Here is a 54,040-nt window from a genome sequence, read left to right as displayed (position 1 = left end):
ATAGTTCATCTCCTTTGTTGCAGTAAATGCTATCAAAGGAGCGGCATCAAACCGTGACAGGTCCACATTTTTGAAAATGCTCACGGCACAAATGCGAAATCAAGACCCTCTGAATCCTGTGGACTCTTCGGATTATGCGGTGCAATTGGCGACGTTTTCATCTGTAGAACAACAAGTATTGACCAATGAACTTTTGACATCTGTTCAGGGCCAGTTGAACACTATGGGTATCTCCCAGCTCGCTGGGTGGGTTGGGATGCAGGCCAAGTCGGAATCGCCCGCCCATTTTTCTGGTGACCCAATCCAGATTTCAACGGCACCTGCTGGGCTGGCGGATTCGGTGCAAATTGTTGTGCGTGATCAAGCCGGAGCCGAAGTCTATCGGCAAGCGATTGGAACAGGAGCGTCGAGTTTGGAGTGGGGGGGGATCAACACGACAGGGGCGCGCGTTCAAGATGGCTTATATACATTTCGTACCGAAAGTTTTGCGAATGGTGCCTCGCTAGGGGAACAACCTGCTAGCACATACGGGCAGGTGATTGAGGCGCGAACGGGTTCAGATGGACTGGTGCTGGTATTGAATGGGGGGGCAACTGTTCCGGCGTCGGATGTCACCGCATTACGCGCGCCTTCCTGAGGGCTTGTCGACAGGGTGAAACTCAATTAGCGTCGCACCGGTTTTCTTGACTGGATTTCGCCCTGATACATCTTGCTGATCAATGCCCTACGACCCTGATTTCCGCGATTGAAGCGCAGATGCCGCATATGCAGGGAGCGATATGGACGCGGTTGTCAGGTGGCCGCACAAACGCGTCTTGGTGCGTCCAGCCGCAACACAATGAGCCACCCGTCGTGGTAAAGTTGTACCTTGGACCTGCTCCGAATCCGATGTTTCCCAATGATCCTGTCGCAGAAGCACAGCTTCTCACACAATTGGAAGACTTGGAGTTTGCGCCAAAACTTCTGGTACACATGCAGACCAAGCATGGGGCATGTAATGTGTATTCGCATATCCCGGGCGAGATATGGCAGTCGGGTATTTCCGAGGTCGCAGAACTGATGGAGAAAATCCATCAGCAGAAAGCTCCAAGCGGGCTCCGGATGGTCGCAAATGGCAGTGTTCAGGTCGAAGCTCATACACGTGCCATTTTGTCGAATTGCGATCTGGATTCCACGCTGCCTTTCGATGAGTTTTCACCTGAAATCCATGTTGCACCAACCGAGAATACCGTTTTGTTACATGGAGATATTGTGCCCGGAAACATCATCCGCAATACGATGGGCTTGTACTTGATCGACTGGCAATGCCCCGCGGTTGGGGATGTTTGCGAAGATATTTCTAACTTTTTATCCCCAGCGATGCAGCTCTTATATCGCGGTGCACCGTTGCAAACATGTGAAGTCACGGAGTTTTGGTTTGCAGTTGGAAATTGCATGCTGGCCGAACGGTACAAAAAACTTGCACCATGGTATCATCGGCGAATGGCAGCATATTGCTTGTGGCAATCACAAAACGGCAAAGCGGAATACGATGCGGCCCTGCGACTCGAGCTTGAATACCTTCAGCGGTCCTTAAAATTATAGGCAACGTAAGCCGGATACATTAACGCGCGGCGCTTTTGACCGAATGGGAACTTTCGGGGCGGAATTTGCATGACTTTGGGTAATCTTAGACCCGTGTCCCCCATGATTTGATCCGCGACAAGAGCACCGGAATAGCTGCCCATGGCCACCCCGTTTCCATGATATCCAAATCCGGCATACATACCGGCATGTTCCGGTATCGGTCCGGCAAACGGTGTCAGGTTGCGTGACAGGCAAACAAAACCAGTCCAGTACCAAGGTGTTTCGACATGTGCCCATTTAGGGAACATTGTCTCAAAGTCTTGGCGGATCAGGCTCTGCACGGCATCATGGGTTTTCGAGGTCGTAGAAAGGCCGCCACGCATGCCAAACAAGAACCGGCCGTTTGGCAGTAATCGGAAGTAATGCAAGAGATTGCGCGTGTCATACGCCAATTGGTGAGTGCTCCAACCTTGCTCAGCCAGCTCTTCGGGGCTGAGGGGGCGCGTGACGATAACACTTGATTGGGTTGGGAGGTATCTGCCAGCCATCCATTTCGGTACTGTTTCACTTGAATACCCATTTGTTGCCACGACGACCTTTGGTGACTCAATTTGGGCATTTGGGGTGCAAAGCTTCCAGTTGTGCCCAACTTTTTCTATGGAGCGCACACCAGAGGATTCAAATATGCGAGCCCCAGCGCTTTCAGCGGCAGTAGCCAACTGTAAAACGTATTTTCGTGGATTCAAACCAAACCCGATTGGGATATTCATCGCGCCATAAAATGGCCCGCTCATACCATGTTTGCCTAGATCATCTGGCGGGATCACAGAAACATCAACATCGTATAATTCAGAGAGGCTTTGTGCTTCATCATGGAAGGCCTCATAGTCTTTTTGCCGATGAGCCAAGACCGTTTCGCCGCCGAACTGAGCGTCTACATCAAATCCGTGTTGTGCAATTAGGTCTTGGGTAAAATATACCGCGTCTCGTTCTGCCAGACGGTAATCACGCGCGGCTTGTGGTCCGACCATACGACGCAACTGAGTGTCACTGGCTTTTGCGCCGCCGATGCAACAAAAGCCCCCGTTTCGACCTGACGCTCCCCACCCAACAGAGCGAGAGTCGAGCACAACAACTTTGTATCCAGCCTTTGACAAGCGAAGTGCAGCAGACAGCCCAGTAAACCCCGCACCTATGATGGCCACATCTGCATGAATTTGCCCATTTGCGGGCATGCGCGCTGGGCTGTTGGCGGTCCCATTCCAGAAACAGGCCGCGCGCGGCCCGTTTCCATAAGCAAAATCATCGCAGATATGTGTCATGCGGACCTAGCGGCAGCCTGTTCTTCACGTTTCTGGCGAACAGCGTTGCGCTTGGAAATTAAGGACGCAGTTATGACACCAATCGTGACAACAGCGATCATCAACGTAGACAGCGCGTTGATCTTGGGACTTACGCCCAATCGCACCGAACTCCATATTTTCATGGGCAATGTGGTTGCGGATGGGCCTGCAGTGAATGACGCAATGACAAGGTCATCCAGCGAAAGCGTAAACGCCAACAACCACCCAGAGATCACCGCAGGTGCGATAATTGGCAAAGTCACCAATCGAAACGCCTGCCAAGGTGAACATCCTAAATCCAACGCGGCTTCTTCAAGAGACTGGTCAAAACTTACCAATCGCGAGGATACAACAACAGAGACATAGCACATTGCAAATGTCGTATGCGCTAAGACAATGGTGAATACCCCGCGATCCATGCCGATACCGATAAACAGCAACAGCAAAGAAAGGCCGGTGATCACTTCGGGCATCACCAGTGGGGCGTAAATCATTCCAGAGAATAATGTTCGCCCTGCAAAGCGGCCCGAGCGAACCATCACATATGCGGCCATTGTGCCAAGAATTGTTGCCAAAGAAGACGACATGACGGCCACCTTAACCGTCACCCAAACGGCGTCCAGAAATGCGCTATCTTGCAAGAGTTCGCCATACCATTTGGTCGAAAACCCAGCCCAAACCGTAACAAGTTTCGAGGCGTTGAAGCTATAGATCACCAGAATGATCATTGGCATGTAAAGGAATGCGAAACCAAGTGTGATCGAGGTTGCGTTGAACCATGTAAAGCGTCTCATCCTTCTGCCTCCCGTTGTTTTTGCTCGTTGCGTTGAAACAGAATGATTGGGATGACCAAAATTAGGAGCAAGATGATGGCGACTGCCGAGGCAACAGGCCAATCTCGGTTGCTAAAGAACTCTTCCCAAAGAACTTTGCCGATCATCAGAGTTTTTGATCCGCCCAGCAATGAGGGGATTACGAATTCGCCAAGCGTTGGAATAAACACAAGGAAAGATCCGGCGATAATGCCTTGTTTGGATAGTGGGACCGTTACAAGCCAGAATGCAGATGTTCTTGAACAGCCCAAATCTTCGGCCGCCTCCAGCAAACTTCCGTCGAGCTTCTCCAGAGCCGCATAGATCGGCAGGATCATGAACGGAAGATACGTATATACAATGCCGATATAGACGGCTGTGTTGGTATTCAAAATCACCAATGGTTCTGAAATAATCCCAAGTGAGAGCAATAGTTGGTTAAGATACCCTTCTTGGCTCAAGATGCCCATCCACGAGTACACGCGGATCAAAAAGCTTGTCCAAAAGGGCAGGATTATGAGCATAAGTAGCGTTGGTCGCCATTCCTCTGGTGCACGTGCCATTGCATAAGCGATTGGAAAACCAACAAGAAGCGTCAAGATCGTGGACACGATCGCGATATTCAGGCTTGATAGGTAGGCCTTCCAGTACAGATCGTCTTCGGTCAGGAAAACAAAGTTCTCCATGTCGAGTTCTGACCAAAATGCCTTGATTCCCGCCCAGCCTTCGGAAAAGTCCAGCGTCGGAGTGTAAGGCGGAATTGCGAGTGCTGAATCTGAAAGAGAGATTTTCAGAACAATGATGAAGGGCACCAAAAACAGCGCCAGCAACCACAAATACGGAATGGAAATCAGAGAAAATCTGCGCATGGCTTATGACTCCAATAGGATGCCGGCGGTGTCCGTCCAGCTAAGCCAAACTTGGTCTTCCCAAGTAAAGCTGCGTCGAGAAATCCGGCGGTTATTGGCTGCCTGAGCTTTGATGATGTGACCATTGGCCAGCTCGACGTGATAAGTGGAAATATTCCCCAAATACGCGATATCAAGCACCTTGCCTTGGATGGTATTTGCCGCTCCATCAGGTTTTTCGGCTGCAATCGCAATTTTCTCAGGCCGGATCGCAAAGTGAACTGTTTTGCCATTGGAGAATGGCTTGTCTGAGGTTCCGATGATGTCTGGCTGGCCCTCGGCCCACGCGATGGTGACCTTCTCGCCATCCTGCGCCACTGCTTTGCCCTCGATCAGGTTCACGTCGCCAATAAAGTCGGCGACATATGTTGAATTGGGTGTTTCGTAAATTGCGTCGGGCGTTGCGACCTGGACAATTTTTCCGTGATCCATAACGGCAACGCGGCTTGCGACGGTCATGGCTTCTTCTTGGTCATGGGTCACAATGACAAACGTTGTGCCGGTCTTTTCCTGAATGTCCATCAGTTCAAATTGCGTATCCTGACGCAGTTTTTTATCAAGTGCGCCCAAGGGTTCATCCAGCAAAAGCAGTTTGGGCGCTTTGGCCAAGCTGCGCGCCAATGCGACCCTCTGGCGTTGACCGCCAGATACTTGATGTGGTTTGCGTCGGGCGAACTTTTCCATACGCGTCAGGCGCAGCATCTCTTCGACCCGGTCGCCGACTTCATTCTTTGGCATGTTGTCACGCCGCAGGCCAAACGCGATATTGTCCCAAATGGACAGATGTGGAAACAGAGCATAGGACTGGAACATCATGTTCACGGCGCGCTTGTTTGGTGGAATCGGCCCAATGTCTTCGCCTGATAACAAGATGGTACCTTCTGTTGGGGTTTCAAACCCGGCGAGCATACGCATCAATGTCGTTTTGCCACATCCAGATGGCCCAAGCAGAGCAAAGAATTCTTGTTCGTAAATATCGATAGTAAGATCATCGATGGCCACAAAGTCGCCAAAGCGTTTGGTTACATTCTGAAAATGGATAATCGGTTTGGCATTGGGGTCTCGCCAAGGTGCAAATTCATCAAGCGCCATTTGTGTCTCTCTGTCTCTGAAATTACGAAGGCCCGCGCAAGGAATGCGCGGGCCAATGGTGAGCCGATCTTAGGTGCCGGATTTGATTTTTGTCCACATGCGCGTGGCTTTGCGTTGAACCTTTTGTGGGTACGCTTCTTTGATATAGAGGTTTTTGATTGTGTCCGGCCCAGGATAGATTGCCGGGTCGTCGATCACGTCAGCCTCAAGGAACTGTTGGCTCTCTTTGTTGCCGTTAGCGTAATACACATAGTTCGACGCCGCCGCCATGTTCTGAGCGTCCATGATAAAGTTCAAGAACTTATGAGCGGCTTCTGGGTGAGGCGCATCCACCGGAATGGCCATTTGGTCAAACCACATCAAAGCGCCCTCTGAGGGTGCGTTATATGCAATTTCAACACCATTTTCGGCTTCTGCAGCACGGTCGCGGGCCTGAAGAATGTCACCTGACCATCCAAACGCGACGCAGATGTCGCCATTGGCGAGTGCGTTGATGTATTCGGAGCTGTGGAATTTTTTGATATACGGACGCACAGCGCTCAACACTGGCTCTGCCTTTGCGACCACATCGGGGTCCATGCTGTTTGGATCTTCACCAAGGAATTTAAGTGCCGCGGGGATCATTTCGTCTGGTGCATCAAGGAAATATACGCCGCATGCTTGCAGTTTTTCCATGTTTGCCGGATCAAAAACCAACGCCAGAGAGTCAATCGGTGCATCGTCACCCAGTGCTTCGGCAACTTTAGCAGTGTTCACACCAAGGCCGGTTGTGCCCCACATGTAGTTGATCGAGTATGCATTGCCCGGATCGTAGAGAGCGGTCCGTTCTTCGATCTGGTCCCACATGTTGCCAGCATTTGGCAGTTGCGCCATGTCCAGTTTCTGGAATGCGCCAGCTTGGATTTGGCGCGCCATGAACGATCCGGTTGGAACTACGACGTCATAACCCGATCCGCCCGCAAGCAATTTGGTTTCAAGAACTTCGTTGCTGTCGAATACGTCATAGATCAGCTCGATGCCGGTTTCTGCTTCGAATTTGGCCAATAGCTCTTCGTCGATATAGTCGGACCAGTTATAGACCCGCACTTCTTCGGCGCTTGCGGCCATGGCGCTTAGTGCGACAGTTGTCGTCAAAGTCAGCAGAGTGTGTTTCATTGTAGTCTCCCGTTGGATCGTCGAGCATCACTCGACCTTCGAAATTCGTGGGATTAATTTGATCAAGTTTTTGCAATATGGCAACATTGCATTGCAGTTGACATGAATATTTAGTTGCGAAAGCGGAATGATGAACACAAGGATTGCACAAATGACAGGCACACTCAGGTCCGCACGTCCAAAACCCCAAGGCAATGAAAACGTTCATCGTATTCCGGTTCATCAACAAGTTTACGAACAGCTCCGCACGCAGATACTGTTCGGAGAGCTTGCACCGGGCCAAGCGGTCACAATTCAGGGTCTTGTGAGCGAATTGGGGGCAGGAATGACCCCTGTTCGTGAAGCGATTCGCCGTTTAACGGCTGAAGGAGCGCTTGAATTTCAAGGGAATCGTCGGGTGTGTGTGCCCATGCCGGATGCAAATAGCATTGATGAATTGATCTATGCCCGACAGGCACTTGAGCCGCAGCTCGCCGCACGCGCAACTGAGCGGGCCACAGTAGAAGACATCGAAGCTCTGGAACAAATAGATGCCAGATTGGATCGTGCAATCGAGCAAGGCGATGTTGGTGCATATCTCGAGCAAAATTATGCTTTCCATGCCAAGCTTTACGCTATTGCCGAAGCGCCAATTCTTACGGAGATCGCAGAGGGTTTGTGGCTGAGATTTGGGCCATCTTTGCGGGTTGTGTGTGGGCGTATGGGCACCCAGAACCTGCCTGACGAACATAAAGTTACGCTACAAGCGTTAAGAGACAAGAATGCATCCGCGGCCGCCGATGCGATCCGAGATGATGTCGTACAGGGCATGGAGCAGGTGCGCCATGCGTTGGAAAATCCACCGAGCGACATGGCTACGATTGACACCTGAAAATTTGATCATATTCTGATGGTAAGTCTCCGACGTCTATCGTCGGGCTATTCTCTATTTTGCGAGGTCCGTCATGGAAACGATCACGAATCACCTGCCCACTGCTGAATTGCAGGCATTGGATGCAGCACACCATTTACACCCATTTTCCCATCAGGGCGAACTGGCCGAAAAGGGCGCGCGGATCATCACGCGCGCGACAGGCGTCACGTTGACGGACTCCGAGGGATGCGAAATTCTTGATGCTATGGCGGGTCTATGGTGTGTGAATGTCGGCTATGGGCGCGATGAAATTGCAGATGTCGCGGCGCGTCAAATTCGCGAACTGCCATACTACAACACGTTCTTTCAAACGTCGCATGTGCCGGTAATCGCTCTTTCTGCCAAACTTGCAGAACTGGCACCGGGGGATCTGAACCACGTATTCTATGCAGGGTCAGGTTCTGAGGCAAACGATACAAATATGCGCATGGTGCGTGTGTACTGGGCCCAAAAAGGCAAGCCAGACAAAAAGATCATTATTAGCCGGAACAATGCTTACCACGGGTCGACCATGGCGGGCGCAAGTCTTGGCGGAATGACACCCATGCACGAGCAGGGCGGTCTGCCGATTCCGGATGTTCATCATATTCCTCAACCGAATTGGTATGCTGAAGGCGGCGACACAACGCCTGAAGAGTTCGGTCTGCAACGCGCACAGGAATTGGAAAAGGCCATTTTGGCGCTGGGCGAGGACAAGGTCGCTGCCTTTATCGCCGAGCCCGTGCAAGGCGCCGGGGGCGTAATTATTCCTCCGTCGACCTATTGGCCGGAAATTCAGCGCATTTGCGATAAATACGAAATTCTCCTGATAGCAGACGAAGTCATCTGCGGCTTTGGGCGCACGGGAAATTGGTTCGGGTCCGAAACGATGGGGATCAAGCCCCACATCATGAGCATCGCAAAGGGCTTGAGCTCGGGATATGCTCCGATTGGTGGATCGATTGTCTGTGACGAAGTTGCCGAGGTGATTGCCGGGTGCGAGTTTAACCACGGATATACTTATTCTGGTCACCCGGTCGCTGCCGCGATTGCTCTTGAAAACCTAAGAATTCTTGAGGAAGAAAACATTGTTGATCGGGTTCGCAACGACACCGGACCGTATCTCCAGAAAAAATGGAAAGCGCTGGCCGATCACCCGCTTGTCGCTGATGCGTGCATTGTTGGGATGATGGGCGCCATTGCCCTGAGCCCAAACAAGGCCGAGCGTGCGCCCTTTGATGGGGACTCTGGTGCGGTTGGCTTGATTTGTCGCGAGCATTGTTTTGCAAACAATCTGATTATGCGTCACGTGGGGGATCGTATGATCATCTCGCCGCCTTTGGTGATCACCAAAGACGAAATCGACACGCTCATTGAACGTGCGACTCGTGCACTTGATCTGACGCTAGAGCAGATCAAAAAGCAGGGCCTGTTCAAGTAAGTACGCTTGCAATTATGAGTATGTAACACGTCTGTCGGATCTTCCGGCAGACGTGTTTTCACGTTGTGTGTCTTGGATCGGGTCGCTTGGCGATATTGCTTGAATTTGCATTTTGTCGAACAAATTATGGACTTTTTCCGGATCACGCTACGATTTTGCCATGCGAAGTGTCGTTTTTTGCTTTGACTGGTCGCAAGTGCGCTGCAACAGTTAAGCCATGGCGTAGTGTTGCATAACTGATCCAATGTGTGCTTACATCGCGTCACAAGTGCAGAAACAATCTGCCGTTAACTTATCCAGGGGGCCTCTTTATTTTGGCTGATTCCGCAATAAACGACGCGTTCGTCGAATTCGATCGCGTGCAGAAGAGCTATGACGGCGAAAATCTAGTCGTCAAAGATCTCAACCTGAGCCTGCCCAAAGGCGAATTTCTGACAATGCTTGGCCCATCCGGCTCTGGTAAGACAACCTGTCTTATGATGCTGGCAGGATTTGAAACCGCCACGCACGGTGAAATCCGACTCGATGGGCGTGAAATCAACAATATCCCACCGCATAAGCGCGGCATCGGCATGGTTTTCCAAAACTACGCACTTTTCCCGCACATGACGATTGCCGAAAACCTTAGCTTTCCGCTTGAGGTTCGCAAGTTTGGCAAGTCAGAGCGTGAAGCGAAGATCAAACGTGCTCTGGACATGGTCGAAATGGGAAGCTTTGGAAGCCGTCGTCCGGCACAGCTTTCTGGTGGCCAGCAACAGCGTGTTGCTTTGGCCCGGGCGCTGGTTTTTGAACCTGAACTGGTGCTGATGGACGAACCTCTGGGGGCTTTGGACAAACAGCTGCGGGAAAAAATGCAGTTTGAAATCACGCACCTTGCGCACACGTTGGGGATTACGACGGTTTACGTGACCCACGATCAGACCGAAGCTTTGACAATGTCTGACCGTGTTGCCGTGTTTGATGATGGCCGCATTCAACAGCTTGCGCCGCCGGATAAGCTCTATGAAGAGCCAGAGAACAGCTTTGTCGCTCAGTTCATTGGCGAAAATAATACGCTCGAAGGTGTCGTAAAAGAAATCAACAATGGCGTCGCTCTTGTTCAGTTGGACGGTGGCGAATTGATTGATGCGAAACCGATCAATGTATCAAAACCCGGCGAACGCACGCGCGTTTCTATTCGTCCTGAGCGCGTTGAGTATAACAAAGAGCGGATGCAAGAAGGGGCTCATACCCTGAAAGCAGAGGTTCTGGAATTCATCTATATGGGTGATATTTTCCGTACGCGTCTTCGTGTTGCTGGCAATGATGAATTCGTGGTGAAAACACGAAATGCACCTGACCAAGTGCGTCTTAAGCCGGGCGAGCAAATCGAGATCGGCTGGCTTCCTGAAGACTGTCGCGCATTGGATGCATAAGTTAAGAGATCTGTAACCCCGGCACAGTGATCGGGGAACAGAAATAATATGAATAAAAAGTTCAACAAGGAGAGAACGAATATGAAACTCACCAAAATGTCTGCTTTGGTTGCTACCACGGCGCTTTGTGCGCCAATGGCGATGGCAGAAGATATGGCCAACGAATTGACCATCGTGTCATGGGGTGGCGCGTATTCTGCATCACAAAAAGCTGCTTATCACGACCCCTATACTGCCAAAACGGGCGTCAAAATCATCAACGACGAAAGCTCTGCAGAAGCAGTTGCGAAAATTCGTGCGATGAATGAAGCGGGCAACGTGACATGGGATGTTGTGGACGTTGTAGCGTCTGACGCGATGCGTTTGTGCGACGAAGGTCTTGCAGAAGAGCTTGACCACGATGCGGTTCTTGCTGCTGCACCAGATGGCACACCTGCTTCAGAAGACTTTGGTAATCTGATCGTGTCCGACTGCTTTGTGCCACAAATCGTGTATTCGACCACATTTGGCTATCGCACAGACTTGGTTGGCGATACGGCACCAACATCCGTTTGTGCCATCTTTGATCTGGATGCGTACCCTGGCAAGCGTTCGCTGCAAAAGCGCCCAATCGATAACATGGAGTGGGCCCTGTACTGTGATGGCGTTGCCAAAGACGAAATCTATGACGTCCTAAGCACACCTGAAGGTATCGATCGCGGCTTGGCAAAACTCGACACAATCAAAGACAGCGTTGTGTGGTGGACTGCTGGCGCGCAAACACCTCAGCTGTTGGCTGACGGCGAAGTTGTGATGGGCTCGACCTTTAACGGTCGTTTGTTCTCGGCAATTGCAGAGCAAAACCAACCTATTGGTATGCTTTGGGATATGCAGTCCTTTGACCTTGATGGTTGGATCGTTCCAGCAGGCCTGAGCGCCGAGCGTAAAGCCCGCGCAATGGACTATTTGTTCTTCGCAACAGATACACAGCGTCTGGCAGACCAAGCAGCCTATATTTCATATGGTCCTGCACGTAAGTCTTCGGCACCTCTGGTTGGCAAGCACGCCACATTGGGCATCGATATGGCACCACACATGCCAACAGACCCTGCGAATGCTGGCAATGTACACACCTATGACTACGAATGGTGGGCAGACAACCGCGACGATATCGACGCGAAATTCCAAGCTTGGTTGGCGAAGTAATCGTTTTTTAAGCTGATGATTGGGAAGGGGCCTGCCAAGGTGGGCCCCCTCTCCACAAACAATACCCGACGGGGACCCCAATGAGTGATACCACGCAAACCGGCCCAGTTTTGGCCGCCGATGGCACACCGCTAAAGCGCAGCCTTGCCCGCGCATTGCGCATGCAAAAAATCCGCGCATTGATGCTGATTGCACCGCTTCTTCTATTTGTGTTGTTGACGTTTATCCTGCCGATTGCAGACATGCTGTTTCGGTCAGTAGAGAACCAAATCGTTTCTGAGACGCTCCCACGAACTGTTGTGGCCCTGAAAGATTGGGATGCGAGCAGTGGAGAAACACCTGACGAAGCTGTCTATGCCGCGCTCGCAGAAGATATGAAGATTGCAGCGCAAGCCAAGCTGCACACCCGTGTCGGGTCTCGCTTGAATTATGAAAAGCCTGGAATTTCATCGCTGTTCCGTAAAGCAGGCCGCAAGGTCAAAAAATGGGATATCGAAAATGACGGCCCCTTCAAGGAAAAGTTCTTAGACCTTCACAAGGGTTGGGGCGATCCTGATGTGTGGCGCACTATTCAAACATATTCACCCAAATTCACGAATGGGTACTTTTTGAATGCTGCCGACATGCAAAAAGGCGCTGATGGCGCTGAAATGCGGCCCGAGAACGAACGTATCTATTGGACGCTTTTCAAGCGCACATTGTTCATGTCGTTGGTAATCACCACGAGCTGTATTGTGTTGGGATATCCGGTGGCTTGGATTTTGGCAAACTTGCCTTCAAAATCCGCCAACCTTCTGATGATTTTGGTTCTTCTGCCGTTTTGGACCTCGCTATTGGTGCGGACATCCGCATGGAAGGTCATGTTGCAACAGCAAGGTGTCATTAATGATACGCTGGTGTGGCTTGGTCTGGTGGCCGACGATGCGCGGCTTGTGATGATCAATAACCAGTTTGGTACGATCGTCGCGATGACGCATATTCTGTTGCCGTTTATGATTTTGCCAATGTACTCGGTCATGCAGACTATCAATCCGACGTATTTGCGGGCCGCCAAATCATTGGGCGCGACCAACTGGACATCGTTCTGGCGGGTGTATTTCCCTCAGTCCGTGCCGGGCATCGGTGCCGGATCCATTCTCGTGTTTATCCTTTCAATCGGGTACTACATCACACCTGAATTGGTTGGTGGCACCAAAGGTGTGTTCATCTCGAACCGGATTGCCTTTCACATTTCCACGTCTCTCAATTGGGGCCTTGCGGCAGCGCTTGGTGCGATCCTGTTGGCGGTCGTGCTGCTTCTTTATTATGCCTATGACAAGATCGTCGGCATCGACAACGTGAAGTTGGGATAATTGACATGGCATTGACACCAGTAACACCACAAACACCCGCCTTCACCGCAGGAACTGCAGCAGCATTTGGCGCCTTCGCTGGCCTGTTTGTTGGTACGGCGCAAGGGTCGGGCCTTATGGGTATCGTACTTGGCGCGGTGATCTTGGCGATCCTCGGCGCAATCGCGCCAATGATGGCTGGCAAAGACAAACCCGTCCGTTGGGCCGTATTCTTCGGCTTTATAGCGGCCGGGTATGCCTTCGGAGGTATCCCTGCGGCCGTGGTTGGCGGAATTTTCGGGGCCTTCTTCGGGTGGCTGATCTTTTTTGTCGCCTCTGGGCGGTATCGTGAAAGTCTCGCGCCTTATCTGACGCCCGGGCAGGTTCTTTGGCACTATGCGTTTCGTGTGATCTGCGGGGTGATCTTTATCTTCTTGATCACTCCGATCCTTGTCGTGATGCCGCTGAGCTTTAACAGTCAGGATTTCTTTACGTTCACGCCGGAAATGCTCCAGTTCAAAGCAGAAGGGTACTCTCTGAAGCATTACAGAGACTTCTTTACTAACGATGATTGGCAAAATGCGCTTCGCAATTCTGTGACGATCGCACCCGTTGCGACGGTCTTGTCGGTGGGCTTTGGCACATTGGCGGCAATCGGGCTTTCACAGCCGCACGTTCCGTTTCGCCGTGCGATTATGGCGATCCTGATTTCGCCAATGATTGTGCCACTGATCATTTCAGCCGCTGGTATGTACTTCTTCTATAGCCGTATCGGTTTGCAGGGGACGTATCTTGGCGTCGTTCTGGCGCATGCGGCGTTGGGTATTCCGTTTGTCATTATCACCGTGACCGCGACGCTTGTGGGCTTTGATCGCTCTTTGACACGGGCTGCGGCCAACATGGGTGCAAATCCAGTCACCACGTTCTTTAAGGTGCAAATGCCGCTGATCCTTCCGGGTGTTATTTCTGGTGGCTTGTTTGCGTTTATCACTTCGTTTGATGAGGTTGTTGTGGTGCTCTTTGTGGGGTCTGCGGGACAAAAGACGTTGCCATGGCAGATGTTCATCGGTCTGCGCGAGCAAATCAGCCCTACCATTCTGGCAGTTGCAACTATTCTCGTTGTTGTCTCAATCGGATTGCTGGCCACAGTGGAAATGTTGCGACGCCGTTCTGAACGGCTTCGGGGTATTTCGCCAACCTAGATTCTATCGCAACATCAAAGACAAAAAGAGGGGCGTTTTACGCCCCTCTTTCTATTTGGTACTTGCTGTGTGTTGGCAGGGATCTACTTGCGCAAACGCTTGAGGACATCGAGCGAGGCATAGCCATCGGGTACGACGCCAACTGACAGTTGGTAACTGCGCACAGCATTAATCGTGAGCGGGCCAATTTTCCCATCAATCTTTTGCGTGTCAAAACCCGCCCGCGTAAGTCGCTTTTGCAGGTCGATACGTTCTTTGTACGATAGGGCGCGATCCTGGCGCGGCCAGTTTGACTGGATAGATGGGCCGCCTTTTATTCGATCACTAAGATGCCCGACACCGATCACATAGGCATCCGCTGTGTTGTATTCTTCGATGGCTGAAAAATTGTTGAAAATCATGAATGCAGCGCCTTTGTGCCCTGCTGGTAGCAGGACCGATGCCTTGCCATAGCGGCGTGGAATCTTTTGACCACTCACGCTGGCGACACCAAGGCGCGCCCAATCTGTGGGCGATTTCAGCGTGTCCCGATCAGCAAGTGTATAGTCAAACCCTGAGGGCAGAGTGACTTCAACACCCCAAGGAACACCCTTTTTCCAGCCTGATTTTGCAAGGTAAGCGGCGGTGGATGCCAAAGCATCCGAGGGATCATCTGACCAGATATCACGCCGCCCGTCCCCCGTGAAATCAACTGCATAGCTTAGGTATGACGTCGGGATGAACTGGGTATGACCCATGGCGCCGGCCCAACTTCCGGTCATGTTGTTTGGTGTGGTATCTCCGTTTTGCAAGATGCGCAGCGCTGCAACAAGTTGCTCTTCGAAAAACTCTCCGCGGCGACCATCATAGGCCAAGGTAGCCAAAGCGGGGATGACTTGTGTGGACCCACGGAATGTACCGTATGCGCTTTCCAGCCCCCAAACCGCCACTACGACTTCTTTGTCGACCCCAAACCGGGCTTCAATGGCCTCCAATTTCTTGCGGTGCTTCTTGAGTGCTGATTTTCCGTTTCTGATGCGGGCGTCTGACGCCGCACTATCAAGATACTCCCAGATGGTTTTGGTAAACTCTGACTGGTTTCGATCCCGCTGGATGACGTTCGTGTCATAGGTGACATTTCGGAACGCTTGATCAAAGACCGTGCTTTGAATACCCGCGCTGAGCGCGCGCCCGCGAAAACCGTCGATCCACTTTTGAAATCCCATATTGCTTGCTGCTACTGGCACTGCTTGATCGATTGCAGGTCGCAGTACGGGCCGCACGGTCCCTAGGTTCTTAGCTAGGGCGAGTTGTGTTTGTGGTTCAGCAAAGTTTGGTCGCGCAGTGGGGCGTACCGAAAATTGTGGGGCGTCCGCAAACGCGGGAGGGGCTGCCCAGGCTGAGCACAGAATTATCGCCATTATTGGTACACGCATTGCTCGCCTCTTTGTCGGGGTTTTGGGGATGGTACCGCGATTGTTTCCTATTCGGAAGCAATACGCGATACCTCCTGCGGGAACTTGCTCATGATCCAGATTCTGCGCGTAACTTACGAATGGCATCGCGGAGCAATGCAATGCGGTTGGGCCGAAACGAAGCGTCGGTTACTTCCAGATTGCGCATGCGGTCCAAGCGAAATGCTCTGAAGTCGGCACGCAAATGGCACCATGCCAACAAACAGTGGCTTGATTGCAAGTATACAATCGAAAGGGGGTCGACGCTCCGCTGTGTTCGGGTCTCGTGAAAATCACAATAGTCGAACCGAATGGTCCGTTCTTCCCACGTTGCACGCCGCAGTGTTTGTGCATCAATTCCCGGTGGCGGGGGACGTTCAAACCTTTTTGCAGACAATACCGCATGCTCCAGTCGGTGCGATTGGCTGGGTGGAAGTCGTGCGCGCAGCTTGGACAAAGCAGATTGTGCAGCGTCTGCGAGGGCGGGGTCGCCCACGGCCATGACCTCTCGAAGCCCCAGTACGAGCGCTTCGATTTCGTCTGCGGCAAAGCCCAGTGGCGGCAGTGTTGCGTCTTCGATCACCGTAAAGCCAAAGCCAGCGGCACCATCAATAACCGCACCAAGGCTTCGAAGCGTATCAATGTCTCGATAGATTGTACGTTCAGACACATCCATTTCCCGCGCCAGTGTTTCGGCGGTCGCAGGTGGAGGCATGCTGCGCAAAGTTTGCATAAGTTGGAAAAGGCGAGCTGTGCGTGACATGATACGGGTATACTGCCACCTACTGACAGAAACTGGCAATAGGGTTTGCTAGAGTTTGGGGAATTCAAATCTAGGAGACTCCAGTGTTAACCTTGCTCACCTTTCCCGGCGGTTTTGAACAGCCAAGCCACAGCCCGTTTTGCATCAAGGCCATGGGCCTCTTGGAGATGTCAGGTCAAAAATGGCAACCAAAATACCTGTCCAACCCTTCAAAAATGCCTCTGTCACGTCTTCCGGTTTTGAAAACCTCGAACGGCTTGGTGCCGGACAGTGCGATGATTCAAGGTTGGCTAGAAGCCCGAGGCGCGGAATTCTATGACGGCTTGACCGATATCGAACGTGCACAGGCGCATGCGATCACCCGTATGGTCGAAGAAAACTTGCGCCTGGGTTTGGTGCATGATCGTTGGTTGAATGAAACATGTTGGCGCATCACACGCGACGCATTCTTCAAAGAAATCCCTGTGGTGTTGCGCCCAGCGATTGCGGGGCATGTGCGAAAAAAGGCGCGCGCGGGTCTTGTCGCGCATGGGATTGCCCAATTTACTGAATCCGATCGTCTTGGGCGTCTGGAAAAGGACTTGGATGCACTCGACCAATTGCTTGGCAGCCAGAAGTTTCTGTTCGGGGAAAAGCCATCAGGTGCTGATGTCGCGGTGGTTCCGGTTCTGGACGGCATACGGACATTGCCGGTCGCGACAGGCTTGCGTGTGTTGGTGCACGAAAGAGAGAGCCTTGTGGCGTATGTCCATCGCGGCAGAGATGCGTTCTATCCATCTCTGCCTGCCTAGAAACGATTGACAGTCACGGCCTTATCGGCGGCGACGCGATACTTTGCGTTTGGTTTTGTCCGCCTTGCGCTTGGCCTTTGTGGCCTTGCCCTTGGCGGGCTTGCCGCGACCGCGCTGTCCGCCTGTCGGAAGCGGTTTACCGTCAAGAGTCAAAAGCTCGAGCGCTATGCCTCCGGTCACGGGGGCAGCTTCGGTCAGGCGAACTGTAACGCGTTGGCCAAGGCCGATTGTAAGTCCGGTGTCTGACCCCCTTAATATCTTGGTGTCGGGGTCATAGTGAAAGTACTCGCGGCCAAGATTGCGCATAGGAATCAATCCGTCCGCGCCGGTTTCATCCATCTTTACAAATACGCCGAACTTGGCGATGCCGTTGATCTTGCCGGTGAACTCATTGCCGATACGTTCAGATAGATAGGCCGCAAGATATCTGTCTGTGGTATCGCGCTCGGCCATCATAGACCGGCGTTCGGTGTCGGAAATATGCGCGGCGGTTTGTTCAAGGCGCTCGATGCCTTCGGGCGACAATCCGTCGTTTCCCCAGCCATGTGCCGTGACCAACGCTCGGTGAACAACAAGATCTGCGTATCTGCGGATCGGAGAGGTGAAGTGTGCATATGACTGAAGCGCCAAGCCAAAGTGCCCAAAATTTGAAGGGCTATAATAGGCCTGCGTCATGCTACGCAGTGTTGAAATATTGATAAGCTCAGCGTCTTCGGTGCCAGCTGCGGCATTCAGCAAAGCATTGAGATGCTGTGTCTTGAGAACCTGACCTTTGGCCAGATTAAATCCAGCAGACTGTGCGGTTTCGCGTAGCGCATCCAGTTTCTCACGGTTCGGCTCTTCGTGAATACGAAACAATTGCGGGGCTCGCGCTGCAATAAGCGTCTCTGCTGCGGCCACATTTGCCAGAATCATGAATTCTTCGATCAGGCGGTGTGCATCCAGACGTTCACGAAACAGGATCGAGGCAACCTTGCCTTCTGGGGTGAGTTCGACCTTGCGTTCGGGCAGGTCCAAATCGAGAGGTTGGCGGTCTGCGCGTGCTTTTTTGGTGGCCTCGTACGCGTCGTACAGCGGGTTGATAATGTCGGCCATCAACGGCGCGCAGGTCTCGTTCGGGTTCCCATCACGGGCTTCTTGCACTTCTGCATAATTCAGCGATGCCACAGACCGCATCATGCCGCGCACAAACCGATGTCCGATTTTCCGGCCATGGCTGTCCAGCTGCATTCTGACGGCAATACAGGCGCGCGGGACCCCTTCGTGTAAAGAGCACAAATCACCCGAAAGCCGATCCGGCAACATGGGGACCACACGGTCAGGAAAATAGCTTGAGTTGCCGCGCTTATGGGCCTCGCGGTCCAGTTCTGATCCGGGGGTCACATAGTGGGCCACATCGGCGATAGCCACCCACACAACGTGCCCGCCCTCGTTTTTGGGGTCGTCATCTGCATGGGCCCAGCAAGCGTCATCATGATCGCGTGCATCGGCAGGATCAATCGTGACCAAGGGCATGTCCCGCATATCTTCTCTGGGACCAAGGGGGGCTGGTTTGGCCTTATCGGCCTCTGCGATCACTTGGTCTGGGAAGCTGTCCGGGATGCCGTGTTGGTGGATGGCAATCAAAGACACGGCTTTGGGGGCGCTGGGATCACCCAGACGTTCAACGATTTTCGCGCGGGGCAACCCCATGCGACCGCGTGGGCCGGTTTGCTGCGCCTCGACAAGTTCGCCATCTTTGGCGCCATTCGCGTGGTCAGCGGGCACATACCATTCTTTGCCATCGCCTTTGTCGATGGGCAGAATCCGCCCACCTTCGGTTGATTTGCGGAAAATGCCCAACACGCGCTTTGGGTTGGTTCCGATCCGGCGGATCAGGCGGGCCTCGTATTGGTGGTCGTCATCTGACACTTCGGTCAGGCGGCCAAGAATGCGGTCCCCTTTGCCCAGCGCGGGGTCGCTGGCGCGGGTAATCACCAAAATGACGGGTGCTTCGGCTTCGCTTTGCCACTCAAGAGGGCGTGCGTAAAGATCACCATCGGGGCCAGTCTCGGCCACCTCAAGCACGCTGACGGGCGGCAGCTTGTCCGGATCTCGGTAGCTGTGTTTGCGTTTGGTCAGATGGCCCTCTGCCTCGAGTTCCTTTAGAACGCGTTTGAGATCGATACGTGCAGCACCTTTGATGCCAAAGGCTTTGGCGATGTCACGTTTGGCTGTCTGGGTCGGGTTCGCGGAAATCCAGTTCAGGATTTCCTCTTTTGTTGGGATACGCATAACTTGCCCTATCATGGGATGTGGGTGGCGTCATTGGGAAATCGCTAGAGCGGCTGTGTGTCTTTGCGACGTTGTAGATCTTGAACGGTGTCGACATCCCCGAGGGTGTACGTGTGGGACATGCGATATCCGGGCAAGGTTGCTTCGCTGTCTGCGAGAGCGTGTTCTGTCGACCAGCGGACATTTGCGAGAAATGCCGGTGGAGGTGGCGCCGTGCGTTTCAAACCAACAAGCCAATACCCGCCGTCTGTTGCTGGGCCAAAGACAGCGTCATGATTGCCCAAGGCCCGAAACGCGGCGGCGATATGACCACGAGAGACGTCCGGGATATCGGCTCCGATGACACAGACAGGGCCAGGGGGCACTGATCGGAATATGCGCGCCATCCGATCCCCAAGGTCGCCTAGGCCCTGAGGAAGTCGAGGCAAGTGAGCGGGCCATATCCGGCTTGTCATGCCTTGGTGGTCGGGGCTGACGGCGAGCACGGTATCCCATCGTGGGTCCGTGATGTTACGCAGTAAGCGGGCGCTTTGATGTCGAAACCACCACGCAGCAGAGGTCATGCCGATGTCTCGACCCAATCTTGTCTTAACACGTCCGGCAAACGGTTCTTTCACCATAACCACCAGACGGGCACGACGGCGAAAATCAGGTGAAATAGTCACGCAAAACCCGTGAATAAACTGCCTTGAGCTGGATGATTTGTTCGACAGGTACGCATTCGTCCACTTGGTGCATGGTCTTGCCGACCAGACCAAATTCGACGACTGGGCAGTGGTGCTGAACAAAGCGCGCATCCGAGGTGCCGCCGCTTGTCGAGAGGGTCGGAGATACACCAGTCTCTGCCAGTACCGACTTGGACACGAGCTCTGACAACTCTCCCGGAGGGGTCACAAAGCTTTCACCTGAAACTTTCACCGACATGTCGATGGTGATGCCTGTGGCACTGGCCACCTCGTCAACCAAACCCTGCATCCAGTTGGTCAAGCTTTGGCCGCTGTGAGTGTCATTGAACCTGATGTTAACGGTTGCACGGCAGGTTGCTGGAATCACATTTGTCGCGGGATTTCCGGTGTCCATGGTGACCACGGCCAATGTCGAGGCATCGAAATGATCTGTGCCTGTATCAAGCGCATGTGAAGACAGCAGGTCCATCAGGTGCGCCATGGCTGGCAAAGGGTTTTTCGCCCGATGTGGATAGGCTGCATGCCCTTGAACGCCGGTGAATGTAAAAAAGGCATTTAGGGACCCGCGGCGTCCAATTTTCATCATTTCGCCCATCGTGTTGGGACAGGTTGGCTCACCCACCAAACAGACAGACATTTGCTCTTGGGTTTCGCTCATATGATCCAGCAGAGCCACCGTTCCGTCCAGCGCATCCCCTTCTTCATCACCAGTGATGGTAATAATCAGAGCGCCATCCGGGGGTGTTTGCGTTACCAGATCCACAGCCGCCGCAACAAATGCAGCCACGCCCGATTTCATGTCAGTTGCGCCGCGTCCGTACATGATCCCGTCTTTGATTTCTGCGCCGAACGGGGGCATGGTCCACGCGGTTTCGTCCCCCAAGGGAACAACATCGGTATGGCCGTTAAAGCCAAAACTGCGCGGATGGTTCTTGTCGCCCCATCGCGCGAACAGGTTGCAAATCTCGCCGCGATCCACGCGGGTACAGTCAAACCCTGCCTGAGCCAACACAGTCTCGAGAAGAACCAGCGCGCCACCCTCGTCGGGCGTAACCGAAGGGCAGCGAATAAGATCAGCAGTGAGCTTTACGGGATCAATTTCAGACATATCTTGCTCTTTCAAACCAGTGTTCCGAGTGTTTTCGCATACCCCAATCGGGCACGAAAGCCACAATTATTTGTAAGAACCGGAACAACACACGCTAAGCCCCTTAACACATGCGGTTTTTTGTTGTTTAGTGAGAGCAATAATAAGACCGAGGCAGGTCAATCAGCAGCAAGGCCAAAAAGGCCACCAAATCGTGAAACTCCCTGTATCGAGCAGTTGGCTTCACTTTACTCATTGGAAACGACCGAGGAATCTCGGCGTGTTGTTGTGCGATGTGCCTCTTTGCATGGGGCGATACAGGTATGGCACGTTTGCCAACGGATCGGGGCGCGAACGCGACCGAAATGGCCGAAACAATTTTCGGCGATGGTGTCACAATTGTGGACGCAACGTATACCGGCGATCGGGATTCGTCGGCAATTTACTCCAATGCGGATGTGCGTACGCCGGGTGTGGCCCCGTCTGATACAGGGGTTATTCTGTCTACGGGGGACGTGCGCGGGTTTACGAACCGCAACGGTCAATACAATCAGGACACCAACCAAACCACTGACTCTGATGGGCCCAACAATGTTGCCGCCTTTAACGCGGTGGCGGGGACAAGCACATATGACGCGGCCTATATGGACGTCACGTTTATTCCCACCGGCGATACAATGACGATGCAATTCGTATTCGCATCGGAAGAATATCCGGAATACATCGATTCCATCTATCAAGATTTCGTAGCGGTTTGGGTGAACGACGAACTTGTCCCGATGGCGATTGGGGACGGTGATGTTGACCCCGGCAATATCAACAACGGTGAAAACGAAAGCTTGTTTATCGACAACACAGGCGATGCGTACAACACCGAGATGGATGGTTTTACCATCACCATGACGTTGACGATGGATGTGGTTGCCAATGAAGAAAACACCATTCGTATCGCCATCGCAGACGTGTCAGATGAAAGCTATGACTCGAACCTTCTGATCGCCGCGAACTCTTTGCAAACGGCTGTCGTTGCTGAGACTGACACGATCAACATTGGATTGAATACGTCAAAGACCGTCGATCTGATGGACAATGATACCAACACTGGCAGCACTTTGACGATTACGCACATCAATGGTCAAGTGGCGACAGTTGGGTCTCCCATCCTTCTTGCGTCGGGTCAGTCAATTACCCTGAACATTGATGGTACTGTGACTGTGACCTCTGATGGTGACACCGAAGTCGCCAATTTCACCTATACCATCGAGAATGATGCGGGTGTGACAGATGTCGGGTTCGCGACAATCAATGCGGCCCCTTGTTTTGTTGTGGGCACATTAATCCGCACCCCATTTGGGGATGTCCCTGTCGAAGATTTGGAAGTCGGGGATTTGGTGGAAACCTATGATGATGGGTCTCAGCCAATCCGTTGGGTCGGAAGCCGTACAGTCCTCGCAGAGGACAAGCTGGCGCCTATTCGTATCGCGGCAAACACGTTTGGTGAGCATGAAACCCTGCTTGTATCACCGCAGCACCGTATTTTAATCAGGGATAGCCTTGCAGAAGTTCTGTTTGGTGACTCAGAGGTGTTGATTGCAGCAAAAGATCTTGTGAACGACCAAAGTGTCGTGCGCAAAGTCGGTGGGACGGTCGAGTATTTCCATATTTTGTTCGACACTCACCAAATCGTCTTTTCGCAAGGGCTTGAGACCGAGAGCTTTTTGCCCGGGCCACAGATCAACAACATCTTTGAAGCAGAAATTGTGGACGAGATATCGGCAATTTTTCCAGAGCTCGATACCGCAACTGGGCAAGGGTATGGCGCCGCGGTGCGGCCCGCGTTGAAACCATTTGAGGTGGGCGTTTTGTTGTGCCGGCCCGATGCAGCATAGGAGCGCAGTACGATGACTTGGATTGCGATTTCGGATAAGAAACACAAGTTGTTTAATCCAAAGGGTCTGTCGCAAGCGACTACACCAGCTGCAGGTGACCTTGATGCTCATGATGCGACTATGCCGTCGGGCAGCATTCTCATGGAAACTCGATTGTCGCCCGAAGATCGTCCACAGCTCTTGTTGGGTTTGGATGGTGGGTTGTCTCGAGACGTTAATTTTTCGATCCGCGCCGTACCAGGAGGTGGAATCGCTTTGGTGCACTCTATGGGGGCGTACCTGTGCCATGGTGCGATCAACCTTTCCGCAGAAGCTCGCACAGATATCCTGCGCATTACCTATAGCTGGGACATGGCCCATCGTTGGGCGCGCTTGTCTGTCGAGCGCCCAGAAACAGGGCACAGCGATCAGATCATTCTGAAAGATCCGCTTCCTGTGTCGTTGCTAGATATTCGTGAAATGGTGTTGAACCCTGCGCAAGGCGCGATGGCGGCGGATGTGTGTTTTCTAGCAGTGTCCGATTGTATTGAGCCCATTGGCCCCATGCCCGGACTTACGGCACAGACGCCAATTGCGACGGCGTATGGTACGAAATGGGCAAAAGACATTAAACGAGGCGATTTGCTTGAAACGCTAGACGGCGCGTCAGTGCCGGTGCTGCAAGTTGTGCGCCGCACGGTGCCTGCACGAGGGCTGTTTGAACCGGTTCGGTTGCGGACACCATATTTTGGCCTCAAGTGCGATGTCACCATGTCTTCGACGCAGAGGTTGGTGATTGGAGGCTCTCGCGTTGAATACCTCTTTAATGCTGAACAGGTTCTCGTGCCGGCACGCCATCTGATAAATCACACGGCCGCCTTGCCTGTCCGAGATACGGCGCTTGTGACATACCTTCAGTTTTTGCTCCCGGATCACGAGGCAATCAATGCCGCAGGGACCTATGTCGAGACGTTGGATATTGGTCGCATTCGGCGCAGACCAAACCTGTTGCGCTCAAGCTTGTTGGGCCAGTTCGAGCGCAATATGCTGCCTGAACACAATAAAACGGCGTATCCGGTGCTTGGATCGTTCGAGGCGCTGATCCTTGCGGAACAGCGCGCGGCTTAGCGGCTCGACTAGTGTAATGTGTCTTCTGAGCTATCGACGGCTTCTTCGCCGTTATAAAACGGGGTCAGCTGAGCGACGATGACCGAGTTTTCATCCAGCGCCCTTTGCATCAGGCCGCGCTCGTCGTCGTCGATCTCGTGGCCCTGTGCTTCGCGTTCTTCAAGGGTGCCGTATCCAGTGACGTCAAGCGGCGCAAGATCGGCCTGCTTTAGAATAGCCACCGTTTCGCGCACGGCTTCTGCTTCATCCACGCCACTGGCATAGATCATCAACGCACCACCGGTCGCGCCTTTCGGTAGGCCATCGTCCTCTTTGCGTCCAACCTGAACAAGGAGAGTGTACGCTTGCTGGCGAGATTTTTTCTTTGGTTTATCCATAGGCACCGCCTTATCGCGGGCATGGGGCGCAGGTCAACCACCGGTATGAACTTGCCCAATTCCGTTCAGAAACACAGAGCAAATCGACTCACCTTCGAGAGTGGGCGCGCTGTTGGAAGGTCATTCACCAAGCTGAGCTTCTAGGTGGTTTTTGGAGTGAATGCGGAAATTTCGGGCTAAAATGTTGAAAATGGACACATTGTTTCCCCTTTTGGGGAAGATTGTTGACGTTTTCCCCCAATAAAAGGGTTGTCATTATAAAGAAAATTACACATTTGCAGTGATATCTCGTGTGCGTGAGGTGAAGGATAAAATGATATGGTAACGGCGACAGAACTCTCTATCGATACTTCTGCAGACGCGATGGCGATGGCGAACGCGATGTTCGGGTCCGGCATTTCAATTGAATCAGCATCTTATACCGGGGCAAACAGCGCATCCGGCATCTATTCAGGTGGTGATCAGGACGCCCCGGGCTTAACGCCGTCGGATACCGGCGTTATTCTATCTACTGGGAATGCTGAAGATGTCACGCACAGTGATGGTGATGCAAACAGATCGGCGTCGACGACGACTCGCCATGGCCTTGCGGGCGATGAGGACCTAGAGGCGATTGCGGGCGCAACAACCTATGACGCTGCGATTTTTGAGGCAGAGTTTGAACCGGATGGGTCGACACTGACGATGCAGGTGACCTTCTCTTCCGAAGAATAACTAGAATATGTCAATTCTGGCTTTAATGATGCCGTAGGGGTTTGGGTGAATGGCGTAAAAGCCGAACTCACCGTTGGTGATGGCGATATTACGATCAACAACATCAACGACGAGAGCAACCAAAACCTGTATGTCGACAACCCCGCAGATGCCGAGGTCGCCAATACTGAAATGGATGGCTTTACTGTCACCATGACGCTGAAGGCGACCGTGAATCCAGGTGAGACAAACACAATCAAGATTGCCATCGCGGATGGCGGGGATGACAAATACGATTCAAATTTGTTGATCGCAGGAAACTCCGTTCAAACGGCACTGGTTGCCGGGGATGATGCTGTTGAAATTTCTCTTACGGGTGAACACACTTTTGATCTGACGACGAATGACGTGAGCAACAATGGCGCCACCCTGAATATTACGCATATCAACGGCCAAGAAGTCGTCATCGGTGAACCGATTGTTGTGGGTTCCGGCGAGAGCATTACCTTCAACGGTGATGGCACCGTTACGATTGTGTCTGATGGCGAGGTTGGGTCAAATGTTGTGTCCTATCAGATCGAAGATTCTGATGGGAACACCGATATTGGGTTTGTGACAATCACAACTGTGCCTTGTTTCGTTTCCGGAACCCGTATTGTCACCGTGCGTGGCGAAGTTCCAGTCGAGGACCTTGTTGTTGGTGACATGGTATTAACCCGCGACAATGGGTTCCAAGCGTTGCGCTGGGTTGGTCAAACTGTGCGCTCGGCGATCGGAATTGATGCACCCATCCACTTTGATGCTGGTGCGCTGGGCAACCACGATGCAGTAGAGTTTTCCCCAAATCACCGCGTTTTGATCACGTCGTCTATTGCCAGCATGATGTTCGGAAATTCCGAGGTCTTGGTCAAAGCCAAGGACCTTGTGAATGACAAAACTATCCGTCCTGTCGCCAATGGGAAGCCGGTGACATATCTGCATCTATTATTTGATCAGCATGAAATCGTGCGTGGAAATGGCCTCGATAGCGAGAGCTATCACCCGGGCCACGAAACACTAGACGCATTTGATATCGAAACCCGCGAAGAAATTCTGCGGCTGATGCCGAACACTGACAAGCTTACTGGCTATGGCTATGGGCCATCTGCACGTATTTCTCTTAGAAGATACGAAGCAATGACGCTTTTGCGTGCGTGAAGCGCATTCCGCTGGGGGCTGTCTTCTCTCGTTTGAGGGGGTGGATTACGGCTTTGAACATAAGAAATCGCGATCCCAGGCAATCATTCGGTGTGTGTTTCCAAGCTGCATTGCTTGGGAAAGCGGAGATGAAATTTCCCCAAAGACTGTTGAAACCAAGATCTTAGGGTCTGTCATCAACACCGGATCGTTCATCTCTTGATCGGTTGATCCGCGGTGAAGTGCCCGTATATCCATCATGACGACATCGCCTGCTTTGATCTCAAGTTGTTTGATCGTGTCTGAGCTCGCAAGCTGTTCCAACGCGTCATCATCCAACGGCGACGGATCAAGATGTGAGCCGGGAACAATGCGCAAACTCTTGCCATCCTGTAGATAAAGCAGGGCTTTTAAACATGGCGCGGTAGAGGTCGACCATGGATCAACGGAACCTAAAAACGATGCGTACTGCCCGCGCAACAGATCGGTGTGCCAGTGCTGAGACCGGTTCACGGTAATATCGCTTAGCCCGATCGCATAATGCGGCGCATTCTCATAGTGACTGTTCAGGAATTCCACAATTTCTTGATTTTGCGCAATCTCGCTGTGCATACCGCAAAAGGCGTTGAAGCGGTGAAAGCCGGCCAAATGAAACGAATGCGCCTGAGATCGGGTTTTGCCCATCTCTTCCAAGTGGTTTTGGGTGAGGGCGCGGAATCGCGTGACTGTTTCCGGATCAAAAACCTGACGAAGTACACAATACCCGTTTGTATTCAGTCCATCAGAGAGTTCGCTATCAAACATATTTCGTCCTTCATTTCAGCCACCAAACAGCGCAAATGCGCTGGGCTATTCTAATGCTACAATCGGATTTCTGTCTTTGATCCAGCGCTAGGACCGACCCAATTTGGTTTTTATTGAGTGCATAAGGCCGGTCTCACCCCAAATTCGCTTGGCCGCCCAGAGGTCGGAATAGCTGTTAGAGTGCCCCGCAATCAATTCATCAATGGAACAATTGTTCACCTTATTTCGTATCGCAATGACCTCGCCAGCCGGACCAACTTTGAGGATATTGGCGCGACCGGATTTCTCAACGGAAACAAGCTGTGAATCCCCGAAAACCGTTGTTGTCCAATCATCAGCCGCTGCAAGAGCGCGCCCGAACAGATAGGGGCCGGTGGGGTCCAGAGGGTGCTGTCCGTAATATCCCGCTTTGTGATGCGCAACGATCATATCAATGGCGCGTTCGAGTGCTGCCGCCTGCGGTTTTGCATAGATGATCGCGTTGCTTGTGGCCCAAGATGGATGGCCCGGGATGTCGCGAAATACGACCATGTTTGTGCCATTTTCAGCGGTAATTGCGCGAAGATGAAGATACGATAAGTCTGAGTAGAGCCCGCCAAATTTGTGCAACAGACAATACCGCGCCAAATCCGCCTTGAAAGCATATGGCGTCAGCGCGTGAAATGTATCTAGGACATCTCGGGGAAAATGATGCTGCAAAAAATCAGCGATCATATCGTGATCGAACATCTCGTATGTTGCGTCCGGATACACCGCTTGCAAAGATTCAATGTTGCGTTTGAGGTCGCTGGAAAATCGCGATTGGTCTACAGCACCATCTGTAATCAATATTTGAAAAATTCTGTCAATCATTGGTCGGCTCTTTTGGGAAATGTGCTGCGAGGCGCAAAGGCCAAACTATGAATATCTGTATCTTACCTAACAAAAGACACCAACCTTACAAATGCAATCTATCCCGCCATATACGCAACAAAAAAGGCGCACCCCAAAGAGTGCGCCCGAACGTTTGTGTTGCGACAAAGATCAGTCGCGCAACAGGTCATTGATCGATGTTTTAGAGCGGGTTTTTGCATCCACGCGCTTTACGATCACTGCACAATACAGGTTCACGCCGTTCTTGGATGGCATGCTGCCTGCGACAACAACGGACCCAGAGGGCACTTCGCCGTACATGACTTCGCCAGTTTCACGATCCACAATTTTCGTGGACTGGCCGATAAATACACCCATGCCCAAAACAGACCCTTCGCGGACGATACAGCCTTCGACGACTTCAGATCGCGCACCGATAAAGCAGTTGTCTTCGATGATGGTCGGGCCAGCTTGCATTGGCTCGAGAACGCCGCCGATTCCGACGCCACCGGACAGGTGAACATTTTTGCCAATTTGCGCGCAGGAGCCAACTGTGACCCATGTGTCAACCATGGTGCCTTCGTCGACATAAGCACCCAAGTTCACGAATGAGGGCATCAATACCGCACCCGGAGCGACATAGGCTGATTTACGAACGACACAGTTTGGCACAGCCCGAAAACCGGCTTCTTTCCATTCGCGATCGCCCCAGCCTTTGAATTTGCTGTCGACTTTGTCCCACCAACCGCTGCCTTGGGGGCCACCATCATGGAGTTCCATGTCTTTGATGCGAAAGCCCAGCAGGACCGCCTTTTTCGCCCATTGATTGACGTGCCAGTCACCATTTTCCATCTTTTCAGCCACACGCAATGTGCCAGAATCCAGCGCATTTAGGGTGGTTTCGATGGCTTCTCGGGTTTCCCCACCTGTTGTTGGGGTGATGGTGTCGCGGGCTTCCCACGCGGCTTCGATGGCAATTTCCAATTGGGCATTCGACATGAGTTTGGGCTCCATGAGTCAGGATTTTGTGCTTCATAACCGTATTGTGGCCGCGCGTCACCCAATCAATGCGACGTTTATGGGAACGGGTCCGGCGAAACATTTGCGCCGCAAATCAAAACGGCAATCTTTTCGTTGGCGGCGGGCACATAAGCGCCGGATATCAGCGCAGCCAATGCAGTGGCGCCTGCAGGTTCCACCAATTGCCGGAGTTCCTTCCAGAGCAGACGCTGTGCGATCAAAATTGCTTCATCTGTGACCAAAAGGGAGTCGGTTCCAGTGGACATCGCGAGATCAAAGCAAATATCACCGATCCGTCGTGCCCCCAAGGCATTGGCGGCGACACCGGACACATCGACATCAACGGGCTTCCCCGCATTAAGTGCTGCATTTAATGCACAGGATGTTTCAGGCTCGACCGCGATGACACGCCGTTGCCCGTCAAGCCAGGCCATTGTGCCGCCGATCAATCCGCCACCCCCCACAGCGACCAAGACGGTATCGGCGTCAAGCCCCTGTTGATCCCATTCCATGGCACATGTGCCTTGGCCAATGACAGTTTCAGGCGCATCATAGGCATGTATTTGCATGGCACCAGTTTCGGCTTCCCATGCGAGCGCTTGCTCTAGTGCGTTGGCATACGCCCCTGGTACAACTTGAAGGTCTGCACCTGCATCTCGGATGAGGCCAATCTTGGACGGGCCGGCCATTTCGGGCACGTATATGCGGGCGTTGTGCCCCAGTTTTTTGGCGGCAAAGGCTACGGCGGCCCCGTGGTTGCCTCCGGATGCGGCCACCAACCCTGCCGGAGGTACCGATTTTGACAACAGCGTATTGAATGCTCCGCGCGCTTTAAACGTGCCGGTATGCTGCATGTGCTCAAGCTTGATCTGTATCGGATACCCCAACCCAAAGCTGTTGACCGTCGCGACTGGGGTACGCAATACATGCCCTTTGATACGGGCAGCGGCGGCAGTAATCTCATCCGTCCAATTCATTTCACATCCCTGTCACTGGCTTTGTTTCGGTGAACCCTATAGGCCTAATGGAAACGCGCAAGCAAGGAAGTACGAGTATATGAAAGACGATCGCCGCAGCCCATTCCCTGATGCCTCAACCGACGCTCGCACAGCAGAGCACGTCCCTGATACGCCCCAAACGCGCGCACCAGCGTATCGGCTGGCCTATCATGACGAAGACTTTATGTGTCGCGATGAACTGCGTCCCGTCCGGCTTCAGCTAGAGTTGCTCAAGCCGCAACTGAATTTGGATGAGCACGGCATCAAAGAGACGATTGTCATGTTCGGTGGGGCCCGTATTCCCGAACCCGCCAAGAAAGATACCGCACGCACAAAAACATTGGCCGACTTGTCCGAGTTTTATGACGAAGCCCGTGAATTTGCACGTTTGATGACCCTGCGCAGCGATGGCCAAAGCAATGTCATCGTGACTGGTGGCGGCCCGGGCGTTATGGAAGCCGGAAATCGCGGGGCGGTGGATGCAGGTGGCGTATCGATCGGTTTGAACATTGTCTTGCCACATGAGCAAGCGCCGAACGAATATGTGACCCCCGATCTGTGTTTCAACTTCCATTATTTCGCCATTCGCAAGATGCACTTTTTGATGCGTGCCAAAGCGATTTGTGTTTTCCCCGGCGGCTTTGGGACGCTGGACGAGATGTTCGAGTCGCTGACGTTGATTCAAACCGGCCGTATGGAACGTGTTCCGTTCTTGCTGTTTGGGCGGGCGTTTTGGGAAAAGATTATCAATTGGGATGCCTTGGCTGATGCAGGCACGATTTCGGCGGATGACTTGGATTTGTTCCGGTTCGTGGAAACGGCGCAAGAAGCAATCGATGTCATCGATACATGGGGTGATAGTCGCGCGCGGGATGTTATTCCCGGCCGGTGATCATGCCATGCCCGGATAGGGCGCGCCAAAGCGGGTGGCAAGTATGGGATATGGTGCATCAAATTCGATGATCCACCCCATTTGGTCACCGCTTTCATCGTCAAACACCGCAAGTCCGGTTTTCCTGCGACGAAGGTGACATCCGTGCACTGCCAGACGGTATCTTAGGTCGGGCCAGCTTTCGGCTTGGGAAAATTGGGCGCGCAACGCATCGTGTTGGGTGCCTTTGGCATGTCGGCCAGAGGCCGTTGCGGTATGGTTTGTCGGGACAGACCCAAGTTCGCGCACCAGTATTGCGCGCAAGTAAGCACTGGTGTCTTGTTCACTGGCCGCAGCAGCAGCTTTTAGGGCATCCAAGATGTCCTGTTCAATCCGAAAGACGGCGGGAATCATGGTCATAAGCGCATCATGCTCTTTGCGAGTAAAGCGCGCGTTAAAACCCAAGGCCGGTCTTAGTGAAGAGTGTGCGGAAGTTTGCCCAACTCGGTGCCCTTGAGCAAAGAGGTCACAACCTGCTCGCCCGCGACGTCTTTGATTGCATAGCCGTATCCTGCCAGACGGAATTTCCACTCGCGTGTGCTCAACGCCATTGTCCGCTCGCGGGTGACAAGTTCCAGAACTGGTGCATCCAGATGGGTTTGTTCAATCATTGCCTGTGCCATAGTCGCATTCTCCTGCCTATTGTTGACAGAATAGAAACTGTATGGCGCAAGTGGCGGAATTGTACCGGAATTAAGGAAAGTTTAAGGCACCAACACTGCTAGTTTTTTGGGCTGTTTTTGAGCTCTTTGAAAACAAACATTGGTAGAAAAATGCCTGCGGCAAGTGCGCCGAGCCAGACCAAAAGCGTCGCCGCCAACAAGTTAGCAATGCCTCCGATGGTCAAGCCAGCCACCAACATATCCGTGACAAGCAAGCCCACGAAGGTGGTCACGAGCGCGACGCCGCCTTGCATGGCTGGAATCTTGTGGGCCGACAGTTTGGTTAACAACGGCGACGCAATGACCTCGATCACAGTGAAGACTGCGACAACAACAATGAAGGACAGCAGGTCGATGGAGAACCCTTCCAGCAACAGCATGGCCAACAACAGGCCGATGGCATTTCCAATGAGGTGGGCAGCGAGAGACAAAAGATGGCGGGTCACGGATCTGATCCTAGCTAGACAGGTGGCATTCTCCAAAGAATAGCCTGATCTATCAGAAATTTCACGCGGAAATTGTGTTGCGCCCGATCAGGTGTCTCCTAGGCCAGCCTCGGCTTGAATTTGCTTTCTCGACTTTCGGGCGCGTTCGGTTGCAGACTTGAGCTGACCACAGGCCGCCATGATATCTTCGCCGCGAGGTTTGCGCACTGGGCTTGCATATCCTGCTTGATACACGATCTCTGAAAATGCCCGAATGCGGTTATTTGATGAGCGTTCGTAAGGTGATCCGGGCCATTCGTTAAACGGGATCAGATTGATCTTGGCTGGAATGCCTCTGATCAATTCTACAAGCCGATGTGCGTCTGCATCGCTGTCGTTCACCCCTTTGAGCATCACGTATTCAAAGGTGATACGCTCTGAGTTCGAGACCTTGGGGTAAGCGCGCAGTGACGCCAAAAGCTCTTGGATATTCCAGCGTTTGTTGATCGGCACCAGCTGATCGCGCACGTCATCAGTTGTTGCGTGGAATGACACGGCCAATTGGCATCCGATTTCCTCGGCTGTACGCGCAATTTCAGGGACCACACCGGATGTCGAAAGTGTAATGCGACGCCGCGACAACTGAATACCCTCGGGGTCCATGGCGATTTTCATGGCGTCACGTACGTTCTCAAAGTTGTAGAGCGGCTCGCCCATGCCCATGAGCACGATATTTGACAACAATCTTGGGGCATCGGTATTGCGTGTGCCCGGGGTGGGCCATTCATCAAGATCATCGCGGGCAACCATGACTTGTCCGATGATTTCCCCTGCGGTTAGGTTGCGTACCAGCTTTTGGGTGCCAGTATGGCAGAACGAGCAGGTCAGCGTGCATCCGACCTGAGAGCTGATGCAGAGTGTGCCGCGATCTTCTTCGGGGATGTATACGACTTCGACTTCGTGCCCGCCTGCGATCCGCACCAGATATTTGCGTGTGCCGTCTTCGCTGACTTGCCGCGTGATGACTTCGGGGATGTCGACCGTGAATTTTTCCGCAAGATCAGCGCGATAGGCCTTGGCCAAATTGGTCATCTCGGAAAAGTCACGCACCCCCCATTGATACACCCATTGCCAAATCTGGTTGACGCGCATCTTGGCTTGTTTTTCTGTTGTACCGTGCTCGATCAGCACCTCGCGCAGCTTGTCGCGGCTCAAACCCACAAGGTTGATCTTGTCGCTGGCAGGAAGTTTGCGAGGGATGGTGTGTACATCCTGCGTGATTGGGGCGCTGGCGGTCATGGTGCAGATCTTTCGAGAGGAAATCAGGCGGGTGAGATACACCATTTGTGCCCAAAAGCAAACAACACAAGGGGAAGGGTGAGAAAACAGGGGCTCCCGCCCACCCTCAAGGCCTGGCGGCCTAGGTGTTGGTTGGACATGGCACCGCGCACGGGCGCGGTGCGTTTTTGTTAGGCGACGCGGTTGCCTTTGAGTGCCAGAGGCACCTCATAACCTTTAAGGCACCGTCGCGCGGTCTCGCCATAGCTGGCTAAATTTATGAGTTCCGGAAAGAGCCGCAAGAGTTCATCACGTGCTTCGTGGTCGAATTGGTCAATGGTAAGCTCTCCGGGGTGAAAGCTCTCGGTAAGCATGCCGTCGGACAGGATAATTTGGTGGGTGTCGAACAGAAGATGGAAGTACTCTGGGTTCGGGACATAGCTAACTTGGGTAATGCCCTTCCAGCCGACCAGATGCTTGGCGGGGATCAAAACTTCGCGCGCGGTGAAATACACCTCGTATGCGGCATCTTGCATCCAGATGCGGTGATTGGGTGATACGTACAGATCACGCGCAGGCATGTTTCGCCCCATAGCCCCACGAGGAATTTTGATAGGTGCGTTGAGGTCTTTCCAAGCGCCGCTGGCATCGACGCTGACGGAGCCAATCCAACGAATGGGCGCAAATCCACCATCGCGGACCATGACCATGTCGCCAGGACGCAAGTTTTCGACAGGCACCTCACCGCGTTTTGTGGAAATTTTCGTACCAGCCAAGAAGCATGGGATTGTGCCTTCGTTCAACCCACCCGTCGTCCAGTCGCCATTGTTATCAAGCTGAACGGACGCGTTTGTGTCGTTTCCGGTTGATCCGATTTGATCCGAGTCCAGTCCAGCGGCGGGACCCGTGGTCGGCGACACAACGTTGTCAAAGGATACAAAACTGATGACGATGCCATCTTGAACAAGGGCAATTGCGCCATCCTTGTGAACACCAGTGCCCAAGGAATATACGTCTTTTCCGGCAATGGTGTTTTCATAGCTTCCGATAGAGTTCGTCGACCGGACGCCACCATTGGGGTGGTACACCACGATACTGATGGTCGACACATCACTTCCGGCATCTATCGCGACTTCGATAAAGTCGTCCGACGCGCCACCGCGATACTTGATCTCTGTGAAATAGGGTATTGCCATGGCGTCGCCTCCACCAAGAAATTGCCAAAACGGTACTACCGTCCGGTTAACCCGGACGTTTCCCCCATGGCGGCGATGTGACGGTAAGAAACTCTGGCAGGAGTTGTTGTGCCCGCCAAAACGGACACCTTTTGACTATTTACAGCGCTTTTCGGCGTCTTCGACCGCGGCTGTGAAGCCGAGCAGTGAAAACGAGTCAGCTGTTTTTGTCCCGCGTGCGGAGTGCGCTGTCGCAGTCGCTTTTGTTCCGCGTTTCATTGCGGTCACGATCTTTGCGTCATCGGCTGGCGAAGCAGGCCACGCCCATTCACCCTCGGTAAATAATTCGAATGTTTGGCCATCCACGTTCAGGCTGACTGTTGATCCGCTGGCGAAAGGATATCCACCTGTAAAGCCAACTTGCCCCTTCACGCCCACTTCTGGGCGATAGAACACCATAAACAGAATATCGCTGCGACGGACGGCAACAACGCGACCCTCTTTTGTGTTAACGCTTTCTTTTGCGGTGCTGACAGCCCAGCATTCCTTGGGGGTGCTGGCTTGAAAAACACTCCAGTCGGTCATTGCCGCAACCTGATTGGTGCTCTTTTCTTGCGCCATTGCGCTACAAGCAATCAGTGACATCGTCACCGCAGCAATTGCGCTCACAAAACGTGATCCCATAATACAGCCTCCAAGCTGTGCTTTGCCTCAACGATCCACACCCACGGCTTTGTGCCTTTTTTCGGGATGGACATTTTCTTCTCGATACAAGCACACTAGCCTGAAAATGCCAGCAGGATAAAGACCTGTTGGCACAATTTTGCCCATTAATGATGAGACATCCATGACAAACCCCGTTGCATTGGTCGAAATTTGGCGCGGCCCATTTCTAGAGAGCCAGCATTACGGCCACGCGGTCGTGTGTGACGAAGCAGGTGAGATACTGCATGCGTGGGGTGATCCAGAGACTGTGGTGCTACCCCGAAGCTCCTCCAAGATGCTTCAGGCGTTGCCGTTGATTGAAAGTGGCGCGGCGGATCGTGCTGGCTTGACGGACGAGCAGCTTGCGCTGGCGTGCGCGTCGCACAATGGCGCCGACATTCATTCGATGCGGGTGAATGCATGGCTCAAGGAGTTGGGTAAAACGGATGAGGATTTCTGTTGCGGGCCTCAAGAACCCCGAGACATTCCGGCACGCGATGCATTGATCCGAGATGGTAAACCTGTGTGCAGGTATCACAACAATTGTTCTGGCAAGCATGCGGGTTTCTTGACCCTGACGGATCATTTGGGCGCTGGCCCGGATTATGTTGCGCTGGATCACCCTGTTCAAGCGGCGGTAAAGTCCGTTTTTGAGGAGATCACACAGCTGGACACACCCGGCTATGGTATCGACGGCTGCTCTGCACCGAACTTTGCCACCACAATGCACGGAATGGCACGGGCTATGGCCTTTTTTGCGGCCGCTAATTTGGATGGCGACCGACGCCAAAATGCGGCGGCGCGCTTGCGCAACGCGATGGCGACATATCCCGAATTGGTCGCAGGCGAGGGCCGTGCCTGTACTGATTTGATGCGCGCAATGGGACACAAGGTTGCTGTAAAGACAGGTGCCGAGGCATATTTTATTGCGATTGTGCCCGAGAAAAAGCTGGGTGTAGCGGTGAAAATTACAGATGGCGGCACGCGGGGCGCAGAATGCGCAATTGCTGCGATCCTTGCCAAGTTGGGTGTGCTTGATGCGGCCCATCCGCTGGCGGCCAAATACATTGATGCGCCTATTTGCAATTGGGATGGTTTGGTCACAGGGCGCATGCAGCCGACGGCCGCCCTGAGGTCCTAAGCATATCCAATATTGTGCTGAGCGGTCTCAGGCCGCGAAATCAGTGCGCGCATAGCCTTGCAAGAAGAGCAACGCGGTCAGGTCGCCAAAATTGATGCGGATATCGCATTCCGCCGCCACGGATGGTTTTGCGTGCAACGCTACGCCTGCACCGGCAAGCCCAAGCATACCTAGATCATTTGCACCGTCACCAACGGCCATCACATCTTCATGTCGCAGGCCCAGCCGCGCGGTGATGTCCTTGAGAGCGTCAACCTTGGCTTCTCGTCCCAAAATGGGGCGTCCAACCTCACCGCTGAGTTTGCCGTCGTCGACCAGCAACGTGTTGGCGCGATTTTCATCAAACCCAAGCTCTGCTGCGACCTTGGCTGTGAATGCCGTAAACCCGCCCGACACAAGCGCAGCATAGGCCCCGTCGGCTTTCATCGTGGTCAAAAGCGCTTTGCCGCCGGGCATCAATGTGATCCGCTCAGCGAGGACTTTGGTGATGACGTTTTCTTTAAGCCCTTTCAGCAAGCCCACGCGTTCAATCAACGCCCCCTCAAAGTCCAGCTCACCGTTCATTGCGCGCGCGGTGATGTCTTTGACGTGGGGGCCTACACCTGCTTCGTCGGCAAGCTCATCAATGCATTCCTGTTGAATCATCGTGCTGTCCATGTCGGCCAGCAGCATCTTTTTGCGTCGTCCTTCTGAAGGCTGAACGATCAAATCTACGCGCATGTTTTGCAGATCCGCCCAAACATCCCAGAGATTGTCGGGCATCGTGGCAAGGTCAAATTCCGCCGCCTCGTCTGGTGCCAACCACACGGCATCTCCGCCGCCCCATGCATTTCGGAGCGATTCTACGAGCGCTGGATCAAGCGTTGGGTCAGATGGTGCAGTGAGCAGGGTGGCTGTGAACATGTATGGTCTCCTTGATGCGCCTTGGCATAGCGCAACCGCAGAAACATGGCCAGATCACTCATCGTCGCCAAATTGTACGGCGCTTGGAGATCGTTGTTAGAGCAAGATCATGCACTACAAGTGATACAACTATCTGAAAACAATATTTAAAGTGTGATCTCCGTTCTCCTTGATCACTGTGTAGTTTAGCGAAACGCTCCGTCCAGGTTAGCAACTTTCTTGTTTCCGATCGGAGACATTTGCGTCGCTATTGGTCTGAGAATGGCCGCAAACCGTTCATTTTGTATCTTGCGTGCCGCGATGCAGCGCTCTAGATCGGTCAGTGGGACACCCTTCCCCAACGAAGGGCATTTATCTGTAAGGATAGCATTTATGGCTACTCAGCAACCGGCGACGCGTCCGGCCAACCCGCGTTTTTCTTCTGGCCCCTGTGCCAAACCCCCCTCATTTGATGTCACAAAACTCGCCGACGCCGCTCTTGGCCGCTCGCACCGTGCCGCCGTTGGCAAGGACAAGCTAAAGGCCGCGATTGAAGGCACACGCGAAGTTCTGGGCATCCCCGCAGACTATAAAATCGGCATCGTGCCTGCGTCCGATACTGGCGCGGTAGAGATGGCCTTGTGGTCAATGCTTGGCGCGCGCAAGGTAGAGATGCTGGCTTGGGAATCTTTCGGGTCGGGCTGGATCACAGATGTTGTGAAACAGCTTAAGATCGACGCCGAAGTGAAAACGGCCGATTATGGCGAAATCGTTGATCTGGCATCTGTTGATAAAGCCAACGATGTTGTGTTCACGTGGAACGGCACCACGGCGGGTGTGCGCGTTCCAAACGCCGACTGGATCGCTGATGACCGCGAAGGCCTGACCATTTGTGATGCAACGTCCGCTGCCTTTGCGATGGATCTGCCTTGGGACAAGCTGGATGTGACCACATTCTCTTGGCAAAAAGTTCTGGGTGGTGAAGCAGCTCATGGGATGATCATCCTGAGCCCGCGCGCTGTTGAGCGTCTGGAAAGCTACACACCTGCATGGCCACTGCCAAAAATTTTCCGCCTGACCAAAGGTGGCAAACTGATCGACGGCATCTTTACCGGTGCGACCATCAACACGCCGTCGATGCTGGCTGTTGAAGACTATTTGTTTGCGCTGGATTGGGCCCGTTCCGTGGGTGGCTTGCAAGGCTTGATCGCGCGCGCTGATGCGAACGCCCAAGCAGTGTTTGATTTCTGTGACGCGAACGATTGGATTGCCAATCTGGCCCAAGACGACGCGACACGCTCGAACACATCGGTGTGTCTCAAGTTTACCGATGACCGCATTCAAGACGGTGCGGCCTTTGCAAAAGCAGTGGCCAAGCGTCTGGAGAATGAAAATATCGCATTGGACATTGGTGCCTATCGCGATGCTCCGGCTGGTCTGCGTATCTGGTGTGGCGGGACCGTTGAAACCGCTGACATCAACGCGATGTTGCCTTGGCTGGCTTGGGCGTTCAACGCCGAGATTGCAGCGCAGTAATTTGTAGGCGGCGGGATTTATGCCCGCCCCACACCTTCCCTGATTATTCTTATTGCAAGGACCAAACTCATGGCTCCCAAAGTACTCGTATCCGACAAGCTGTCTGAAACCGCTGTTCAAATCTTTCGCGATCGTGGAATCGACGTCGATTTTCAGCCCGATCTGGGCAAAGACAAAGACAAACTGGCAGAAGTGATTGGCCAGTATGATGGTCTGGCGATCCGTTCGGCGACCAAAGTGACCGAGAAAATCCTTGAGAACGCGACCAATCTTAAGGTGATTGCACGCGCAGGTATCGGCACTGACAACATCGACAAAGAAGCCGCGTCGAAAAAAGGTGTGATCGTAATGAACACGCCGTTTGGCAACATGATCACCACTGCTGAGCACGCGATTGCGATGATGTTTGCTGTGGCGCGTCAAATCCCAGAAGCCAGCGCCTCAACACATGCCGGCAAATGGGAAAAGTCCAAATTTATGGGCGTTGAGCTGACCAACAAGACGCTTGGTGTGATTGGCGCAGGCAACATCGGTGGAATCGTATGTGACCGTGCGCGTGGCCTGAAAATGAAAGTTGCCGCCTATGACCCCTTCCTGTCGGAAGAGAAAGCCGACAAAATGGGTGTCGAAAAGGTCGAGCTAGACGAGCTGTTGGCGCGTGCAGATTTCATTACGTTGCACGTACCGTTTACCGATGCGACAGCCAATATTCTGAGCCGTGAAAACCTTGCCAAAACCAAAAAAGGTGTGCGGATTATCAACTGTGCGCGTGGTGGTCTGGTTGATGAGGAAGCTTTGGCAGATATGCTCAAATCCGGGCATGTGGCTGGCGCTGCGTTTGACGTGTTCAAAGAAGAGCCTGCAAAAGAAAACGCCTTGTTCAACCTGCCTAACGTTGTGTGCACGCCTCACCTTGGCGCGGCGACAACCGAAGCACAGGAAAACGTGGCGCTGCAAGTCGCAGAGCAGATGTCGAACTATCTGCTGACTGGTGCTGTCGAAAACGCTTTGAACATGCCGTCGGTCACTGCGGAAGAAGCCAAGGTTATGGGTCCGTGGATCAAATTGGCAGATTATCTGGGTGCATTTTCCGGTCAGATGACAGATGAGCCGATCAAGGCCATCAATATCCTTTATGATGGTGTCGTGTCTGACATGAACCTTGCTGCGCTGAACTGTGCTGTTGTGGCCGGCATCATGAAGAAATCAAACCCCGACGTGAATATGGTGTCCGCACCAGTTGTCGCGAAAGAGCGGGGCATGAAGATTTCGACCACCAATCAGGATAAATCGGGCGCTTTTGATGGCTACATCAAGGTGACCATCGTGACAGACAAACGCGAACGTTCGGTTGCGGGCACAGTGTTTAGCGATGGCAAACCGCGCTTTATCCAGATTAAGGGTATCAATGTTGACGCTGAAATCGGCGCCAATATGCTGTATACAACCAACGAAGACGTTCCGGGTATCATTGGTTTGCTTGGTCAAACAATGGGCGAAAACGGCGTCAACATCGCGAACTTTACACTTGGACGTGCTGACGTGGGCGGAGAAGCGATCGCGCTTTTGTATGTGGATGCACCGGTACCTGCGCCTATTCTCGACAAATTGTCGGCAACAGACATGTTTACACAGGTTAAGCCGCTGCAATTCGACGTTGCCTGATTCTGAACGCATCATGTTGCGACAAAGATTTCGCCGCCCTGTCCGGGGCGGCGTTTCTCGTTTATGACACAGAGACCATGCGCCAAACAGGAGAGCACGATGCAAGATCCGATTTATGCTATTGGGGATATCCATGGACAGCTTGGCATGCTGCAAGGCGCTCTTGCGCGAATAGAGCGCGACGGAGGCCCAGATGCCAAAATCGTCTTTTTGGGTGATCTGGTTGATCGTGGTCCCAACAGCGCGGGTGTGATTGATCTGTTGCAAAAGGGGCAAGCGTCCGGACGCAACTGGGTGGTGCTGCGCGGAAACCATGATCGCATGTATTCGTATTTTCTCGAGGATCTACCGCGTCCGGACCCTCAAATACTGATGGGTATGGATTGGTTCAGCGAGCGAATTGGCGGACGTGGTACATTGGCGTCGTATGGTATCCAGATGGATGAGACTTCTCGGTACTACCAAATCCATCCGGTGGCACGTGCGAAAATCCCCCAAGACCACATAGATTTCATGGCCAATTTACCAGCGTATCATCAGAGCGGGGATTTGCTGTTTGTACATGCTGGAATTCGCCCGAATGTCCCATTGGCAGAGCAAAGCGAAGAAGACATGTGTTGGATAAGAAATGCGTTTCTTGACCACAAAGGCCCCCATCCATGGTTGGTCGTTCATGGACACACACCCCAAAAGGCGCCTGTTCATATGGGCAATCGGGTGAACTTGGATTCCGGTGCCGGGTATGATCGGCCGATCACGGCAGCAGTGTTTGAAGGCGGTGATTGCTTTGTGCTCGAGGAATCAGGGCGTAGAGCGTTGGTGCCGTCCGAGTGAACTGGGCGGGCGCGTGTGGTTGAGGGGACTTCGTTCAAATCCTAATGACCAAGTAGGGACGCATTAAGGTTTTGATCACACCTTCAGCAAATGATGATGCCGTGGGGGCCCTAATCAATAAAGGGCCATGAAATGTATAATATTCACGTTCAGGACGCAGCGAGTAACCAGCAAACGTTCATTCTGCCAGAGATCGCAGGAACAAAACCTCTGGTTGGTGTGGCGCGGCTATTATCAGAGCTTAATCAATCGACCTTGTTTGGGTCGAACACATCTAAGTAAACCTGTATCTCATATGATCAGGCCAGAGTGGCATGGGGTTCTGGCCTGATGAATTACCTTCGCCAGTTCAACACCACTTTGCCAGAGCTTCCAGACTTCATGGCAGCAAAGCCTTGGGCAAAGTCATCAACGTCAAATTGATGGGTAATGACGCGGCTGACATCCAAACCATTCTGAAGCATTGCGATCATCTTATACCATGTTTCAAACATCTCGCGGCCGTATACCCCCTTAAGCGTGATGGCCTTGAACACAATGCGAGACCAATCCACCGGGGATTTTCCAGGAGGAATCCCCAAGAGGGCAATCTTTCCCCCCATCACGAGGGCCTCTACCATTTGATCCAATGCGGATTGATTGCCCGACATCTCAAGACCGACGTCAAAGCCCTGCTGAAGGCCGAGTTCAGAAATAACATCGTTCAAGTCCTCGTGTGTCACATCAACTGGGCGTACAGAAGGCACTACGTGTTCGGCAAGTGACAAACGGTCTGCATTTATATCTGTGATCACGACGTTTCTGGCACCGGCATGGCGTGCCACAGCTGCGGCCATGATGCCAATTGGGCCTGCCCCGGTGATCAGCACATCCTCACCTAACAAATCGAAACTCAAGGCGGTGTGGACAGCGTTTCCCAAGGGGTCAAGGATTGCTCCAATTTCGTCTGGGATATCGTCAGGTAACGGCACAACGTTAAAGGCCGGCAAGCGCAAGTATTCAGCAAACGCGCCCTGTTCATTGACGCCAATACCACGTGTGCCCGGATCAAGATGAAATTTTCCAGCTCTGCTTTGACGGCTATCCGTTTCAATCAAATGCCCTTCGCCAGAGCACCGTTGCCCAATCTGCAGCCCGCTGACTTGGCGGCCGACTTCAACAATTTCGCCCGCGAATTCATGCCCTGTGATCATGGGAACAGGGACTGTGGCGGCGGCCCAATCATCCCAATTCCAAATGTGGATGTCGGTCCCGCATATTCCGGTTTTACGAATGCGAATGAGAACATCTTCTGGACCGATCTCAGGGACAGGTGCGCGGGTCATCCATAGCCCTTCGGCGGGGTGTGATTTCTCGAGCGCCTTCATGGTATTTGGCTTGCTCATGTCAGGACCCCTAGGTCCTTGCCGACCTTGCCGAATGCCGTAAGGGCGCGGTCCAGCTCGTCCTGTGTCAGCCCGGCGCTCATTTGAGTGCGAATGCGCGCTTGACCACGGGGGACCACCGGAAAGAAGAACCCGCTCACATAGACGCCTTCATCAAACAGGCGGGTGGCCATATCTTGTGCCAGTTGCGCATCGCCCAGCATAACGGGAATGATGGGGTGTTCCCCAGGCAATAGATCAAACCCCAACGCCTCCAAGCCGCGACGCCAATACCGCGCATTCTCAAAGAGTCGCTGACGCAGCATGTTGCCGTGCTTGACGAGCTTGAGGGCCTCAAGGCCGGCAGCGACGATGGCTGGTGGCAAGGAGTTGGAAAACAAGTAAGGCCGGGCACGTTGGCGCAACAGGTCGATCACGGGCTGAGGGCCTGCAATATATCCACCGATAGCACCGCCCAGCGCCTTGCCAAGCGTACCAGTCAAGATATCTACGTCGACACCAAAATGATCTGGCGTGCCCGCGCCATTCGCGCCCATGAATCCTGTGGCATGACAATCGTCAACCATCACAAGGGCGTCATATTCTTTTGCCAGGCGCGTGATCTCGGGCAGGTTGGCAAGGTAACCATCCATACTAAAGACGCCGTCGGTGGCGATCATAATATGACGGGCACCTTCTTCGCGGGCGCGTTTCAGCCACGCTTCGAGATCGGCCATGTCGTTGTTCATATAGCGATATCTCTTGGCTTTCGACAATCGCACGCCATCAATGATGGAAGCATGGTTCAAACTGTCTGAGATAATCGCGTCTTCTGGCCCCAAAAGAGGCTCGAACAAGCCACCATTTGCGTCAAAGCAAGCCGCAAACAAGATGGCATCGTCTTTGTTCAGAAATGCGGCAAGTTCGGTTTCCAGTTCGCGGTGGATATCCTGAGTACCGCAAATGAAGCGCACACTGGCCATGCCGAATCCTTTTGGACCCATCGCGGACTGTGCCGCGCCGATCAGGTCGGGATGGTCCGCCAATCCGAGATAATTGTTCGCACAGAGATTGATAACCTCGCGCCCACCGACGGTGATTTCGCCGCGTTGAGGTGACGTGATCATGCGTTCACGTTTCATGAGGCCCTCGGATTCGATCTGATCCAGAGTTTCGGTGATGTGGGTCAAAAAGTCTTTGGACATACGTGCCTCCATGATTCTGGAAATACGTCTACCATAACGGATTGAAATCCAAAATAGGAGAATTCGATATTACGGAAAAATTCTCATATAACGGATTATTTCGGCGACGCTCTGACTTTGTGATGTGGGCCGAGGCAAGGTGATGCTGCCGGCGCTAGGCGTCTTGCACGACAAGAAAGACGCGCGCTGGGCCATCAACGGCACGGATAGAGTGTGATACATCCGCCGAATATCGCGCGGTATCACCGGCGCGTAACTGATCTGTGGCCTTGCCGGATTGTACCTGAACAGTGCCTTCGATCACGGTCAACTGCTCTTTGGCGCCCCGGGTATGCGGCGCGCTATCCAAAGTTCCGCTGTCTGAAAAAATGATATCGTAGACTTCGTGCTTTCCTGCCTCTTCTGGTGGGGACAGAATGCGAATACGGCAGCCTTGGCCGCGATTATCGATTGCGGGAACCTGATCGTCTCTGAGAGTCTCGATTTGATCGGATGCTATCCCGTCCTCTAGAAGGCCGGCAAAATCGACCTGTAGGGCGCGTGTCAAATTCCACAGAGTGGCAATTGTCGGGCTGCTCTCACCACGTTCAATTTGGCTTACCATCGACCTCGACACACCCGACAGCTTGGCCACAGCATCAAGTGACAAGGCCTGAGCACGGCGTGCTTCTTTCAGGCGTGCGGGAAGGCGTTCGAGTATTTGCGTATCTGTATTCATGGCCCCTTACCTGCTGTTCCGTCACGTCTATGTCAATGCACGTGACGTTATGCGCATATTTGCCGTCTTGTGACATTACGAAGGGACAGTAGGGTAATGCGACTTATTTTTCTTCGGAGGACTCATGACTGATATTGTAATTCTAGATGGTGCGCGCACGGCTATCGGCACATTTGGCGGCTCTTTGGCGGGAACTGCGCCAATTGACTTGGGGGCGGCTGCGGCCAAAGAAGCTCTGAAGCGGTCTGGCGTAGAAGGCGCTCAGATTGGCCAGGTTGTGTTTGGGCACGTGATCAACACCGAGCCACGCGACATGTATCTCTCACGCGTTGCGGCGATGAATGCGGGCATCCCAGATTCGGCACCGGCTATGAATGTGAACCGGCTTTGTGGGTCCGGCGCGCAGGCGATCGTTTCTGCGACGCAGGCTTTGATGCTTGGAGATGCCGACTTTGCGTTGGCAGGTGGTGCGGAAAACATGAGCCGATCCCCCTATATCATTCAGGGTCAGCGTTGGGGCACAAAAATGGGCGACGTCACAACACGTGACATGATGCTCGGTGCTCTGAATTGTCCGTTTGGTACAGGACATATGGGCGTCACAGCCGAAAACGTCGCAGACGAGCACGAAGTGACTCGCGCGCAAATGGATGCGTTTGCGTTGGTCAGCCAACAACGCGCGGCGGCTGCAATTGAGGCCGGGTACTTTAAGGATCAGATTGTTCCGGTCGAAGTGCGCAAGGGGCGTGATACCGTTGCCTTTGACACTGACGAGCACCCAACGCCGTCCACCGAAGAATCGTTGGCAAAACTGCGCGCTGTGTTCAAGAAAGACGGTCGCGTCACGGCTGGGAACGCATCGGGTATCAACGATGGCGCTGCCGCGATGGTTTTGGCGCGCGCAGATGCTGCTGAAAAAGCTGGCCTCAAGCCCAAAGCGCGTATCCTTGGGTACGCTTTGGCAGGTGTGCGCCCCGAAGTTATGGGGATTGGTCCGGTGCCAGCGGTTGAGAACTTGATGGCGAAAACAGGTCTGGCGATCACTGACTTTGACGTGATTGAATCCAACGAGGCATTCGCCGCACAGGCGCTTGCAGTGAACAAAGGTCTTGGGCTTGACCCAGCCAAAGTGAACCCGAATGGTGGCGCGATTGCATTGGGGCATCCCGTGGGTGCCACAGGTGCGCTGATCACCATCAAGGCGCTGTATGAACTGGAACGCACTGGCGGCTCAAAAGCATTGATCACGATGTGTATCGGTGGCGGACAGGGAATCGCGATTGCGATTGAACGCCTCTAAACAGATTAGGCCGGCGCGCTTAGCGGCGCGCCGGCATCAATATCGGGCGGGATGAAACACGAGTTGTCTGCCTAGTCGATCCAAATTTCGACACGGTCGGACCGACCAGCCGCATCAATAACCGTCAGAACTGATGCGCCTTTGTCGGTAAATGGCAGATTGATCGTTCTTTGACGAACATCGGTGGCTAACGGGTGTCCGTTGGCCAAAATTGTCAGGGGGAACTTGCCGTGTCTGACTTTGACCGCAAGGCCCGTCTCTACGCCCTCTAGTCGCGCACCATTTGGTGGAAACGACAATTCTAGGGAATTGGGCGGTGCTTGAAACACAGCATTGCGGCCTCGAAACCTTTGAAGCGGCAACGGCAATTGTGCCGTGCTCAGGATGAGGGTTTCTGGTGGTGGTGGCCCAAATGGCGCCAGTTTGGGCTTTAGCCGCTGAAACACATCGAACAACACCGGTGCCGCCAGATCGCCGCCAAACGCACCGGGCACCGGGGTGCCGTCAGGGCGCCCGATCCAAACCGCAGCAACATGAGACCCGTCGTATCCCACGGCCCAAGCATCGCGATGCCCATAGCTGGTGCCTGTTTTGAACGCCAAGCGCATGTTTGATGCCCCCGCTGGTGGTGCCATTTCGGACATAATATGGCCCACTTGCCACGCAGCTGCGCGACTTAAGATGCGTTCGCCCTCGGTCAAGGGATCTTCCTTGCGCCACCGAAGCTTGACGGCCTTACCACCCCGTGCTTGCATCGCATACAGCGTTGTGAGGTCTTGAAGGCTCAGGCCTATGCCTCCCAAGGCAATGGCTAGGCCTGCTTTTCCAGATGGCAGCACAGGATCGGCACCGGCCTTTTTCATGGCCGACATTAAGCGCGCAGGCCCGATTTGGTCTGTCAAAAGCACCACGGGTATATTCAAAGAGAGCCGCAAAGCGTCGGCGACTCGTAACTGCCCACGAAACTGCCCGTCAAAATTTTGCGGTGCATAGGTCCCAAATTTGACGGGCTTGTCATCAATCAACGTTTGCGGATGCACTAATCCTTGGTCAAACCCCATCGCATATATCAAGGGCTTTAGCGTGGATCCGGGGGATCGAATGGCTTGGGTCATGTCGACAAACCCGTTGCGATGCCCATCTGCGGAAAACCCTGCGGACCCGACAGACGCAAGAATTTCACCAGAGTTATGGTCGGCAACCAGTATTGCGATCGAAAGCCGTTCTTCCTTGCCGCGTAGGGCCTTGGCCGCCAGCCGTTCCAGAGATTTTTGCAGAGGCATGTCGATTGTCAAATCATGCCGTCGCGCGTCTCTGTTTCGGGTCGTTGCGCGGTCAGACAGGTGCGGCGCAAACGCGGGAAAAGGATGCCTTTGGTGCGGAACAGGCTCTGATTTTGCGGCATTCGCGGTGTCATCGAGCAGCGTGCCGGCCTGTGTCAGGCGGTCCAAAACCTGATTTCGCGCATCTCGTGCAGACAGAAAGTTCCGATCAGGGCGACGTGTTTCGGGGCTTTGGGGCAAGGCAATCAGAAAAGCAGATTGCGCGGGTGTGAGGCGTGTGGGTTCTTTCCCATACCAAGACAGTGTAGCTGCTCGGATGCCTTCAAGGTTCCCACCATAAGGCGCATGAGTCAGGTAAAGCGTGAGAATTTGATCTTTGTCGAGACGTTTTTCCAGAGCCAGAGCCACACGAATTTGACGGAGCTTACCACGCCACCGCCCGGTGCCGCTGTCTTCGAGAAGACGCGCGACTTGCATGGTCAACGTCGAGCCACCAGAGACCACCTTGCCATAGGCGAGGGCCTGCCCGGTCGCCCTGAGCATTGCCAGAGGGTCCACACCTGAATGCGCAAAGAAGCGTTTGTCTTCAAAGGCGACTAACATTTCCAGATATTTTGGGTCTACGTTCTGAGGTGCTGCCCCCAAGCGCCACAAGCCATTGTCGACGGTGTACACGCGCAATAGCGCCCCATTTCGATCGCGAACCTCTGTCGAGGTTGCGTTCAGAAGTGGTGGGAGATCGGTGGTGTTCACCCATGTCTCAAAAGAATCACGTGCGAATGCCGCCGCCCAAAAAACAGCAACCAGTCCGAAAAGAATGTGCCTGCGCATCAGTCCTGCACGAGAATGCGCGCACCAGCCGTATTGGCGCGGTATTGTGGTCGATACATATCTTCAACGGATGCGGCAGGGTGATGAAAGCTGCCTGGGGATACGGCCCGCACGACATATGCCAATTGGAATGGTTTGTCCGAATGCCAGTCGACTGCGGAAAGGAACCGATCCGACCGGAATTCAGAGTGCGTTGCTTCTGTCAGTTCCAGCCAGTCGAATTCGCGGATATCGCCAGAGCTAAGCAGGTTCGGATTGTCGATCTCGAGACCCGCAGGAAGGGGGTCGTTCACCATCAATCTGGCGCCACCTTTTTGAAACGGGTCAATTTGGAGCACCGCAACCATGCGATCACCGACGTGTAACGCATCGGGCGAAATTGGGGTTCCTTGCATCGTGTAGTATGTGCGCGTGATCTCGTACCCGTATCCGCCGCGTTCCAGTGGATAGTCAGGAACACCAACCGACATAAGCGTCAGCTCGGTTGAAGTCGCGCTCGTGTTTTGGATCAACACAGGGTTTACGTTAACGTCATCTGCCAAGGCGCGCACAAGAGGGCCGTCGACGGCGATACCATCGATGGTGATTGTTGCGTCTTGTGTATCATCGATTAAGGCATGTGCCGCCATCAGAGACCAAGCGGATTCCTGTGTGGATAAGGCGTGCTGTCCGCGGCCCAACCGTGCTGCCAGCGTGGTGCGATCAATGCTTTGGGTGCCTGCCTCGACGGCGAGCGTCAATACTGCTGCGGTATCGCGCAGGTCTGTCCCATAATCCACGCGCCAAAGCGTGTCTGTGGTGCCCTGATGGCGTTGTTCGAGCAAGGACGCAGCCCTTCTGAACAGCCTATCGGAGCGGGTTTGGTCGCCATAAAATGCCAGTGCTGCCCCCAACTGAGCCGCAGCCAAAGGCGTAGCGAAATGATCCGCTTTGACATCGGCATAATACCGCAAATCGCCCATGGCTGCTGCGCCTTCGCGGGCCAAGATCATGAGGGCATAGGCGATGTCTTCGCCGCCATTGTCAAAATCAGGTGCATAGTTCACGCGGTTGCGCAGGTTATCCATAGATATGCGGAATGCGAGATCAGGCACAAAATATCCTTTGGCGCGGGCCCTCGATAAGAAATCACTGACATAGGCATCCAACCAAAAGTCACCGGACTCTGCGCGCCACAAACCAAATGCACCATTGCTGGCTTGGCGTGCTAACACACCTGAAATGGCCTGATCTATGCGCGTCTTCACTTGATCTCGATCGCCCAAACCAAGCGAGGACGTGATGGTATCGAAGTAGAGCAGGGGCATCGCACCAGAGGTGATCTGTTCTGTGCAGCCATACGGGTAGCGATCCAATGCCTGAAGCAATCCGGGTGCGTCGAACTGGGCCAGTGCACCAGATGAAATGACAGCAGATCCAGTGCCTGACCTGAGGTCTGCAAATAGGTTTTGATCAAGCGTGAATGTGTCACCCGCCGCCAAGGTGATGCGTTGGGTTGTGCTTGTTTCGGGATCGTTGCTGCGGACGGGCAAATTTAACGTTTTCACCAACAATTTTCCGTCAGGCGTGGTCAGCGCGATGCGCAAACTGTGGTCACCCACGTCTGCGGCAGAAATCGGCAGGCTCAAGCGCGCCGTATCTTTGTCGCCCAAAGTGATGCCTGACGGCACTGATGCCAAATCCAATGTCAGACCGGTGGCGGTGACATCCAGCCCCATGCGCCCAGACGGTCCTTCAGCGTGAACGATCTCGAGCAAGAGCCGACTTGTATCACCTGGCGCCAGAAATCTGGGGACGCTTGCTGTGACAACCACCGGATTGCGCACCACGACCTCTTGTTCCGCTTGTCCAACGGCTGTTGGGCTCCATGCGACGGCCATAAGACGCACGGTGCCATTGAAATCCGGCAAATCAAACTGAACCTGCGCCGTCCCATTGGGGCCGACTGTAATTGGACCCTCGAAATAGGCCACAAGGTCTTCGGTCGGGGGAGGAGATTGAAAACGTGCCGAGTTGCCCGCGTCGCCGCCGGATCGCAATCGTCCCATGTTTCCGTTCGTGCCATCAATCAAACGCCCATAAATATCGCGGATTTCCATCCCAAGGCGGCGCTGACCGAAATAGTGATTGGACGGGTCCGGGCTTGAAAAGCCTGTGAGGTTGAGAATACCCACATCAACCGCTGCCAATGTGACATGGGCCGTTTCCCCAGCGCTGATGCCATCCACTGCAATGTTTACATCCAACACCCCGTTTGGCGCGATCTTGTCTGGCGCATCGATGCGCACGGCAAGCTGCTTTGATCCCGGATCAACTGTGGCATAGCTCAACCCCAAAGCCCTTGCGGGGTTGTGCCCCGATGGTGTGTCGGCGGGTCTGATTATGGATGCGGTGACATAGGCTCCGGCGCCCCATTCATCTGTCACATCCAAGTCAATCAGGTTCTCGCCTTCCTGAACGGATACGGCCTGCATTGAAATCAACCGATTGGACATCACAGACACCAAAGCGGTGCCAGAAAAACGAGGCACAAGCCGCAGCTGTGCGGTGTCACCACTGCGATAATCCGGCTTGTCCAAAGACAGCTCAAGCGTGTCAGGGGTGTCGGTGGCGTCCGCCGGAGCGTACCAACCCGCATAAAACTCGGTAGAGGACGCGACATAGTCTCCGTCTATGCGTTCGACCACCAGTTCATAGCGCCCCCAATCGACGGGGCCGCCGACTGTGATTGGATCACGCCCAAGTTTGGCAAGGCCAGTGGTGATGCTCGTGCGTGTTGTGGTGGGCTCCCATTCCCAATTTCCATAGAGATTATACCACTGATAACTTGTGTTCACCCGATTCAATGTCCAGCGCACGTCCATGGGATGAGGCGAGAGATCTTTGCCAAGGCCGATGATTTCAAACGCGACGTCTGACCCCTCGGTCACGATGTCTTGGAACAATGGCTTGATGCCAATCAGGGGTCCCGTGGGTAAAACCGGATGAGACATGTGTCGCTCAACGGGCCGTCCCGACCCTTCTAGGACTCGGGCTGTGATGTCAGCTTGCAGCGGTCTTCCCGAGTTGTCGACAGCAGGAATGATGAGGCTAATTTGTGTGGAACCATCCGCATCAGTTTGGTCGCCGCCAAAATATTCAGTTTGCGCGCTAAAGGTCTCATCATACCGCCCGAAGCGGTATCCTGAAAAACCGTCTATTTCAGAGCGCGCACGGAGTGTGAGCTGACCTTCGACAGTCAGCCCAGCGCCGGGTGCACCGAATAAATACCGCGCGGTCACGGACATTTCGGGTTCGTTTTCGGCATCTAACGGACCATCAGGAACCGACATGTCAAAGTCGATGCGTTCGGGCAAAAAGTCCTCGACAAGGAACTTGGCGGTGGCAAGCGCGGCGGCGTCCAAATCTGACTTGAGCGAAAGTGTCCATGCGCCTCGGGGCACCGAAACACCCAACGGCAAAGAAAACACATGCCCGCCGTCCACGTCTTGCGTGGAGGAATGACGGCTGTATTCAACGCCATCCGGACGGGTCAAAATTGCTGTTACCGGAAGGCCGCCAAGGGCTTGGGCGACCTCTCCGCGTGTCAGAGCAGTGACATTCACGGTCTCGCCCGCGCGATATGCGCCGCGATCGGTGGTTAGAAACACATCAATTGGCGGAGCGGGGGGGCGCCCCTCGACACCCCGATCCGAAAGATCAAACGCCGGATCAGTCAAGGATAGGAAGGTGAAATCTTGATCTTGTTCTAATGTGATCAACGCGGGGGCACTGGCGTTGGTGCCGCGGGTCAGGCCGGCGTCAAAGCGTGCGTAGCCTTGAACATCGGTTGTGGCATGCCCAAGCACGCGGTTGGCGCGCGAGATCAAAGTGACTTTGGTCCCTTCTTGCGCCGAGGCATCTGCCAAGCCCCGCACAAACACATGAAGCCCGTCTGTGCCAGACAGTGTGGTAACGCCCAGATCGGACAAAACAAACCATTGGGTGGCACTGGTTTCATCGTATTTATCAGCACCAGGTAAATCAGCTGTCAGTGCATACACGCCTGTGGGTAAATCCGCGATAATGTCTCCCAGAGGTAGTCTTGTGGTCATGTCGGCGTTCAGCGTGTTTTGAACATCCCCTTGTCCGGTCCAAATGGTTTCTGCGATTTCGGCGCTAAATGTTTCGAGCTGCCAGTGGGACAGAGGTTGTCCGAAATAACTGTCTTGAATGGCACGCAATAGGTTTCGGTCGCTGACACGTTGTAGCCGCATATCGACCTGATCCAGATTCACAGTTTGGATGGGCAAACCCGCATCTGCCGTTTTTGGCAGGACATAGGCGCGGCCGGGGAAGCTGATTGCGGGGCTACGATCCCGCACATACAGCGTCAGTTCAGTGTCTTTTATCAGAGTTTCGCCACTGGCGGCTGGCAGCCCCTTACGAAACGTGACGCTGTAGCGTCCGCCGTGTTCCACCCCCTCAATGCAGATTTCGCGGTCTTGGGCGACCACAGCAAACCGCTGATCTGGCAGTTTTAGAAATGTGGCGTAATCCACACCTGCTTTGACCAAGGGTTCGTTGAATTCGGCGCAAATGCGCGGTGTTGCGGAATCGCTGTCTACGCGGTGTTCAGAGATACGAAACCCGTATTTGGCAATCGCGCGATCTAGCGCAGCAATCACATCGCTGCGGGGTTGAATAGATTCGGCCAGTCGCAGGGCGTTTAACGAAGCGCGGCCGCGATCGTTGATCTGAAGCATGTCGGACATCAGCATCAACGCGGACACCTGCGCGCCTGCATTCGGAGCCCTCAAATACCCATTCACTGATGCCAGCAATGCACGTTCGCGATAGAGACGCTTGTCAGAGGTGTTATCCTGCAAAAGACTCTGGCTGAGCCGGCCGTATTCGACCCAAAGATCGCTTTGGTCTGCTTTGGCGACGGCACCACCAGTCCAGCGCATGGCATTCAGAGTGTCTTCTTTGGAGCGACTGTTGTTTGCCGCGTCGATCATCGCTTGCACGGTCCATGGCCCGGCCGAATGCACACGCCCGATTTTTTCAGCTTGAGCGCGCGCATTGTCCAATTCATAGGAGCGCAGGAAATCCAGATCGTTGGCGCGTGTCGTAGCAAGGTCGCGTGTTTTTGAAGAGGTCACAAAAATTTCTGCAGAGACCGCCCCATCGTAGGGCTGGCGATCTGAAATATCGCTTTTGGGGAAACACGAGTTAGAGCGCGAATTAAAGGTAAATGCTTTGCATTTTGTGTCCGCCAGACAGGCCTTTTGACAGGCACTATAGGATGTATCGAACAGATTTTGTAAATCCGAGCCATAGAAATCAACGTCTCGGCTGACAACGGCGCGCCGCTCCGGAATAAACTCTTGTTGTGCAATCCCTGACTGCGCGACGAACAATCCGGCCAAAATCATGAATATCCAACGCATAAGACTCTCCTGCAAACAATGTCGACATGGTGCATCGCAGGGTGTGGCTTGGCAATGTTTTCTATTTTCCCAAGCAGTTTAAGCAGATGTTCACTGGTTGGGTTGATCCTTTGGCGTCAAGACGATGGCGAGAAAGAGATGACATGACGCTTGCGCATAAATTGGCCGAGGAACGTAGGGCGCGATTGGCGGCTGAACGGCTGTTAGAGCTGAAGCAGGCCGAGCTGTTTGCTGCGAACCGGAAATTGGGGCGGCATGCGAAAAAGCTGTCGCACGAGATTGTCGAGACCCGAGCAGAGGTTGCCACTGTGCGGGATGAATGAAGTGGTCCTGCTTTTTAGGACAGGTTTGCGGCTTGGCTAAGATGCATCTGGTTTATGT

47 protein-coding genes and 1 pseudogene are annotated in these 54,040 nt (G+C 53.5%); 21 read left to right on the top strand and 27 right to left on the bottom strand.

All coding sequences use genetic code 11. The features are described 5' to 3' along the window. Positions 1-7: 7 nt before the first annotated feature. Together FAP39_RS13910 and FAP39_RS13905 are read left to right on the top strand one after the other, a co-directional pair. Positions 8-637 (top strand): flagellar hook capping FlgD N-terminal domain-containing protein, encoded by a 630-nt coding sequence (locus tag FAP39_RS13910; protein ID WP_425471434.1) that lies wholly within the window; start codon positions 8-10, stop codon positions 635-637. Between the two features lie 119 nt (positions 638-756). Next, complete coding sequence (locus FAP39_RS13905; protein ID WP_138017001.1) at positions 757-1,584, top strand: phosphotransferase; 828 nt, start codon at positions 757-759, stop codon at positions 1,582-1,584. Here the strand turns inward: FAP39_RS13905 and FAP39_RS13900 are convergent. From FAP39_RS13900 to FAP39_RS13880, 5 genes are all read right to left on the bottom strand, one after another. Then, complete coding sequence (locus FAP39_RS13900) at positions 1,563-2,888, bottom strand: NAD(P)/FAD-dependent oxidoreductase (RefSeq protein ID WP_138017000.1); 1,326 nt, start codon at positions 2,886-2,888, stop codon at positions 1,563-1,565. The two genes, FAP39_RS13905 and FAP39_RS13900, sit on opposite strands and share 22 nt — an antisense overlap. Continuing rightward, on the bottom strand, positions 2,885-3,703 hold the full coding sequence (locus FAP39_RS13895; RefSeq protein WP_138016999.1) for an ABC transporter permease: 819 nt from the start codon (positions 3,701-3,703) through the stop codon (positions 2,885-2,887). Before FAP39_RS13895 ends, FAP39_RS13900 begins: the two co-directional genes overlap by 4 nt. Next, complete coding sequence (locus FAP39_RS13890) at positions 3,700-4,590, bottom strand: ABC transporter permease subunit (protein ID WP_138016998.1); 891 nt, start codon at positions 4,588-4,590, stop codon at positions 3,700-3,702. The genes FAP39_RS13895 and FAP39_RS13890 overlap by 4 nt, the downstream gene beginning before the upstream one ends. A 3-nt stretch (positions 4,591-4,593) precedes the next feature. Then, positions 4,594-5,721, bottom strand: coding sequence for an ABC transporter ATP-binding protein (locus FAP39_RS13885; RefSeq protein ID WP_138016997.1), 1,128 nt, complete (start codon positions 5,719-5,721; stop codon positions 4,594-4,596). A 69-nt stretch (positions 5,722-5,790) separates the two neighbouring features. Continuing rightward, the gene (locus FAP39_RS13880) at positions 5,791-6,876 is read right to left on the bottom strand and encodes a polyamine ABC transporter substrate-binding protein (RefSeq protein ID WP_138016996.1); all 1,086 of its coding nucleotides are present in this window, start codon (positions 6,874-6,876) and stop codon (positions 5,791-5,793) included. 151 nt (positions 6,877-7,027) lie between these two features. Between FAP39_RS13880 and FAP39_RS13875 the strand changes: the two genes are divergently transcribed. From FAP39_RS13875 to FAP39_RS13850, 6 genes are all read left to right on the top strand, one after another. Further along, positions 7,028-7,747 carry a GntR family transcriptional regulator gene (locus FAP39_RS13875; RefSeq protein ID WP_171006864.1) on the top strand — a complete coding sequence of 240 codons (720 nt, stop codon included), beginning with the start codon at positions 7,028-7,030 and terminating at the stop codon, positions 7,745-7,747. Between the two features lie 73 nt (positions 7,748-7,820). Further along, complete coding sequence (locus tag FAP39_RS13870) at positions 7,821-9,209, top strand: aspartate aminotransferase family protein (RefSeq protein WP_138016994.1); 1,389 nt, start codon at positions 7,821-7,823, stop codon at positions 9,207-9,209. Between the two features lie 314 nt (positions 9,210-9,523). Continuing rightward, positions 9,524-10,624, top strand: coding sequence for an ABC transporter ATP-binding protein (locus FAP39_RS13865; protein ID WP_138016993.1), 1,101 nt, complete (start codon positions 9,524-9,526; stop codon positions 10,622-10,624). 81 nt (positions 10,625-10,705) lie between these two features. Then, entirely contained in the window at positions 10,706-11,809 is a 1,104-nt protein-coding gene (locus FAP39_RS13860; RefSeq protein ID WP_138016992.1) for an extracellular solute-binding protein, read from the top strand. A gap of 80 nt (positions 11,810-11,889) precedes the next feature. After that, positions 11,890-13,161 carry an ABC transporter permease subunit gene (locus FAP39_RS13855; protein ID WP_138016991.1) on the top strand — a complete coding sequence of 424 codons (1,272 nt, stop codon included), beginning with the start codon at positions 11,890-11,892 and terminating at the stop codon, positions 13,159-13,161. A gap of 5 nt (positions 13,162-13,166) precedes the next feature. After that, positions 13,167-14,342, top strand: a complete 1,176-nt coding sequence (locus FAP39_RS13850) for an ABC transporter permease (RefSeq protein WP_138016990.1) — start codon at positions 13,167-13,169, stop codon at positions 14,340-14,342. 83 nt (positions 14,343-14,425) lie between these two features. Here the strand turns inward: FAP39_RS13850 and FAP39_RS13845 are convergent, their stop codons facing one another. Both FAP39_RS13845 and FAP39_RS13840 read right to left on the bottom strand, forming a co-directional pair. Then, complete coding sequence (locus FAP39_RS13845; RefSeq protein WP_138016989.1) at positions 14,426-15,757, bottom strand: lytic murein transglycosylase; 1,332 nt, start codon at positions 15,755-15,757, stop codon at positions 14,426-14,428. Positions 15,758-15,845: 88 nt separating this feature from the next. Further along, the gene (locus tag FAP39_RS13840; RefSeq protein ID WP_138016988.1) at positions 15,846-16,538 is read right to left on the bottom strand and encodes a helix-turn-helix transcriptional regulator; all 693 of its coding nucleotides are present in this window, start codon (positions 16,536-16,538) and stop codon (positions 15,846-15,848) included. 83 nt (positions 16,539-16,621) lie between these two features. On the opposite strand from FAP39_RS13840, the gene FAP39_RS13835 reads away from it, so the two are divergent. Then, on the top strand, positions 16,622-17,329 hold the full coding sequence (locus tag FAP39_RS13835) for a glutathione S-transferase family protein (protein WP_138016987.1): 708 nt from the start codon (positions 16,622-16,624) through the stop codon (positions 17,327-17,329). A gap of 21 nt (positions 17,330-17,350) precedes the next feature. On the opposite strand, the gene rnr is transcribed toward FAP39_RS13835, so the two are convergent. The 3 genes from rnr to dapE are packed head-to-tail and all read right to left on the bottom strand — an operon-like array spanning position 17,351 to position 21,397. Further along, positions 17,351-19,603 carry a ribonuclease R gene (gene rnr / locus FAP39_RS13830; RefSeq protein WP_246059157.1) on the bottom strand — a complete coding sequence of 751 codons (2,253 nt, stop codon included), beginning with the start codon at positions 19,601-19,603 and terminating at the stop codon, positions 17,351-17,353. A gap of 44 nt (positions 19,604-19,647) precedes the next feature. Beyond that, the gene (locus FAP39_RS13825; protein ID WP_138017005.1) at positions 19,648-20,223 is read right to left on the bottom strand and encodes a TIGR04282 family arsenosugar biosynthesis glycosyltransferase; all 576 of its coding nucleotides are present in this window, start codon (positions 20,221-20,223) and stop codon (positions 19,648-19,650) included. A 28-nt stretch (positions 20,224-20,251) separates the two neighbouring features. Next, complete coding sequence (gene dapE / locus FAP39_RS13820) at positions 20,252-21,397, bottom strand: succinyl-diaminopimelate desuccinylase (RefSeq protein ID WP_138016985.1); 1,146 nt, start codon at positions 21,395-21,397, stop codon at positions 20,252-20,254. Between the two features lie 302 nt (positions 21,398-21,699). Between dapE and FAP39_RS13815 the strand changes: the two genes are divergently transcribed. Both FAP39_RS13815 and FAP39_RS13810 read left to right on the top strand, forming a co-directional pair. Continuing rightward, positions 21,700-23,265: a Hint domain-containing protein gene (locus FAP39_RS13815; RefSeq protein WP_246059155.1), complete on the top strand. Its 1,566-nt coding sequence runs from the start codon at positions 21,700-21,702 to the stop codon at positions 23,263-23,265. Positions 23,266-23,277: 12 nt separating this feature from the next. Next, positions 23,278-24,372 carry a Hint domain-containing protein gene (locus FAP39_RS13810; protein ID WP_138016984.1) on the top strand — a complete coding sequence of 365 codons (1,095 nt, stop codon included), beginning with the start codon at positions 23,278-23,280 and terminating at the stop codon, positions 24,370-24,372. Between the two features lie 8 nt (positions 24,373-24,380). Here the strand turns inward: FAP39_RS13810 and FAP39_RS13805 are convergent, their stop codons facing one another. Then, complete coding sequence (locus FAP39_RS13805) at positions 24,381-24,749, bottom strand: hypothetical protein (protein WP_138016983.1); 369 nt, start codon at positions 24,747-24,749, stop codon at positions 24,381-24,383. Positions 24,750-25,067: 318 nt separating this feature from the next. Between FAP39_RS13805 and FAP39_RS17985 the strand changes: the two are divergent. Further along, a pseudogene (locus FAP39_RS17985) lies at positions 25,068-26,054 on the top strand (choice-of-anchor L domain-containing protein); the annotation flags it as partial. After that, complete coding sequence (locus FAP39_RS17980) at positions 26,055-26,639, top strand: Hint domain-containing protein (RefSeq protein ID WP_425471433.1); 585 nt, start codon at positions 26,055-26,057, stop codon at positions 26,637-26,639. 45 nt (positions 26,640-26,684) lie between these two features. Here the strand turns inward: FAP39_RS17980 and FAP39_RS13795 are convergent, their stop codons facing one another. From FAP39_RS13795 to FAP39_RS13780, 4 genes are all read right to left on the bottom strand, one after another. Then, positions 26,685-27,422, bottom strand: a complete 738-nt coding sequence (locus FAP39_RS13795; RefSeq protein ID WP_138016982.1) for a phytanoyl-CoA dioxygenase family protein — start codon at positions 27,420-27,422, stop codon at positions 26,685-26,687. A gap of 87 nt (positions 27,423-27,509) precedes the next feature. Beyond that, a complete protein-coding gene (locus FAP39_RS13790; RefSeq protein WP_138016981.1) occupies positions 27,510-28,274 on the bottom strand; it encodes a glycosyltransferase family 32 protein in 765 nt (254 codons plus the stop codon). Positions 28,275-28,445: 171 nt separating this feature from the next. Beyond that, complete coding sequence (gene dapD, locus FAP39_RS13785; RefSeq protein WP_138016980.1) at positions 28,446-29,273, bottom strand: 2,3,4,5-tetrahydropyridine-2,6-dicarboxylate N-succinyltransferase; 828 nt, start codon at positions 29,271-29,273, stop codon at positions 28,446-28,448. Between the two features lie 77 nt (positions 29,274-29,350). Then, positions 29,351-30,271, bottom strand: a complete 921-nt coding sequence (locus FAP39_RS13780) for a threonine/serine dehydratase (protein WP_138016979.1) — start codon at positions 30,269-30,271, stop codon at positions 29,351-29,353. Positions 30,272-30,350: 79 nt separating this feature from the next. Between FAP39_RS13780 and FAP39_RS13775 the strand changes: the two genes are divergently transcribed. Continuing rightward, positions 30,351-31,184 (top strand): LOG family protein, encoded by an 834-nt coding sequence (locus FAP39_RS13775; RefSeq protein WP_138016978.1) that lies wholly within the window; start codon positions 30,351-30,353, stop codon positions 31,182-31,184. Here the strand turns inward: FAP39_RS13775 and FAP39_RS13770 are convergent, their stop codons facing one another. The 6 genes from FAP39_RS13770 to FAP39_RS13745 all read right to left on the bottom strand — a co-directional run bounded on the left by FAP39_RS13770 (position 31,185) and on the right by FAP39_RS13745 (position 35,447). Beyond that, a complete protein-coding gene (locus tag FAP39_RS13770; protein WP_138016977.1) occupies positions 31,185-31,583 on the bottom strand; it encodes a hypothetical protein in 399 nt (132 codons plus the stop codon). A 53-nt stretch (positions 31,584-31,636) separates the two neighbouring features. After that, entirely contained in the window at positions 31,637-31,846 is a 210-nt protein-coding gene (locus tag FAP39_RS13765) for a hypothetical protein (protein WP_171006863.1), read from the bottom strand. A gap of 98 nt (positions 31,847-31,944) precedes the next feature. After that, positions 31,945-32,331, bottom strand: coding sequence for a phage holin family protein (locus FAP39_RS13760; protein ID WP_138016976.1), 387 nt, complete (start codon positions 32,329-32,331; stop codon positions 31,945-31,947). Between the two features lie 87 nt (positions 32,332-32,418). Beyond that, on the bottom strand, positions 32,419-33,609 hold the full coding sequence (gene rlmN, locus FAP39_RS13755) for a dual-specificity RNA methyltransferase RlmN (protein ID WP_138016975.1): 1,191 nt from the start codon (positions 33,607-33,609) through the stop codon (positions 32,419-32,421). 170 nt (positions 33,610-33,779) lie between these two features. Further along, positions 33,780-34,784, bottom strand: a complete 1,005-nt coding sequence (locus tag FAP39_RS13750) for a Hint domain-containing protein (protein ID WP_138016974.1) — start codon at positions 34,782-34,784, stop codon at positions 33,780-33,782. A 135-nt stretch (positions 34,785-34,919) separates the two neighbouring features. After that, on the bottom strand, positions 34,920-35,447 hold the full coding sequence (locus FAP39_RS13745; protein ID WP_138016973.1) for an invasion associated locus B family protein: 528 nt from the start codon (positions 35,445-35,447) through the stop codon (positions 34,920-34,922). Positions 35,448-35,610: 163 nt separating this feature from the next. On the opposite strand from FAP39_RS13745, the gene FAP39_RS13740 reads away from it, so the two are divergent. Then, positions 35,611-36,609: an asparaginase gene (locus FAP39_RS13740; RefSeq protein WP_138016972.1), complete on the top strand. Its 999-nt coding sequence runs from the start codon at positions 35,611-35,613 to the stop codon at positions 36,607-36,609. A 27-nt stretch (positions 36,610-36,636) separates the two neighbouring features. On the opposite strand, the gene serB is transcribed toward FAP39_RS13740, so the two are convergent. Beyond that, on the bottom strand, positions 36,637-37,512 hold the full coding sequence (serB, locus tag FAP39_RS13735; protein WP_138016971.1) for a phosphoserine phosphatase SerB: 876 nt from the start codon (positions 37,510-37,512) through the stop codon (positions 36,637-36,639). A gap of 372 nt (positions 37,513-37,884) precedes the next feature. Between serB and FAP39_RS13730 the strand changes: the two genes are divergently transcribed. The 4 genes from FAP39_RS13730 to FAP39_RS17570 all read left to right on the top strand — a co-directional run bounded on the left by FAP39_RS13730 (position 37,885) and on the right by FAP39_RS17570 (position 41,808). After that, positions 37,885-39,027 carry a phosphoserine transaminase gene (locus tag FAP39_RS13730; RefSeq protein ID WP_138016970.1) on the top strand — a complete coding sequence of 381 codons (1,143 nt, stop codon included), beginning with the start codon at positions 37,885-37,887 and terminating at the stop codon, positions 39,025-39,027. A 69-nt stretch (positions 39,028-39,096) separates the two neighbouring features. Continuing rightward, positions 39,097-40,692, top strand: coding sequence for a phosphoglycerate dehydrogenase (gene serA, locus FAP39_RS13725; protein WP_138016969.1), 1,596 nt, complete (start codon positions 39,097-39,099; stop codon positions 40,690-40,692). Between the two features lie 99 nt (positions 40,693-40,791). After that, a complete protein-coding gene (locus tag FAP39_RS13720) occupies positions 40,792-41,526 on the top strand; it encodes a metallophosphoesterase family protein (RefSeq protein WP_138016968.1) in 735 nt (244 codons plus the stop codon). Positions 41,527-41,658: 132 nt separating this feature from the next. Continuing rightward, on the top strand, positions 41,659-41,808 hold the full coding sequence (locus tag FAP39_RS17570; protein ID WP_171006862.1) for a hypothetical protein: 150 nt from the start codon (positions 41,659-41,661) through the stop codon (positions 41,806-41,808). A 53-nt stretch (positions 41,809-41,861) separates the two neighbouring features. Here the strand turns inward: FAP39_RS17570 and tdh are convergent, their stop codons facing one another. The 3 genes from tdh to FAP39_RS13705 form a co-directional block, all read right to left on the bottom strand. Next, a complete protein-coding gene (tdh, locus tag FAP39_RS13715) occupies positions 41,862-42,893 on the bottom strand; it encodes an L-threonine 3-dehydrogenase (protein ID WP_138017002.1) in 1,032 nt (343 codons plus the stop codon). 14 nt (positions 42,894-42,907) lie between these two features. Further along, on the bottom strand, positions 42,908-44,095 hold the full coding sequence (locus tag FAP39_RS13710; protein WP_138016967.1) for a glycine C-acetyltransferase: 1,188 nt from the start codon (positions 44,093-44,095) through the stop codon (positions 42,908-42,910). A 154-nt stretch (positions 44,096-44,249) separates the two neighbouring features. Then, entirely contained in the window at positions 44,250-44,813 is a 564-nt protein-coding gene (locus FAP39_RS13705; protein WP_138016966.1) for a helix-turn-helix domain-containing protein, read from the bottom strand. Between the two features lie 124 nt (positions 44,814-44,937). Between FAP39_RS13705 and FAP39_RS13700 the strand changes: the two genes are divergently transcribed. Next, positions 44,938-46,113 carry an acetyl-CoA C-acyltransferase family protein gene (locus tag FAP39_RS13700; protein ID WP_138016965.1) on the top strand — a complete coding sequence of 392 codons (1,176 nt, stop codon included), beginning with the start codon at positions 44,938-44,940 and terminating at the stop codon, positions 46,111-46,113. A 71-nt stretch (positions 46,114-46,184) separates the two neighbouring features. Here the strand turns inward: FAP39_RS13700 and pbpC are convergent, their stop codons facing one another. Both pbpC and FAP39_RS13690 read right to left on the bottom strand, forming a co-directional pair. Further along, complete coding sequence (pbpC, locus tag FAP39_RS13695; protein WP_342777191.1) at positions 46,185-48,149, bottom strand: penicillin-binding protein 1C; 1,965 nt, start codon at positions 48,147-48,149, stop codon at positions 46,185-46,187. 77 nt (positions 48,150-48,226) lie between these two features. Then, complete coding sequence (locus FAP39_RS13690; protein ID WP_138016963.1) at positions 48,227-53,659, bottom strand: alpha-2-macroglobulin family protein; 5,433 nt, start codon at positions 53,657-53,659, stop codon at positions 48,227-48,229. Between the two features lie 143 nt (positions 53,660-53,802). Between FAP39_RS13690 and FAP39_RS13685 the strand changes: the two genes are divergently transcribed. Next, complete coding sequence (locus tag FAP39_RS13685; RefSeq protein ID WP_138016962.1) at positions 53,803-53,982, top strand: hypothetical protein; 180 nt, start codon at positions 53,803-53,805, stop codon at positions 53,980-53,982. Positions 53,983-54,040: the final 58 nt, after the last annotated feature.

This window comes from Shimia litoralis (assembly GCF_005518135.1).
Taxonomy (GTDB): domain Bacteria; phylum Pseudomonadota; class Alphaproteobacteria; order Rhodobacterales; family Rhodobacteraceae; genus Shimia_E; species Shimia_E litoralis.
The sequence above is the reverse complement of the archived record's forward strand: the minus strand, read 5'-3'. Positions and strand labels throughout refer to the sequence as shown.

Excerpts from the sequence above, each read along its gene's own strand:
- FAP39_RS13905 (WP_138017001.1), top strand. The coding sequence starts at position 757 with ATGCCGCATATGCAGGGAGCGATATGGACGCGGTTGTCAGGTGGCCGC.
- FAP39_RS13900 (WP_138017000.1), bottom strand. The coding sequence starts at position 2,888 with ATGACACATATCTGCGATGATTTTGCTTATGGAAACGGGCCGCGCGCG.
- FAP39_RS13895 (WP_138016999.1), bottom strand. The coding sequence starts at position 3,703 with ATGAGACGCTTTACATGGTTCAACGCAACCTCGATCACACTTGGTTTC.
- FAP39_RS13890 (WP_138016998.1), bottom strand. The coding sequence starts at position 4,590 with ATGCGCAGATTTTCTCTGATTTCCATTCCGTATTTGTGGTTGCTGGCG.
- FAP39_RS13885 (WP_138016997.1), bottom strand. The coding sequence starts at position 5,721 with ATGGCGCTTGATGAATTTGCACCTTGGCGAGACCCCAATGCCAAACCG.
- FAP39_RS13880 (WP_138016996.1), bottom strand. The coding sequence starts at position 6,876 with ATGAAACACACTCTGCTGACTTTGACGACAACTGTCGCACTAAGCGCC.
- FAP39_RS13875 (WP_171006864.1), top strand. The coding sequence starts at position 7,028 with ATGACAGGCACACTCAGGTCCGCACGTCCAAAACCCCAAGGCAATGAA.
- FAP39_RS13870 (WP_138016994.1), top strand. The coding sequence starts at position 7,821 with ATGGAAACGATCACGAATCACCTGCCCACTGCTGAATTGCAGGCATTG.
- FAP39_RS13860 (WP_138016992.1), top strand. The coding sequence starts at position 10,706 with ATGAAACTCACCAAAATGTCTGCTTTGGTTGCTACCACGGCGCTTTGT.
- FAP39_RS13855 (WP_138016991.1), top strand. The coding sequence starts at position 11,890 with ATGAGTGATACCACGCAAACCGGCCCAGTTTTGGCCGCCGATGGCACA.
- FAP39_RS13850 (WP_138016990.1), top strand. The coding sequence starts at position 13,167 with ATGGCATTGACACCAGTAACACCACAAACACCCGCCTTCACCGCAGGA.
- FAP39_RS13845 (WP_138016989.1), bottom strand. The coding sequence starts at position 15,757 with ATGCGTGTACCAATAATGGCGATAATTCTGTGCTCAGCCTGGGCAGCC.
- FAP39_RS13840 (WP_138016988.1), bottom strand. The coding sequence starts at position 16,538 with ATGTCACGCACAGCTCGCCTTTTCCAACTTATGCAAACTTTGCGCAGC.
- rnr (WP_246059157.1), bottom strand. The coding sequence starts at position 19,603 with ATGCGTATCCCAACAAAAGAGGAAATCCTGAACTGGATTTCCGCGAAC.
- FAP39_RS13825 (WP_138017005.1), bottom strand. The coding sequence starts at position 20,223 with ATGGTGAAAGAACCGTTTGCCGGACGTGTTAAGACAAGATTGGGTCGA.
- dapE (WP_138016985.1), bottom strand. The coding sequence starts at position 21,397 with ATGTCTGAAATTGATCCCGTAAAGCTCACTGCTGATCTTATTCGCTGC.
- FAP39_RS13815 (WP_246059155.1), top strand. The coding sequence starts at position 21,700 with ATGGCACGTTTGCCAACGGATCGGGGCGCGAACGCGACCGAAATGGCC.
- FAP39_RS13810 (WP_138016984.1), top strand. The coding sequence starts at position 23,278 with ATGACTTGGATTGCGATTTCGGATAAGAAACACAAGTTGTTTAATCCA.
- FAP39_RS13805 (WP_138016983.1), bottom strand. The coding sequence starts at position 24,749 with ATGGATAAACCAAAGAAAAAATCTCGCCAGCAAGCGTACACTCTCCTT.
- FAP39_RS13795 (WP_138016982.1), bottom strand. The coding sequence starts at position 27,422 with ATGTTTGATAGCGAACTCTCTGATGGACTGAATACAAACGGGTATTGT.
- FAP39_RS13790 (WP_138016981.1), bottom strand. The coding sequence starts at position 28,274 with ATGATTGACAGAATTTTTCAAATATTGATTACAGATGGTGCTGTAGAC.
- dapD (WP_138016980.1), bottom strand. The coding sequence starts at position 29,273 with ATGTCGAATGCCCAATTGGAAATTGCCATCGAAGCCGCGTGGGAAGCC.
- FAP39_RS13780 (WP_138016979.1), bottom strand. The coding sequence starts at position 30,271 with ATGAATTGGACGGATGAGATTACTGCCGCCGCTGCCCGTATCAAAGGG.
- FAP39_RS13775 (WP_138016978.1), top strand. The coding sequence starts at position 30,351 with ATGAAAGACGATCGCCGCAGCCCATTCCCTGATGCCTCAACCGACGCT.
- FAP39_RS13770 (WP_138016977.1), bottom strand. The coding sequence starts at position 31,583 with ATGACCATGATTCCCGCCGTCTTTCGGATTGAACAGGACATCTTGGAT.
- FAP39_RS13765 (WP_171006863.1), bottom strand. The coding sequence starts at position 31,846 with ATGGCACAGGCAATGATTGAACAAACCCATCTGGATGCACCAGTTCTG.
- rlmN (WP_138016975.1), bottom strand. The coding sequence starts at position 33,609 with ATGACCGCCAGCGCCCCAATCACGCAGGATGTACACACCATCCCTCGC.
- FAP39_RS13750 (WP_138016974.1), bottom strand. The coding sequence starts at position 34,784 with ATGGCAATACCCTATTTCACAGAGATCAAGTATCGCGGTGGCGCGTCG.
- FAP39_RS13745 (WP_138016973.1), bottom strand. The coding sequence starts at position 35,447 with ATGGGATCACGTTTTGTGAGCGCAATTGCTGCGGTGACGATGTCACTG.
- FAP39_RS13740 (WP_138016972.1), top strand. The coding sequence starts at position 35,611 with ATGACAAACCCCGTTGCATTGGTCGAAATTTGGCGCGGCCCATTTCTA.
- serB (WP_138016971.1), bottom strand. The coding sequence starts at position 37,512 with ATGTTCACAGCCACCCTGCTCACTGCACCATCTGACCCAACGCTTGAT.
- FAP39_RS13730 (WP_138016970.1), top strand. The coding sequence starts at position 37,885 with ATGGCTACTCAGCAACCGGCGACGCGTCCGGCCAACCCGCGTTTTTCT.
- serA (WP_138016969.1), top strand. The coding sequence starts at position 39,097 with ATGGCTCCCAAAGTACTCGTATCCGACAAGCTGTCTGAAACCGCTGTT.
- FAP39_RS13720 (WP_138016968.1), top strand. The coding sequence starts at position 40,792 with ATGCAAGATCCGATTTATGCTATTGGGGATATCCATGGACAGCTTGGC.
- FAP39_RS17570 (WP_171006862.1), top strand. The coding sequence starts at position 41,659 with ATGTATAATATTCACGTTCAGGACGCAGCGAGTAACCAGCAAACGTTC.
- tdh (WP_138017002.1), bottom strand. The coding sequence starts at position 42,893 with ATGAAGGCGCTCGAGAAATCACACCCCGCCGAAGGGCTATGGATGACC.
- FAP39_RS13710 (WP_138016967.1), bottom strand. The coding sequence starts at position 44,095 with ATGTCCAAAGACTTTTTGACCCACATCACCGAAACTCTGGATCAGATC.
- FAP39_RS13705 (WP_138016966.1), bottom strand. The coding sequence starts at position 44,813 with ATGAATACAGATACGCAAATACTCGAACGCCTTCCCGCACGCCTGAAA.
- FAP39_RS13700 (WP_138016965.1), top strand. The coding sequence starts at position 44,938 with ATGACTGATATTGTAATTCTAGATGGTGCGCGCACGGCTATCGGCACA.
- FAP39_RS13690 (WP_138016963.1), bottom strand. The coding sequence starts at position 53,659 with ATGCGTTGGATATTCATGATTTTGGCCGGATTGTTCGTCGCGCAGTCA.
- FAP39_RS13685 (WP_138016962.1), top strand. The coding sequence starts at position 53,803 with ATGACGCTTGCGCATAAATTGGCCGAGGAACGTAGGGCGCGATTGGCG.